General features: G+C 42.8%; 38 protein-coding genes and 1 pseudogene. 2 read left to right on the top strand and 37 right to left on the bottom strand.

The window, feature by feature from the left end:
• The 6 genes and pseudogenes from ADI76_RS11685 to ADI76_RS04605 form a co-directional block, all read right to left on the bottom strand.
• Positions 1–1,946: pseudogene (locus tag ADI76_RS11685) on the bottom strand (type VII secretion protein EssC); the annotation flags it as partial.
• Positions 1,947–1,949: 3 nt separating this feature from the next.
• Complete coding sequence (essB, locus tag ADI76_RS04585; protein ID WP_049514928.1) at positions 1,950–3,239, bottom strand: type VII secretion protein EssB; 1,290 nt, start codon at positions 3,237–3,239, stop codon at positions 1,950–1,952.
• Between the two features lies 1 nt (position 3,240).
• The gene (locus ADI76_RS04590) at positions 3,241–3,483 is read right to left on the bottom strand and encodes an EsaB/YukD family protein (RefSeq protein ID WP_003013697.1); all 243 of its coding nucleotides are present in this window, start codon (positions 3,481–3,483) and stop codon (positions 3,241–3,243) included.
• Complete coding sequence (gene essA / locus ADI76_RS04595) at positions 3,484–3,939, bottom strand: type VII secretion protein EssA (protein ID WP_024054630.1); 456 nt, start codon at positions 3,937–3,939, stop codon at positions 3,484–3,486.
• Positions 3,936–6,959 (bottom strand): type VII secretion protein EsaA, encoded by a 3,024-nt coding sequence (gene esaA / locus ADI76_RS04600; RefSeq protein WP_049514929.1) that lies wholly within the window; start codon positions 6,957–6,959, stop codon positions 3,936–3,938. Before esaA ends, essA begins: the two co-directional genes overlap by 4 nt.
• A 131-nt stretch (positions 6,960–7,090) precedes the next feature.
• Positions 7,091–7,378, bottom strand: a complete 288-nt coding sequence (locus ADI76_RS04605) for a WXG100 family type VII secretion target (RefSeq protein WP_031576577.1) — start codon at positions 7,376–7,378, stop codon at positions 7,091–7,093.
• A 476-nt stretch (positions 7,379–7,854) separates the two neighbouring features.
• On the opposite strand from ADI76_RS04605, the gene ADI76_RS04610 reads away from it, so the two are divergent.
• Positions 7,855–8,406 carry a hypothetical protein gene (locus ADI76_RS04610; protein WP_049514930.1) on the top strand — a complete coding sequence of 184 codons (552 nt, stop codon included), beginning with the start codon at positions 7,855–7,857 and terminating at the stop codon, positions 8,404–8,406.
• A 53-nt stretch (positions 8,407–8,459) separates the two neighbouring features.
• On the opposite strand, the gene ADI76_RS04615 is transcribed toward ADI76_RS04610, so the two are convergent.
• From ADI76_RS04615 to ADI76_RS04765, 31 genes are all read right to left on the bottom strand, one after another.
• Positions 8,460–10,310: a proline--tRNA ligase gene (locus ADI76_RS04615; protein ID WP_049514931.1), complete on the bottom strand. Its 1,851-nt coding sequence runs from the start codon at positions 10,308–10,310 to the stop codon at positions 8,460–8,462.
• A gap of 15 nt (positions 10,311–10,325) precedes the next feature.
• Positions 10,326–11,585 (bottom strand): M50 family metallopeptidase, encoded by a 1,260-nt coding sequence (locus ADI76_RS04620; protein ID WP_049514932.1) that lies wholly within the window; start codon positions 11,583–11,585, stop codon positions 10,326–10,328.
• 36 nt (positions 11,586–11,621) lie between these two features.
• On the bottom strand, positions 11,622–12,425 hold the full coding sequence (locus ADI76_RS04625; RefSeq protein ID WP_049514933.1) for a phosphatidate cytidylyltransferase: 804 nt from the start codon (positions 12,423–12,425) through the stop codon (positions 11,622–11,624).
• Positions 12,426–12,434: 9 nt separating this feature from the next.
• Entirely contained in the window at positions 12,435–13,184 is a 750-nt protein-coding gene (locus ADI76_RS04630; RefSeq protein ID WP_049514934.1) for an isoprenyl transferase, read from the bottom strand.
• Between the two features lie 155 nt (positions 13,185–13,339).
• Positions 13,340–13,666, bottom strand: coding sequence for a preprotein translocase subunit YajC (gene yajC, locus ADI76_RS04635; RefSeq protein ID WP_049514935.1), 327 nt, complete (start codon positions 13,664–13,666; stop codon positions 13,340–13,342).
• Between the two features lie 144 nt (positions 13,667–13,810).
• Positions 13,811–14,056, bottom strand: coding sequence for a hypothetical protein (locus ADI76_RS04640; RefSeq protein ID WP_003009969.1), 246 nt, complete (start codon positions 14,054–14,056; stop codon positions 13,811–13,813).
• Between the two features lie 224 nt (positions 14,057–14,280).
• Positions 14,281–16,410, bottom strand: a complete 2,130-nt coding sequence (locus tag ADI76_RS04645; RefSeq protein WP_049514936.1) for an AAA family ATPase — start codon at positions 16,408–16,410, stop codon at positions 14,281–14,283.
• Positions 16,411–16,766: 356 nt separating this feature from the next.
• Positions 16,767–17,066, bottom strand: a complete 300-nt coding sequence (locus tag ADI76_RS04650; RefSeq protein ID WP_049514937.1) for a hypothetical protein — start codon at positions 17,064–17,066, stop codon at positions 16,767–16,769.
• 18 nt (positions 17,067–17,084) lie between these two features.
• The gene (locus ADI76_RS04655) at positions 17,085–17,465 is read right to left on the bottom strand and encodes a hypothetical protein (RefSeq protein WP_049514938.1); all 381 of its coding nucleotides are present in this window, start codon (positions 17,463–17,465) and stop codon (positions 17,085–17,087) included.
• Entirely contained in the window at positions 17,444–19,054 is a 1,611-nt protein-coding gene (locus ADI76_RS04660; RefSeq protein WP_049514939.1) for a hypothetical protein, read from the bottom strand. Before ADI76_RS04660 ends, ADI76_RS04655 begins: the two co-directional genes overlap by 22 nt.
• Complete coding sequence (locus ADI76_RS04665) at positions 19,044–19,439, bottom strand: DUF1310 family protein (protein ID WP_049514940.1); 396 nt, start codon at positions 19,437–19,439, stop codon at positions 19,044–19,046. Before ADI76_RS04665 ends, ADI76_RS04660 begins: the two co-directional genes overlap by 11 nt.
• A 186-nt stretch (positions 19,440–19,625) precedes the next feature.
• Entirely contained in the window at positions 19,626–20,024 is a 399-nt protein-coding gene (locus ADI76_RS04670; RefSeq protein ID WP_049514941.1) for a DUF1310 family protein, read from the bottom strand.
• 105 nt (positions 20,025–20,129) lie between these two features.
• Positions 20,130–20,894 (bottom strand): amino acid ABC transporter ATP-binding protein, encoded by a 765-nt coding sequence (locus ADI76_RS04675; RefSeq protein WP_049514942.1) that lies wholly within the window; start codon positions 20,892–20,894, stop codon positions 20,130–20,132.
• A 19-nt stretch (positions 20,895–20,913) separates the two neighbouring features.
• A complete protein-coding gene (locus ADI76_RS04680) occupies positions 20,914–21,600 on the bottom strand; it encodes an amino acid ABC transporter permease (protein ID WP_003004305.1) in 687 nt (228 codons plus the stop codon).
• Positions 21,601–21,603: 3 nt separating this feature from the next.
• Positions 21,604–22,296, bottom strand: coding sequence for an amino acid ABC transporter permease (locus tag ADI76_RS04685; RefSeq protein ID WP_049514943.1), 693 nt, complete (start codon positions 22,294–22,296; stop codon positions 21,604–21,606).
• Positions 22,297–22,362: 66 nt separating this feature from the next.
• Positions 22,363–23,241: a transporter substrate-binding domain-containing protein gene (locus tag ADI76_RS04690; RefSeq protein ID WP_049514944.1), complete on the bottom strand. Its 879-nt coding sequence runs from the start codon at positions 23,239–23,241 to the stop codon at positions 22,363–22,365.
• Between the two features lie 28 nt (positions 23,242–23,269).
• On the bottom strand, positions 23,270–24,271 hold the full coding sequence (locus tag ADI76_RS04695; RefSeq protein WP_049514945.1) for a uroporphyrinogen decarboxylase family protein: 1,002 nt from the start codon (positions 24,269–24,271) through the stop codon (positions 23,270–23,272).
• A 99-nt stretch (positions 24,272–24,370) separates the two neighbouring features.
• Positions 24,371–24,571 carry a hypothetical protein gene (locus ADI76_RS04700; protein WP_049514946.1) on the bottom strand — a complete coding sequence of 67 codons (201 nt, stop codon included), beginning with the start codon at positions 24,569–24,571 and terminating at the stop codon, positions 24,371–24,373.
• 18 nt (positions 24,572–24,589) lie between these two features.
• Positions 24,590–25,591, bottom strand: coding sequence for a uroporphyrinogen decarboxylase family protein (locus tag ADI76_RS04705; protein ID WP_049514947.1), 1,002 nt, complete (start codon positions 25,589–25,591; stop codon positions 24,590–24,592).
• A gap of 424 nt (positions 25,592–26,015) precedes the next feature.
• The gene (glmS, locus tag ADI76_RS04710; RefSeq protein WP_049514948.1) at positions 26,016–27,824 is read right to left on the bottom strand and encodes a glutamine--fructose-6-phosphate transaminase (isomerizing); all 1,809 of its coding nucleotides are present in this window, start codon (positions 27,822–27,824) and stop codon (positions 26,016–26,018) included.
• Between the two features lie 372 nt (positions 27,825–28,196).
• The gene (locus tag ADI76_RS04715; RefSeq protein ID WP_049514949.1) at positions 28,197–29,582 is read right to left on the bottom strand and encodes a glycoside hydrolase family 1 protein; all 1,386 of its coding nucleotides are present in this window, start codon (positions 29,580–29,582) and stop codon (positions 28,197–28,199) included.
• Between the two features lie 135 nt (positions 29,583–29,717).
• Positions 29,718–30,413 (bottom strand): gamma-glutamyl-gamma-aminobutyrate hydrolase family protein, encoded by a 696-nt coding sequence (locus ADI76_RS04720; RefSeq protein ID WP_049514950.1) that lies wholly within the window; start codon positions 30,411–30,413, stop codon positions 29,718–29,720.
• Between the two features lie 177 nt (positions 30,414–30,590).
• The gene (locus tag ADI76_RS04725) at positions 30,591–32,111 is read right to left on the bottom strand and encodes an ABC transporter permease/substrate-binding protein (RefSeq protein ID WP_049514951.1); all 1,521 of its coding nucleotides are present in this window, start codon (positions 32,109–32,111) and stop codon (positions 30,591–30,593) included.
• A complete protein-coding gene (locus ADI76_RS04730) occupies positions 32,104–32,832 on the bottom strand; it encodes an ABC transporter ATP-binding protein (RefSeq protein WP_049514952.1) in 729 nt (242 codons plus the stop codon). Before ADI76_RS04730 ends, ADI76_RS04725 begins: the two co-directional genes overlap by 8 nt.
• Positions 32,825–33,679: an SDR family oxidoreductase gene (locus ADI76_RS04735; protein WP_049514953.1), complete on the bottom strand. Its 855-nt coding sequence runs from the start codon at positions 33,677–33,679 to the stop codon at positions 32,825–32,827. Before ADI76_RS04735 ends, ADI76_RS04730 begins: the two co-directional genes overlap by 8 nt.
• 18 nt (positions 33,680–33,697) lie before the next feature.
• Entirely contained in the window at positions 33,698–34,147 is a 450-nt protein-coding gene (locus tag ADI76_RS04740) for a MarR family winged helix-turn-helix transcriptional regulator (protein WP_049514954.1), read from the bottom strand.
• A gap of 307 nt (positions 34,148–34,454) precedes the next feature.
• Entirely contained in the window at positions 34,455–34,868 is a 414-nt protein-coding gene (locus tag ADI76_RS04745; protein ID WP_049514955.1) for a YjdF family protein, read from the bottom strand.
• Positions 34,869–35,012: 144 nt separating this feature from the next.
• Positions 35,013–36,242, bottom strand: a complete 1,230-nt coding sequence (locus tag ADI76_RS04750; RefSeq protein ID WP_049514956.1) for an acyl-CoA thioesterase/bile acid-CoA:amino acid N-acyltransferase family protein — start codon at positions 36,240–36,242, stop codon at positions 35,013–35,015.
• A 57-nt stretch (positions 36,243–36,299) separates the two neighbouring features.
• Positions 36,300–36,755 carry a MarR family winged helix-turn-helix transcriptional regulator gene (locus tag ADI76_RS04755; protein WP_014633841.1) on the bottom strand — a complete coding sequence of 152 codons (456 nt, stop codon included), beginning with the start codon at positions 36,753–36,755 and terminating at the stop codon, positions 36,300–36,302.
• A 98-nt stretch (positions 36,756–36,853) separates the two neighbouring features.
• Positions 36,854–39,355 (bottom strand): leucine--tRNA ligase, encoded by a 2,502-nt coding sequence (gene leuS / locus ADI76_RS04760; RefSeq protein ID WP_049514957.1) that lies wholly within the window; start codon positions 39,353–39,355, stop codon positions 36,854–36,856.
• Positions 39,356–39,625: 270 nt separating this feature from the next.
• Positions 39,626–41,605, bottom strand: a complete 1,980-nt coding sequence (locus ADI76_RS04765) for a peptide ABC transporter substrate-binding protein (protein ID WP_049514958.1) — start codon at positions 41,603–41,605, stop codon at positions 39,626–39,628.
• A gap of 144 nt (positions 41,606–41,749) precedes the next feature.
• On the opposite strand from ADI76_RS04765, the gene ADI76_RS04770 reads away from it, so the two are divergent.
• Entirely contained in the window at positions 41,750–43,072 is a 1,323-nt protein-coding gene (locus ADI76_RS04770) for a DUF1958 domain-containing protein (RefSeq protein WP_065428410.1), read from the top strand.
• Positions 43,073–43,189 lie beyond the last annotated feature (117 nt).

The following is a 43,189-nucleotide window of genomic DNA, read 5'->3' on the forward strand; positions in this document are numbered from 1 at the left end:
AGATTGAGGTAGACCAAATCGTCCTTCCCGCGCAGACCGATCGGCACGGCCAAACTTTGGTAAGGGGCATGGCTCTCCCAACGACTCAAGACCTTGAGGTCATTAAAAGTTTCTGCTTGGTACATTTCAAGGAAGGTCACTGAGTCTGGAATCGAGCTCTTGAGCTGTTGGATATGCTTGAGGGGGGCAAGACCACGCGATATGGCTTCCTTGTCATAACCTTCTGGGAAGTGATCCAATTGGAAGTCAAGCTCCCGAAGAACCCCTTCTTGCAAGAGCAATTGCCCTTGGTTGCGGTCCTTGATAGAGATAACGGTTTGGATATTTTCAGAAAGAGATGAGAGCACGTCTGCCACATAGATAATGGAGCAACCGAGCTCTGTCGGATCCTCACGGAAGAACTCCATGATAACATGGTCCAAAATCAAGGTTTCATCGGTGATGAGCACCACATAGTGAGGGTGGAAGATCTTGGTGTCATTAGCTTTTTCTTCCTCTTTTTGCGCCTTGCGGAGCTTGAGGATTTGGTTGAGACTGTTCAAGACCTGATCGCGTGTCCGCTGATTGTAGACGAAGCTACGGACATTCATATCTTGCAGGGTCGCATGAGGCAACCAGCGCATCCAATCCCAGCTTTCTTTTTCCTCTTCTGGAATGATCGGAATAATGGTCAGATCATGGTAAGAGTGAAAGACAGCCAATTGGGCAACCAGAAGCTGCAACTGCTCGAGCACGATGGGACGAGGGCCGACATACCCCACAGGTCCCCGATTGAGGCTGGCTATAATTGGAAGATTGTCAATCTTCTGATGCGCTTGGAAAAGAGCATAGCCTTCTTCTTCCAAGGCATCTTTCTTCCCACTGCGTTCTTCCTGACCATATTTGAGCTCATAGCTGGTTGGAACCTTTCCCAAGCCCAAGCGATAGGCCAAAAAGTCAAAATGAAGCGGTGTTTTTTCGTAGATCCGCGAGTCATAGCGTTTGACCATCTTGGTCAAGTCTTCGATGGCTGGGAAATGGTAAAACATGCCTTCTCGTTGCTTCCGAGAGAGCTGTTCCAAGTCCTTGGCCTTGTCCTTGAGATAGAGATGGTAGAGCTCCACGCGCTCTTTCTTATCTTCTTTGTATTTCTTACGATTCTTGAAAAATCCTTGTACCGAAAAGATCACACTGACCACAGACATGGATACCGTCGCGATGATATACAGCCCTCGCGGTTGGAAAATGGTGATCAAGAGGGTCACCCCAACCATGATGAGAGGAGGCATAATTAACTTCAAGAGTTCATCGGATGGTTTTTGAGGCTCCGCACCCGGAGGATTGATCAGGATTTTGTCTTCTGAACTCCGATAGATGATCCGCGGAGACCGGTGGTACTCTGGATAGTCCTTGTAGAAGTCATAGCGCGAATGCAAGCGCGGCACCAGATAAGGACTCACTTCGACCGATCCTTCCACGCCAAATTCTTCCGGGTAGAGCTTAAAGGTCACATCTCCAATCGCCAGCTCATCTCCAAAAGCCAGTGGAACAGTCGCTTCAGTTACGAGTTTGTGGTTATGGTAGAGTTTCCCTGATAGGAGCTGACAAGTCCAGGTCTGGTCTTTTTTCACAAGGAGAAAGCGCACTGGATAATGCACGCGCACATCCGCACCCTCTTCATCTGCTACGAGGATCTCTTCCTTGTCTAGCAGCTCATAGGTATGGACTTCTCCTGTCGCCAAGTAACAGACCACATCCCCAAGGATCTTGCTATTTTCTAGCACGCCCTTGTCTTCCCCATATTGGTAGAAGACTTCTCCTTGACTCCATTGGAAATGAAGGGGATGTTCTTGCGAAGAAATGGTCAACTGAGCCGTTTCTTGATTCGATACGGTCGCTGTTTTCCCCTCTTCTAGTGCTAGCTCATAGCGAAAGCCTTTTTTATAGAGTATGATACGTTTTTTCATAGACTACTCCTTGTGTTCGCTAGACTCAGTTGAGCTTGCTGTTGTAGAAGACGAGCTTTCTGTAGAGGAGCCTTCTGTAGACGAAGCCGTTGTTGAGCTGCTAGTGGAAGATTTGGTTTCATCTGTCTCTGCTTCCAAGAGTTTAGAGCGGGCATCCCAGTATTTCTTGTATTCGCCCTCTAGCTCAGAGAGTTTCTTCTCGCGCTGTTCACCAGAGAGTTTTTCGCTATCACGTGTCGCCTTGATTTCTTTGCGAAGGGCATAGATGATCAAGTCTGAATCGTCGATCCGCTTGGCTGTATCCAGCGCTTGGGTAAAGTCATGACGGCCGATATAGATCCAGTAGTGGAGATAGAGACTGTCTGATTTGAGCGTGACGTTGTTGAGGATGACCTTCTTTTGGTCCTCTGAGAAATTCAAGCCTTGCAAGTAAGACGTCGCCAACTCGTATTTCTGTGTCGTTGGAAGACTGCTTGGAGCCACTCCCTCCAACTCATCGATCACACCGGTGTAGTCTACTTTAAGAAAAGCAGTATCCGCTTGAAGCAACTTTTCTTTAAAGGGGGCTTGGAAAAAGACCAAATAAATCAAGGGCAAGAGTAAGAGGGCCACTACAGCTGAAAGCCATACTGTTGCCAACTTAAAGATTCGGTGTTGACGACTTGAAACCAAGGTCAAGGTCTTTTCTTCCTCTTCCTTGCGTTCTTGGTAGGCTTTCTCTAAGAGTGCTTTCATCTCTTCTAAGCTAGCAGCATCACGGATTTCTACCAAGAAATCAGGCAGATCTTCTAATTCAAGTGTGCCTTGATAGAGCTCCATGAAATCCCAGTCCCCAAAAAGAGTGACCGCATAGCACTTGGCCTGCCGCAAGAATTCAACCTGATCCCACTTGCGTGGCACCATCATTCCCGGCACCCCGCGATAAGCGATCTTGACTTGCGCATCCTTGGTCACAAACAAATTGATAGGATGCAACATAAAGGTCACCGGAAGCTCCAAGGCTGGCGCCAAATCCAAGACATTGATAGCTAGACGCAGACGGTCTGAAACCGGTAATGCCTGGATTTCTTCTGCAGTCAAGCCTAGCGCGTCTGTCTGATAGGTCAGATGAATCTGGTCTTGATCCGCTGTCATGCTTTGCTCTAAAAACAAGGGATGATGGAGATCCAAAATCCATAAATTGCGTAAATCCTGGCTATCCACTTCTGAACGCTTAAGGTCCAGCCGCCAGCTCGTTTCTTCTTTTTCAAAACGGAAGACTTGTTCTTCCAGTGTAAATTGTTCTTCTTTCACCTTACCACTCCTCAATCTCGATCAGATCACCACTCGTGATCGGATACTCCTGTACCACCTTGCCTTCATCCAGCAAGATGCCTTTATTTACCACGCGCAACTGATACTTGCTTCTAGGCTCCATGGCAGACCCAAAGATCTGATCCAATTCCCGAATCAAGCGTCGCACCTCCATCCGCGTTGGGATTCGGAGGTCATGGCTTGCACCATTCATACGGAAGGTGACATTGATATGTTGGTCCATTTAGGCCTCTTTTCTATAGATTCGATAGGAAATATAGCCAGCAATCCCAAAGAGAAGAGCACTCCAAGCCAGCATTTGCAAAGCTGGAATAAAATCCGACAAGCTGGCCGAATTGTCCTCCACATTGGACTCGAATTTAGATAATTTTTGATTTTCAGGCTGGAACAGGTCCGCTTCAGGCCCCGTTTTTTTCTTTCCCTTTATAGCAGAAAACAACTGGCCGTCTGAATCGGTCAATTGTTTCTCTTGCTTGCGTTTTTCATCTGCTAATTTTTTCTGATCCTTCTCATTGAAAAGAGACTCAGTCGCATCCAATTGGCCCCCAAGTGTCTTTTCCTGCTCTGTCTCAAGACGTGAGTTGTTGACCTGCAGACGATTATCAATAAAATCATCTGCAGAAACAACAACCGCTGGCAAGAGACTTAAGACAAAGAGAAGATACATCATTTTTTTCATAAGCTTGATTCAATTTCCTTTGTTTGAGTAAACTTCTTAGGAATGAAGATATTGGCAACCGCCAAAAGTCCGAAGAAGACCAACAATCCGAAGAAGACGCCGATACCGGCTGTTTGTCCATCAAAGTAACCCGCAAACTGTCCTTCTAAAATAGAAAGGAGGTTGACATTTTTCACCAGTGCTGGAAGGCCTGACAAGGTCGCGGTCGTTCCGATCGCGCTTGATAGGTAGACATAGCTGATCAACATGAAGAAGGCCAGTCCCATTCCAATCACACGGAAGTGTTTCAAAAGAAGGTATTGTAGTTGTACCAAGACAAAGCTTGCTAGAACCGCTAAGAACACCCATGAAGGTACATATTCACGACCAACAGAGAGTTGAATACTTGAAATCATTCCGATCACCAGTCCAAGGATGAGAGAAAGTCCCACAAGGACACCGACAGACAAGAGATCTGATTCTTGCAAGCGATTTAATTTGAAACGATCTTTCACCTTACGGATGATTGGTTGAGTCGCAAAGAGATAAGCTGTAAAGAGACTCAAGACTTCCAACATAAAGATCCAGATAAATGGACGGTAGACGTTGATAGTCGCTTTCACAGAAGAAGATTTCTCTGCAACTGGATTTGACAAGAAGTTGAGCAAGACTTCATTCGGCACTCCGTTTTCATAGGCATTGTTGAAGACCTTACGGAAGGCTTCGACGAAGTTCCCATTTTCAGACAATTCCTTGTCGAATTCACCCATCAAGCTCTCTGCATTGCTAGACAATTTCTCTGTATTGCCTTGGGCTTTTTCCAATTCTTTGTTCAATTGGCTAAAGATTTCATTGGTAGAGTTAGCAGCTTCTACATTGCTACGAGATGAGCTCTTAACGCCTTCTGTCGAGCTCAATAATGACGTGTATTCAGAACCAAGAGCTGACAAATCTGCATCGGTCTTGGTTTGAGCCTGTGTCACTGTTTCCTGCGCTTTTGAGATCTCTTCTAGGCGTCTTTGAAGGTCTGCATACTGCTTCAATTGATCGTTGATATTTTGGGTTAGATCCTTGTTGGTGTTTTCGATTGCTTGAAGATTTGCCTGCAATTGTGGTCCCAAGTCTTGCAACTGTTTAAGGGTACCATCTAACTGGGCTTTCACACTCTTCGTTGCATCCCCAGATTCATCCGTTTCAATACTCTTACGGTAGTCCTTCATGTTACTTGAAACGGCAGCCTTCACGACATCGACCAAAGCATTTGTCAAATCCATATCTTCGATCGGATCATAGAGCGAATGACGATCTCCCTTGTCATCTTTTGGATAGTAAGCATCGATCAATGCTCCCGCGCGTTGATAATCCAGGGCGATTTCACTAGCTTTCGATGCATAGTTAGCGACAGCTGTTTTCAAGTCTTCTGCAGATACAGTCACACTGGTTGAAGAAACTCCATTCACAAGGACTTCAACATCAATCGCGCTTGGCATAGCTCCTCCATCTTCAACAAGGTGAATTTGAATTTGTTTGCCATCTTTCAGTTCGACTTCCTGCTCACCACTGCCTGCATAAGTCTGTCCATCATAGGTCCAGGTATCAACCTTAACTCCTGCAGGTACTTGAATGCTAACTTTTTGTTTTCCAGATTTAGCATTGAGAACATTCGCAACTGCCGTTAATTTAGCATCCACTTCAGCAGCCAATCGTTTCAAGTCATCTGCGTTCCCTTTTGCTTGCCCCTTCGTTCCAGCAAAAGCACTATCAAAATCAATCGCTGCGTTGAGATTCCCATACTTATTCAGATTAAGACTAGCAGGATCTAAAGACGGAAGTTTTTCAATTGCTTGACGAATGTCATCATCCGCTTTATCTCGAGCCTTGCTGATAGTTTCGATTTTTGGCTTTCCAAGCAAGGTACGAAGAGTGACTTTGTCTCCTTCATTTAGACCATAGTAGTCAAGGATCTTCGCTTTTACAGAAGACTCGATGTTCTTTTCGTGCTCATCTAATTTGTCGCGTTCTGCCTTGATCCCTTTTTCGAGGTCTGCCACACGATCATTCACATCTTTTGTCAAGCCTGCATAAGTCTTGGTACCTGAAGCATCTCCTTCTGTTTCAGTTGGTTGACTCAATTGTTTGGTAATTGCTTCTTGGTTTTGTTGTAGATTCTTATACAACTCTTGGGTCTTTTCACTGACAACAGACTGGTTCATAGACATCAGCTGGTTCATGAACTCTTCATGGCTGATCTTGTCCTCAGAGCGTTGCTTAATCAATGTGTCAAAGTTTTGACCGTACTGATTCTGAGATTGGGTCAACTGATCAAAAGCCTGGGTATAAGACTCAAGAACTGTCTTCAAGGCATTGTTCGACTCGACAGATGATGTCGACAAGCTATAGAGACTCGGGAAGATATTTTTGGAATCTAAAGCCGAATCCAGCAAGTTGCTTCGGTAAGAACCAATGTTGGTCGATTGGATCTTGTTACTTGTCTCCACGTTTTTCTGAGCTGTATAAAGGTTGCTTAGAATACTGACCATATACATATCAACCAACTGGCTATTCAAGTCTGAAACGATATCTTTAGCGACTTTATTGGCCTCGTTCTCAACCTGAGAATTCCCAGCCGCATTGACCTTATACGTCACAGTTGTCTTCTCTGCATTGACTGCGTTCACTTCCAAGACCTTCTCTGAGAAGTCACTTGGAATGACGATCATCAACTGGTACTTGCCATCTGCAAGCCCTGACTCAGCGGCTCCACGAGGGAGTACAGACCAGTTTTGCGAATTATCCCGTTCGATATTCTTTACATAGCTAGCCCCAAGGTTGTATTCTTTATCATTCAGTTTAACCGCCTTGTCTTCATTGACCACCGCAATATTAAGCTTGGTGTTTTCTGTCGTTTGTACGGTCTTGGCTTCGTTTTGCTTTTGGTCCTTTTGAACCGTCGTATAAAGACCCACTACAGATCCCATCAAAAGGAGCACAACTGCGCTCTGACCAATGTATTTTAACCATTTTTTATTTTTAACTTCCATACCTTTTCCTTTTTCTAATTCATAGATACAAAATAGGGGTTAGGAATTAAGAATCTAACCCCTATTTTCTATATATCAAAAGACAAAAGGGTGATCTACCTACAAGAAGTAAGATCACCTCCAAGACTATCTTAGTGGATTTGTGCAGCGATATCTTGGTCAGTTTGTTCAACGATATCAGCAACTTTGATCAATTGAGCATTGATGTCTTCCAACAATTGAGCGAATTGTTTGATTTTTGGAGACAATTCGTTGAATTGTGCTTCAAAGCTATCAAATGCAGATCCATCCCAGTTTGCGTCGATGACTTGTTGTTCATGAGTCAAAGTGTTAAGGATTTGATCGATTTCTTGAGAACCTTGTGCATAGCGTTGTGCTGATTGACGTAGTTCTTCTGGAGTTAATTTAATTTGAGCCATATGTTTCTCCTTTTGGGCTGATACCCTTATATTTTTTTCATAAACAATACATTTTAGTACGAATTAGTAAAATGCCAGATAACTGTATATTTTACCTTTCCCTCCCCGTTTGTATTATTTACTTAAAAATATCTTAATGAAATATTGCCAGAATGTCAAGTTTAGAGGGCTAACTGATAAAACATTGTAACTTTGTTACAGCTGTGTAACACTTTGTCATATAACTGTAACATTTTTCTGAAATTCCTTGCCCCAGTAGTCTCCAACTAGTATTATTTTTAGGAAGAAAAGAAAACACTCTGTCCTTCTATATTAACTCAACACATAGATAAAAATTGTTGATTTTAGGTATTTTTAGATGCAATTTTGACAATTTTTGTATATTTTTTCATTTTTAAAGCTTTTATGGTATAATGAGAACTGTTTAGAGCTTGTTTCATACAAGATCGAACACCATTAACTTATAAGGAGTATTTATGAAAAAATTTCTACTTACCGCTGTCTGTCTACTTGCCCTTACTGCTTGTAGCCAAGGCCAACAAGGAAAAGGAACTACTAGCGCTTCTTCCAAGCAAGAGGCCACTCAAACCCAAAAGGAGCAAGTCCAAACCAAGACCTTTGTTAGCGACCTCGGTGATCACTACCAAAACAAAATTCAAATTGGCTACAAAAAAGATGAGATTGTTTCGATGACCATCATGGGCGTTGCACCAATACCGGAAGATATGCAAAAATCAGATGTCGCTGAATTGAAGGAAATCTACCAAGAAGAAGCTGATAAAGCAAATTCCAAACGCGGTGTTAACGGACAAGCTGGGATCAACACAAGCATCAAAATCGATGATGATAAACAGACTTATACAAACGTTATGCATGTTGATTTTACTCAAATGAAAAAAGAAGATTTTGTGAAATTACTGGCTGATCAAGGGGAAGAAACCAACACTACCATGTTGAAATATCTTAAAGGCAAACCACAAGATCTCTTTACCTATTTCAAAGATCAAGGCCTCAAAGAAGATAAATAAAAAGAGCTCTCTGAGTTCCTTAACACCTGGTTAAGGCTCAGAAAGCTTTTTTCTTATTTGTTCAAGATTGAAAGGGTTTCAAGAAGATTATCCGCATGCACTTCGATGGTATCTCCTGTCGCTTTGATTTTCACTTCAACGATGCCTTCAGCTGCTTTTTTACCAACTGTGACACGGATTGGAAGACCAATCAAATCACTATCGCTGAATTTGACACCAGCCCGCTCATTTCGGTCATCCACCAAGACTTCATAGCCTTTATTAACCAAGGCTTCTTCAATCCGATTAGTCAAATCAAGACTCGCTTCATCCTTGACATTGACTGGAATCAAATGCACATCAAATGGCGCCAATTCTTTAGGGAAGTTAATCCCCCAAGCGTAACGGTATTCCCCTTTTGGCGTCTTATTGACAAAGAGACGAGCATGTTGCTCCATAACGGCTGAAAGAAGACGGCTCACACCGATCCCGTAGCAACCCATGATGATTGGAACCGCGCGACCGTTTTCGTCCAAGACATCTGCTCCCATGCTAGCTGAGTAGCGTGTGCCGAGTTTGAAAATGTGACCGATTTCGATCCCGCGCGCAAAGTTCAAGACCCCTTTCCCATCTGGTGAGATCTCGCCTTCCCGAACTTCACGGATATCGACGTATTCTGCGGTAAAGTCACGGCCTGGGTTGACACCAGTCAAGTGGTAGCCTGTTTCATTGGCACCTACGACTGCATTGCGACTATCTTGGACCTTGCGGTCTGCAATAATCTTAACATTTTCAGGAAGATCAACTGGACCGAGAGATCCAAAATCAGCTCCCAATAATTCTTTCACTTCCACTTCGGTTGCAGGTTCAAAGAAATCTGCTCCGAGGTGATTTTTCAACTTCACTTCATTGAGCTGGTCATTACCAACAAGAAGGGCTACAACTGGCTCTTCATCTGCAATGTAAACCAAAGTCTTGATAGTCGCTTCTTCTGGAACATTCAAGAAGGCTGCCACTTCATCAATGGATTTGACACCTGGCGTTTCTACGCGTTTCACTTCTTCTTCCGCTACAACACGGTTACTTGGTTTGTATTCATTGGTAGCCATTTCCAAGTTGGCAGCATAGGTTGATTCACTTGAATAGGCAATGGTATCTTCACCAGAGACCATCCATTTAAGCAATTCTGCTTTGATTTCTTCTTGGACTTCTGCTGGAATCTCATCAAATGAAGCCACCGATTTGTCTAAAACAACCCAACGATCCAAGTCAGTACGAGCAGGTGTAACAGCCATAAACTCTTGGCTATCTTTTCCGCCCATGGCACCACCATCACCGATGATGGCCTTGAAGTCGATGCCGCTGCGGGTGAAGATCCGCTCATAAGCTGCCTTGTACTCATCATAAGTAACATCCAAGCTATCATAGTTGGCATGGAAACTGTAACCATCTTTCATGATAAACTCACGGGTCCGAAGAAGACCATTCCGTGGGCGTTTTTCATCGCGGTATTTTGGTTGGATTTGGTAGAGATTCAATGGCAATTGTTTGTAAGATTTCACTGAGTCGCGCACAATTGCGGTAAAGGTTTCTTCATGGGTTGGACCCAAGATAAAGTCAGAGCCTTCACGGTTTTTCAACTTATAGAGGTCTTCCCCATAAGTTTCGTAACGACCAGATTCACGCCAGAGATCTGCACTCAAAAGGGCAGGAGCTAGCATTTCTACTGCTCCAATTTTTTCGAATTCTTGGCGCATGATGCCTTTTGCTTTTTCAATCACACGATTAGCTAGTGGCAGATAAGAATATACCCCCGCTGATACTTGGCGAACATAACCTGCACGCAACATAAGGGCGTGGCTAATCACTTGGGCATCGCTTGGCATTTCGCGAAGCGTTGGAATCAACATTTTACTTTGTTTCATGGACAATATCCTTTTCTATTTCAAAAATAATTTCATAATATCATTCCAGGTGACAGCAATCATTAAAATAACCATTACAGCTACACCTGCAAGCGTCATATAGGTTTCTACTTCTTGTTTCAGTGGCTTTCTCCGGATCACCTCAATCAAATTGATCAAGATTTTTCCACCATCCAGGGCCGGAATCGGGATTAGATTGAAGATCCCAATATTGATGGAGAGCATGGCCATGAGTGATAAGACTGCCGGAATCCCTAATTGAGCAGCTTGTGAGCTGGCATTGTAGATGGCAACTGGACCACCCAGTTTATTGAGACTAAAGTGGAAAATGATATCTTTCAAAGCTCCCAAAATCCGTGTCGCTGTATTCCAGGTATCTGTAAAACCAGACAAGAGTTTATCCACAAATCCTGTCTTAAGACCGTTTGTTACACCCAGATAGTAACGATTCCCTGACTTTGTTGGCTTCACTTTAACTTCTTTTTCTTGGCCGTCTGTCTTGACCTTCAGGGTCAACTCCGGAGCTGTCTTGCTATCCTTGGTTGCTTTTTCGACAGCATCTGTCAACTCATCCCAGTTGCTAACGGTATCGTTGTTTACCTGAAGGATCTGAACATTGCTTTTGACACCAACCTTGGCCAGCGCCCCATCGGGTGCCACCTGAACATTGTTGCTGTAGTAGTCAATCGCACCGCCTCGCATAAAGGCTAAGAGGGAGTAGACAACAATACTGAGGATAAAGTTGTTCATAGGACCCGCAAAGTTGGTGATTAACCGTCCCCAAATGCTGGCATTCTGATACTGAACATCTCTCGGTGCAATCCGCACTTCTGTCCCATCTTCTTCAACGATGGTCGCATCATGATCGACATCATAGGTCTTTGTCTCATCGAGAACCAAGCCCGTGATTTCTAATTTATCTTCAAAGTCAAACTGGGTGACATTCATAGGAAGGGCTGTCTGATCCAGATTCTTTCCTGAAAGATTGATCCGGATGACCATACCAGCCTCATTTACCGTCAAACTGACTGGAGTCCCGGTCTTAATCTCCGTGGTATCCTCACCCCAGCCAGCCATACGCACATAGCCACCTAAAGGTAGGATCCGAATGGTATAAGCTGTCCCATCCTGACCTATATGGGCAAAGATTTTCGGCCCCATCCCGATCGAGAATTCTCTCACCAAGATGCCCGATTTTTTCGCAAAATAGAAATGACCAAACTCGTGGACGAGTACAATCACTCCAAAAATAACAATAAAAGCAACTAACTGCATCGTTTTATACGTAGTTTCCTTTCTATCTCTTCTGTCTTAGAACAAGCCCAAGAAATGCATCAAGGGGAAAACAAAAATCAAACTATCAAAGCGGTCTAAGACACCACCATGTCCTGGGATAAATTTCCCTGAATCCTTGACACCAAAGTGGCGTTTGATCGCACTCTCTACCAAATCTCCAAACTGACCTGCAATACTAAAGAGGATGGTAAAGAAGATCATGGTGATCAACCCATGTCCACCGGCCACAGAGCGATCCACGATCATATAGATCACAGTCACCGCAACTGCAGACAAAATTCCCCCAAGACTTCCTTCAATCGTTTTATTGGGAGAGACCGTAGGCATGAGCTTGCGTTTTCCAAAGCGACTTCCTACCAGATAAGCACCGGAATCCGTAGCCCAGACAATAAAGAGAGCTAATAAAACCTTGTCGATACCAGCGATTCGTGCATCTACTAGGGAGTGGAAACCGAGTCCCACATAGAAGCTAGAAGCAATGGGATAGACTACATCTTCATAATTATAATTTTGAGCAAGAACAGTTGTTCCCATGAGAATCAAGACAACCAACCCATAGGCAATCATATTGCCATCTGCTGGAAGGTAAGGCAGATAGTCCTCAATCGGCAAGGTTAAGACAAAGGCCGCCAACATGGCTAGCGCTCCTTCAAAGGTCGCTGTTTCAAGCCCCTTCATCTTGAGCAATTCATGAACGCCTAACATAGCGATCAAACCAATCACAATCTGGAAGAACATCCCTCCAACCATTACTGTTGGAATGAAAAAGAGCAGGGCAATTCCTCCAAAAATTACACGTTTTTGTAAATCTTTCGTCATCATCTTCTCCTAAACACCGCCAAATCTCCGATGGCGATGGCTATATTCTACTATGGCACTTCGTAGTGCTTCCTCTCCAAAATCTGGCCACATCACATCTGTGAAATACAACTCACTGTATGCGGCCTGCCAAGGAAGGAAATTACTCAAACGGATTTCTCCGCTGGTACGGATAATCAAATCCGGATCCCTTAGGACACGTGGCAAACTCTCGGTATAGAGATAATCTGCGATCACCTCTTCTGTGATATCTTCTGGACTGAACTTCGCGTCCAAGACTTCATGAGCGATCTGCTTCACAGCCTGAGTAATCTCTGCACGTCCACCATAATTGAGTGCGAAATTCAGGATCAAGCCAGTATTGAGGTGGGTCATCGCTTCTGCTCTTTCCAAAGCTTCTAATGTTTCTTTGGGTAATTTCTTAGTGTCACCGATCATTTGAATCTTGACATTATTGCGATGCAATTCAGGGACAAAGCGATCATAAAACTCAACTGGCAAGTGCATGATAAACTTGACTTCATCTTCAGGGCGTGTCCAGTTTTCCGTCGAAAAGGCATAGACCGTCAAGACCTGAACTCCCATATTTTTTGCTGCAATCGTCACTTCTTGGAGAGCTTCCATCCCCGCCTTATGACCAAAGACGCGCGGTTGCATCCGCTTTTTCGCCCAACGACCATTGCCATCCATAATGATGCCAATATGTTTCGGGACTTCTAAAGGGATCTCGATTTTTTCTTTCTTCTTAAAACGAAACATGTTTTTCTACCTATTTCAATATTTATCGCTTCATTATACCATAAATCCCCATAAAATAGGGACACTGGCCTCTATTTTGAACGAGCAGGGCTTTCCTTCATCGTGCAATTCCATTTGCCCACCAAAAAAAGAGGCTCTTGCCTCTTCTTTGACGATTATTCTTCGATAGCTGAATCGACATCTGAGCTAGCAGATTCTGTAACAGTGGCTGAGATCCCTTCTGATACAGGAAGAACTGTTTTGATCGCTCCCAATTCAAAGGTCAGGTAGACACCATCAACATCCAAGACAACGGTCTTGCGATCTGTATCGACTTCATCGATGGTTCCGTACAAGCCACCAATCGTGATGACTTCATTTCCTTTTTGAAGTTTATTCAAACTTTCCATCCGTTTTTGGTACTGTTTCTTTTGGCTACGGCTCATGAAGTACATCAAACCGACCATAAGAACAAGCATAATTAGCAAACTTCCGCCTTGCATATGTTTCTCCTTTAATTTTCATATATGCTATACTATATCAAATTTCGCCCGTCTTTTCAAGTTTTCCCATCCTCTTCAAGCAAAATCAGACTCCAGTATCAGATTTTGATGCAAAAGAAAAAACCACGAAAAGTGGGCTACTGACTAGTCAATCGTAATGCCATACTTTTCGTGATTCTCATCATACCAATCAATCAAGGCCAAAGCCGTTTGATAGGTAATATTTTTGATTTTACTCGTTCCCTTAGTCAAAGTCGCCAAGCTCATTTTGCTGATGTTTGTTTCAGTTGCGACACGATAGCTCGTCAAGCGACCATCAACCATCAGTTGAACAACGGCTTCTACTTTTCTGTATTCGGGAGTTGAGTAGATATCAATTGTATTGCTCATCTTACTTCCATTCCTCAAATTTTATTCTTGTATAGATTATATACTTATTTTCTTTATTTATTAATAAATTTGCTCAAATTGGGTTAATTTCACTAATTATTGATGTTTTTTTAGCCCAAATAGGGGAATTTTAGCCTTATACAGCGAATAATTTCCCCCAGGTGGGAAGAAAAAATAAAGGCTGCTATCATATAGCAGCCTCTATTTTCACAAACTAATTCGCCTTATTCTGCTTGTTTATCAGTGTTCTCTTCTTTCTTTGTGTCTTTTTCTCTGATCACAAGTACACCATCTTCCATATCAGCTTCTAGATGTTTAGCATCAAGGTTATCCAAGTGGAAGTCTGTGACTTTGTCACGGATTTGTTGTTCAACTACCCGACGGAGTGGACGAACACCCATCACTTCATCATAACCTTCTTCAGTCATGTATTCTTTAGCTGCATCGCTCACAGCCAAGTCGATTTCTTTCTTAGAAAGGGTCTTATTGACATCTACCAACATCAAATCCACGATCTTAGAAAGGTCTTCCTTGCTCAAGTGCGAGAATTCAATCACAGCGTTGAAACGGTTCAAGAATTCTGGACGGAAGTAAGGTTTCAAACGATCCATGAGTTCTGGTTTATCCGCATCTTCTGTCAAGTTGGCTTCGTAACCAAAGCCAGCGTTTGAAGTAGCGATAATTACCGTGTTCTTGAAGTTGACCGTATTCCCTTGACCATCTGTCAAACGACCATCGTCCAAAACTTGGAGGAGAAGGGTGATCACTTGAGGATCCGCCTTTTCAATTTCGTCAAGAAGGACGATTGAGTAAGGGTTACGACGAACACGTTCTGTCAAAGTATTGCTATTGTCATCATAACCAACATAACCAGCTGTTGTACCAATCAATTTAGAAACGGCTGTACGGTCGCTGTATTCTGACATGTCCAAACGGATGATGGCATCTTTGGTTCCGAACATATCAAGAGCCAATTGTTTAGCCAATTCCGTCTTACCGACACCAGTCGGACCTACAAAGAGGAAGCTTCCGATTGGACGGTTACCTTCGTCAAATCCTGCACGGTTCCGACGGATAGCACGTGCCACTGCTTCAACAGCCTTGTCTTGACCGATAACCTTGGTTTGCAAACGGTGACCCATATCTTTCAAACGTTCGATATCAGTTGCACCCATTTGTGACACTGGAATACCAGTCATCCGTTCTACTGATTCAGCCACATCGTTGATTGTTGCTGTTACTTTATGGTCTTCTGTATGGTTTTCAATTTTCTTTTCAAGTTCTTCGATACGAACTTTTGCTTTCAAAGCTGCTTCGTAATCTTCTTTCGCCGCAGCTTCTTCTTGTTTGGTTTTTTCTTCTTCAATTTCATGTTCCACAGCATGAACATCTGTTACCGGATGTTGAGCCGCCAAGTGAGCAGCTGTCACATCGACCAAGTCAATGGCCTTATCAGGCAAGCTACGTTGTGGAATGTATTGGATCGAATAATCAACCGCTACTTTCAAAACTTCATCTGGCAAGATGACATTGTGGTGTTTTTCATAAAGATCACGGATCCCTTGGAGAATCTTGAACGTATCTTCAGCTGATGGAGCATTGACTTTCACTTCGTTGAAACGACGAGCAAGAGCCGCATTCTTCAAGATGGTGTTACGATATTCATCTTGAGTAGTTGCCCCAATGACTGTCAATTCCCCACGTGAAAGAGCCGGTTTGATGATATCCGCAAGTCCTTTAGATCCTTGACCATCACCTGTGCTACCTGCACCAAGAATTTGATGGATTTCATCAAAGAAGAGAATAACATTTCCCATCGCCTTGACTTCTTGGATCAGATTTTGAATATTTTCTTCAAAGCTACCACGGTATTGAGTCCCTGCTTCAAGACCAGAAATATCAATGGAGATGACTTCTTTGTTCTTGATGGCAGCTGGAACGTCCCCGTTCACAATAGCTTGTGCCAAACCTTCTACAACTGCTGTTTTACCAACACCGGCATCCCCTACAAGGACAGGGTTGTTCTTAGTACGACGAGACAAGATTTCAGCCGTTTCTTGAATTTCTTTATTGCGTCCGATAACCGGATCCAATTTTCCTTCACGTGCTTCTTCGGTCAAGTTGCGGCCAAGTTTTGCAAGGATCCCATCTTGTTTCATTCCTTTACCTTGATGGTGTTGCGCTTGCTCACTTCCTTCATTTGGAAGTTGACCAGTTTGACGGTAGATAGCGAATTCTTCTGGTGTCACTTCACGACCATTAATCATGTAGCGACGGCTTTCAGAACGAAAACCACCCATGTTGCCCATTAGTTGATTGAAAAGATCATCCATATTGTTAAAGTTGTTGTTCATAGTTGTTACCTCTAATTTACATAATTTTTATTTATTCTTAGGAATAAGCAGACCAATTGGCTGCTGTTTGGTTGTTTACATAATTTTAATTCATTTATTTAATAATAGCCCTACAGGCTAACCGTTTCTATTCTTCCTTTTATCAATTAGTTGTCTTAATTCTGGAAATAGCATATTACCATCTCCTTTCCACTATTGATCTTGTAAACTCTTGAGATTTTCCAACCTCTTTTTGTTTACATAAATTATTATAACGCAGATTTATTTCTTTGTCAACACTTTTTTACATAATTTTTTAAAATTCATAAAAAAATCTGGATGTCATTCCAGATTCCACATTTTATAGAAGTTCTTGGCTAGATAGATTTAAATTTCCCAGCTTTTTCTTGAATAGCCGTCTGTACATTTTTAGCAAATTGCCCCACCATGGATCGGTCTAGTTGCTTTCCGACTACCTGGACGTCTTCTTCAGCTACTGTTGCAATCGCAGTCAATTCATCATTGAAGCGTTTCTCGATTCCTGCCTTGCAGGTCAATAAAATGGGGGCATAGACAACCCGTATTAATTCTTTTTCAAGTTTCTTTCTGCTTTCGATGATCCTCATCTTATCTTTCATATCTAAATCAAAGAAATCTTTGACAGGACTATCACCCATACTTCCTCCTCTTCTATACTATGAAACTTTATCTTGTGCAATTTCCTCTTCCAACTGGCATCTCTCTTTACGGTAGGATTGCCATAAATTCTCTTCTTCAGTGTCGATCTGTTTTATGGCTACTTGCGCTGCATCTCTAGCTTCGAGATCATACTCTTCTATACAGCGATGGAGGGACTCCCATGCACAACTGCTATCAACCTCCTGCTTTTGTAAAAAGGAAGCTGCCATCGCATACTCTTCTTCCAACATCCTGGTGAAGAGCTGCTGTTTTCTTTCCACCAAGCAACGCTTTTCATCGAGCTCCAAGCGCGCTTTTTGAAATTCTCTTTCCAAGTGATCTAGTTGCTTTTCCCTTTTCGAAGGAGTAGATGACATTAATAAGCTAGTTGTTCCCACTGGTTCATTTCTCCTGCAATTTCTTGATCTTTTGTTTTTAAGAGCTCAATTCCTGCATTCACTTGCTCGTTTAAAGCATGAAATTCATTCGATAAGGACTGATACGCAGCCAAACGATTGTCGAACTTTTCTCTTACTTCAGTGACAACTGTTTGCCTTGTTGCACCAGCCTGTGCATAGGCCTCTTCTACTTCCGTAAGATTGAGAATGAAACCTTTCGGAACGGTCTGTAATACTTTCTCTAAAGCTTCTAAATCCGTATCCAGTTGTACCTTAGATTTCTGAGCTTGCTCCAGCCCTTCATCCACTACTCGAATCAGCTCATCAGAAGCCAAGCGCGCCTGCAAGGCATCGAGATAGATTTGTTCACTTGAACTCAGTCCACCACCTGTTTTTTGTAATTTATCCTTTAGGCGATAGTAAACCTTCATCCGCTCTTCAATGATTTCCTTCCGAGTGATGGCTTCCGTTCCCTTTTCAAGAACCAAACTCCCATCCTTATCATAAATATAACCATGCATCATGTGCTGCAAGCCGGTATTTTTCAAATCCTTAGTTTTGAGGTGCTTGACAATCCCACTGGATTCCTTGCTTCCAGAATCCTGATAGCCCAAGCTAACCAAATCTTTATGGTCAATGTGGTTGTAGATCTTATACTTCAGCGCATCTATACGCGCTTTTTGCTCTGGTGTTAAGATGGAGTAGGCATTAGGACCATTGTATAGATGGACGGTCCCAATATGAGAAGCTTCCTCTTCCGTCAAACAGGCAAGAGCATACTGAATATTCATAGATCCCAGAGAGTGACCGTATAGATCTATCTTGGCATTGGGGTATTTTCGGATCACCTCTTTCAAATGAGCTGCAGCATCTTTAAACTGCGGAGGCGGGAAAGTCCCTCTATCTTTGTTGTATTCTTTTAAAATGGTAGCTCCAATAAATACTGGAAACTTTGCTTGACTATCAATTAGAATGTCCGTTCCCATACCATATAGATTTGCTTTCGCCTCACGATAAGCATTTGTTATTGGATTACTCCTAATACTCTTGACAAAACTTTTTACATTATTTCCAACATTTTTATCAAGTAAACTAAACGGATAACTAATCAGCTCCGAAATATTATAATCGGCAGTTTCATCCCTTTTTTTCAAATTCTCCTTAATCTTATCTCTGGTGAATCTTTTCGCATAATCTGTCGCATAGTTCGCCGCTCCATTGGGACCAAGAATGTTAGAAGCCGCTGGCAAATCTGTTTTTACCCAATCCGTAAATGTATCATGGAGCAACTTTTGTGTACTTGTTTCTGTTTCCGACCCCTTCATCAGGACTGTCACATCATGGATTTGGGCACGCGCTTCATCAGAAGCAGAATAGGGGACTGGATCTTGTTCAACACCCTTGCCACTATCCGTTAGTACGAAGACCTGTTCTTCATTGCCATTTACACTATCATAGATGTGAGCTAAGTTACCAATATAATCATCTCCATCGTTAATAGAATAATCTTGCCCCATTTCTAACGGTTGATATTCCAATAAGGATGTTTTCTGATGTTGAAGATCCGAAAAATTAGAATTAATGACCATCACTTTCTCCTCTTATTAGTCTCGTTAACTTTTTTGGCATCCCAGACGCTGCAACGGTATATTCCCCAGAATCTTCCTCTTGAACTGTCATATTGATTATTAATGTATCATCATTATTAATGACTACCTCTAGAATCATTCCTCCCATTGGGTTATATTTTAATTTGTCTTTTAAAATCCTATAAGTCTTTATTTTCCCATTTGGAGTTAATGCCTCCGGATCCTGTTTTTTTAAATATTTTTCAATCGCCACTTTCATTTGCTTACTCTCTGCGATTTGAATCATTTCTTGTTTCTTGGCAGATTGTCCATTAAAAAAGCTACAACCTCCCAAACTTAAACCAAATAGTATCATAACTAATACAATAAATTTACTTTTTTTCATCTTCTTCCCATTCTTTCTTCAGGTTTCTTAGAATTTATTATACAAAATTCTATTCATACCTGAAATGTTACTTTTGTTAAAAAATGTTGCCAAATCGTTACAAGTACTAGCTATTAATGTAACATATTGGTTTTGATACAGAAATGTTTCTATTTATCTATATTAGGGGTATTTACCTAAATGAGTCTATTTCCCAGTCTCTTCTGCTTTACTTAACAGATCATCTAATTTTGCTGAAATACCGTAACTACCTGCTTCGAACTGTCCTGAATCTTCCATTTGAATAGTCGTATCGATCGTTAACTTTTTATCGCCATTGATAACGAGATAGACATTCATGCCTCCCATTGGGTTGTATTCCAATTTACCTTTTATCAGGGTATAGGAGTGAATGACTCCTTCTGAAGTGAAAGCTTTTGGATCGATACTGATTAACAAGTGTTTTATCGCTCGCTCCATTTTCGTGCTTTCTGCAATCTGAATCATTTCTCTTCTCTCAGCAGCTTTATCCGTAAAAAGACTGCAACCTCCTAGAAACAAAGTCAGTAAGAATAGTAGTACAAATCGTTGTTTTTTATCAGTCATATTTCCCTCTCACTTATATTATTCGTAATGATTTTTAAAAAATGAGCTAATTTTTAAATTTTTTCCAGAATCCAAAAAACACACCCTACATAGGTGTGCCTCTTGTTAAATCATGTATTCGACACTATAAGTGGCGTCAGATAAAATCCGTGATAGGAATTGTTTGGTTCGTTCTTCTTTTGGACTGTTGAAGAATTCATGGGGCTCATTTTCTTCAATGATATGCCCGCCATCCATAAAGATGACATGGTTGGCCACATCACGCGCAAAGCCCATCTCATGGGTTACGACAACCATGGTCACTCCTTCTTTGGCTAGCTGTTTCATGACATCTAAGACATCTCCAACCAATTCTGGGTCTAGCGCTGAAGTCGGCTCGTCCAGCAAGATCACGTCTGGTTTCACTGCGATGGCACGCGCGATTCCGATCCGTTGCTGCTGACCACCTGACAATTGAGAAGGATAGTAATCCTTGTAAGCGAGGAGACCAACTTTTTCAAGGGCGGATTCCGCCCGTTGGATGGCTTCTTCTTTTGGAATCTTCCGAGCTACAATCAAGCCTTCCAAGATATTTTCAAGTGCTGTTTTGTTGGCAAATAGATTGTAATGCTGGAAGACAAAGGCTGTCTTTTGGCGGATTTCTAGAATCTCTTTTTTGCTGAGTTTTGAGAGGTCATATGCTTTTCCACCTAGGGTTAGGTGGCCTGTATCTGCCTTTTCTAAGTGATTGAGGCAGCGAAGGAAGGTTGTTTTTCCTGATCCAGATGGACCCAAAATAACGACGACATCCCCTTGGTTGACCTTGAGATTAACATCTACCAGGACTTGGTGGTCCTTAAATTTTTTCGATACGTGTTCTACTTCTAACATCTTCTTATTTCTCCTTCTTCTATGCGAGTGTCAGGCGTTTTTCCAAGAGGTTGAATCCCCACTGAATCACCCCACAAATGACAATATAAAGAATAAAAATCACGAGATAGGATTCAAAATATTGATAACCATAAGAGGCTTCGACCTTGGCGATGGCGGTGATATCCTTGATCGTCATGACAAAGACAAGGGAAGTTCCTTTGACCAAGTTGATGACCAGGTTACACAAATTTGGAAGGGCTGAACGCAGGGCTTGTGGAAAAACAATGCGGATATAGGCTTGACGATTGGTCAAACCAATGGCTTGCGCTGCTTCTAGCTGGCCCTTATCTACCGTCAGGATGGCTGAGCGTAGAATTTCAGCCAGACTCCCTGTTGTCATCAAGCTAAAGATGATAAAGGCATAGTAAATGGGATTGATCTCAAAGACATTAAAGTGACTGCCAATACTCTTAAAAAAGCTATTTAAGAGACTGGGAAAGAGACTATAAAAGAAGAGAATTAAGAGAATCGGAGGAGTCGCGCGAATAAAGGCTAAGTAAACCACTGAGAAACTGCGAACCCCTTTGACCTTGTATATCTGACCGAGCGCCAAAAAGAGGGCTGGAAAAAAACTCAAGAGGATCGATACGACCATGATCAGAAGGGTCACTGGAACACCACCCAAGGTGGCTAGAAATGTTTTACTAATAAAATTGAAATCCATAAGCTACCTTTCTGTTACGCTGAGTCGTTTCTCAAGGAGTTGAGCTGAGAGGGAGATGACAAGGGCAATTCCCCAGTAAATCACTGCTACGGCTGTATAGGTCTCGAGGGAATAATTCCCAAGATTGCGACTGATCAAGTTGTTTCCTGCTCCCATGATATCGATAAAGCCAATGGTATAAGCCAAAGCGGCGTCGCGCATGAGGTTCAAGATGGCCGTCGTCATATTTGGAAGAGCCACGCGAAAGGCTTGGGGAAGGACAATCCGCCAAATGGTTTGAGCTGGCGTCAAGCCAATACTCAAGCCTGCCTCCATCTGACCTTTGGGAATGGCCAAATAGGCTGCCTTAAAGACCTCAGAAATCATAGCCGCAAAGAGAAGAAACATGGCCACAAGAACAAAGACAAACTTGGACCAGTGATCAATGTCAATACCCAACCACCAGTTCAAAAATTGGGGGAGCCCATAAAAGACCAAGAAGAGCAAGACAATCGGAGGGGTACAACGCAAAGTAAAGACATAGCCTTTTGCCAGACCTGCTCCTACCTTCTCTTCTGATACTTGTGCCCAAGTCAAAACCAAGCCAAATGCAGAACCAAGAAGCGTCGTTAACACCATCAAAGCTAAGGTCGCTGGTAGAGCTTGGACCAAGGTTGGAAGAAATGACCAGACCTTGGAAATGTCGTATGAGACCATGTTTCTTTTCCTTTCTGTATCCGGATAGAAATAAGGAAGCTGGGGCTATGCGCACCCAGTTCCATCTTATTTCTCTTTATCTACATAACTGAAGACATCTTCACCGAAATATTTTTTCGACAATTTCGCAAGCGTTCCATCTTTTTCCAATTCTTTGATGGCCTTGCTGTATTCTTCCGCAAATTTTTCGTTTTTCTTATCCTTATGGATCAATGGATAAGTTGGAATTCCTTTGTAGGCAAACCAGCTGAGTTTGTCTGCGTATTGGTGGTAAGAACCATCTTTATCTGTGACAGCTTTTTCAAAGGAAAGTTTGATGTCAAAGAAGGCATCGTAACGACCTTCAAGTACCCAAGCATAAGCATCTGCGACTTTGAACGATTCGGCAGCTGTTAATTCGATTTGTTGGTCCTTATGCTTTTCATTGTATTCTTTAATAACATTCCATTGCGCATTTTGTGGTGAAATTGGAACCAATTTTCCTTTTTCTTTCGCAAAGTCATCAATGTTCTTGTATTTATCCGCATCTTCTTTTCGTACGGTAAATCCGATGATACTTGCTCCGATTGGTTCTTTTGGAATGATAAATTTCTTGGCGCGTTCTTCGGTATACCAAGCTCCTTTGGTTCCGATATCATACTTACCAGATTCTAGACCGATCAAAAGGTCGTCGTCACTTGTTCCAGTGTACTCAAACTTGTAGTCTGGTAACTTTTCGTCAATGGCTTTCAAAACAGCTACTTCATAGCCATCTGATTCTCCTTTTTCATCGACAAAATCGTAAGGTACATAGTTTTGCGTGTGGGCTACTTTCAAGGTTGTCACCTTGTTCGATCCTGTTGAGCCTTTGCTGTCGTTTGCATGGTTCAAGCTCCGTCCAAGAATGGTTGCACCTGCAAGGGCAAGAACGGCCACCCCACCGATAATCCATGTTTTTTTACTCATACTCTGTTCTCCCTGATTCTATTTTTTCTTATTCTGCTGCAGCTTCACGAACCCATTCGATTCGTTCTTCATCAATGTCACTTGGAATAGTACAATCCGCACCGATGACCAAGCCTGTGGTTCCAGTTTCTGCGATGATGCGTTTGGTTTCTGCTTGGATGGCAGCCTTGTCTCCTGTATAGAGAAGACCATTTTTGCCATTTTCAAAGCCACCAAGAACCGTACGTCCACCGAAGATTTCTCGTCCTTCTGCTAGGCTGATTCCTTCTGGTCCAACTGCCCAGTTAATGACTGGAGCTGGGTAGTCTGTGAAGAGATGGATATCATTGCGAGCTCCTTCGTAGCCACAGATATGAAGTATATTTACCCCACCTGCTTCATTGGCTGCTTCTAAGACATGGAGTTCACTCGGTGCAATAATATTTTTATAAACTTCTTGGCTCACGCGCGCATCTTGGATACTTTGAACACTGAGGTAGATCCCGTCTGCTCCTGCTTCTTTAATGATGCGTTGGCTCAAACTTGCAATATCTTGACCAATCGTATCCAATACTTTTTTAAGGGTTGCAGCATCTTGATCGATGAAGTTTGCGATCAAGTCATCTCCACCTGACACTTCTCCGACCAACCATTTAAAGTAAGTTACTGGAGCAAAGATATTGTAGATGGCTACAATGTCCTCTTCAAAACCGGCACGGATTTTTTTTACAAGCTCCACCTGCTCTGTGATCCATGGATGATCGGCTCCGAGAGGTTCAATTCCTGCTAAGTCAGAAATGTTTTCAAGGCCTTTGTGAATGGCTGGATTTGGATAAGCAAAGTAACCATCGCTCATAAGTTTAACAAAGTCTGGTTGGACCTTGTGAAGGAAGTTTTGATGACCATTCAGGTTTTTTTCAATAATTTCCGGATTAGAAAATCCTTTCAACCATTCTTCTTCTGTTGTAAAATGGTGCCAAAATCCAACTGGCACACGATCAACCGCTTCTCCCTTAAAAGCTTTTAAGACTAATTCTCTTTTTGTAGACATGTTCTTACCTCGTTCTATTCTTTTCTTGTTTGTTATCTTAACACTTCAATCATTCTTTGACTAATATATATTTTTTATCAAGTTCTTCATCTTTTTTTATCACTGTCCGTCTAGGAGTAGAAGTCCAGCTAGATCAGACGGGCGCATGAGGGAGAGGCTATGAGCTGGAATTTTCTCCAATTTTTCGATGTCTGGATCTTTCCTTGTAATCCCATGACTGCTTGCTAAAGCGACTTTACTTAGCCCTAGAAGCAAAAACAAAACGGTTACTACGATACACCATACATTGATCTTTTTCATCTCCCTCTCCTTTCTTTTTTACAAGACGGCTGCTTGACGCACCCAGTCTAAGCGTTCCAATTGGAAATCATCTGGTACGGTACAGTCTGCCCCAAGGATTAAACCGCGACTTCCAGCTTCTGCCACCAAGCGGCGGGTTTCTTGCTCGATAGCTGCTCGTTCCCCTTGGTAGAGCAAGCCTTTCTTGCCATTGACAAAGCCACCTAGGACAGCACGATCCCCAAAGAGTTTGCGCCCTGCTGCTAGGCTCAGACCTTCATGATGAGTCGCCCAGTTAATGACTTGAGCTGGATAATCCTTGAAGAGGTCCACTTCATTGCTAGCTCCTTCAAAACCACAGATATGAAGGATATTGATGCCACCCGCTTCATTGGCTGCTTCTAGGGCAGCAATGTTGCTTGGTTCGATAACCTTACGGTATTCTTCCTGGGTTACCCGCTCATCTTGAACCTGCTGGGTTGAGAAGTAAATCCCTTCCACTCCTGCTTCTTGAATCAAGCGGCGACTTAAAGTAGAAATGTCTCCTGCAATCACATCAAGGACATGAGCTAAAGTTTCTGGATCTTCCTTGAGAAAGGCCGCAATCACTTGGTCTCCACGGGATTGATCCGTCCGGAACCAGCGTTTCAAATAAGAAATGGGCGAGAAGATATTGTAGAAAGAAGCAATCTCTTCATGGAAATGAGAACGAATTTCCTTGACCACTTCAATCTGTTTTTCAATCCAAGGATGATGCTCTCCAATTGGTTGAATATTCTTCAATTCTTGGATCGATGTGATCTCTCTCGAATAAAGAGCACTCGGATAGCGGAAGAAGCCATCACTCATGATCTTGACAAAATCAGGGGAACTTTCTTCAACATAGTGTTGGTGTCCTTTGATACTCTTTTCAAGTACAGCTGGATTGTCTAGCCCCAATTCTTTTTCTTCTTGAGTCACATAATGGAGCCAAAATCCTACAGGGATTCGCTCTACTGCTTCGCCTCGAATGGCACGAAGAACCAATTCTTTTTTACTCATTCCATGAAACCTCCTCAATATCTTCTTCAAAAGGAAAACTGACTGCTGCCCTTCTGAAATTTGTAACCATGATATCACCTCGAAAACTAGCTGACTAATATATTTTCCCTATCAAAGCCTTAACATTTCTTTATGGAGGCAGGTATCAAAAAACACGCAAGTCCTTGAAAACAAAGACTTGCGCGTATTCTTATCTATTCTTTCATTTTAGAAGAAATGGATCCCTTTGATCTTTTCTTGACCCTGTTATAAAAATCAACTATATCCCTTCCTTTTAGGGGAAGATTGGCTTATTTTGAGGCCAAGGATCACATTTTCCCCATCCTCTAACCAATCATGGGCTGTGGATTCGGCTTTGCCCCTTAAAAACAAATATCCTCGTTAGGAAAAACCTAACGAGGATGTTTTTTCTATATAGACAAGTTTATTCAACCGTTACAGACTTAGCAAGGTTCCGTGGTTTGTCGATATCGAGTCCACGATGAAGGGTTGCAAAGTAAGCAATCAATTGGGTTGGCACCACCATTGAGATTGGAGAGAGATAAGGGTGAACCGCCGTCAAGACTAAATTATCTGTCTCTTTAGCGACATTTTCTTCTGCAATGGTTAAGACATGAGCCCCACGTGCTGCCACTTCTTGGATATTACCACGTGTGTGGCTGGCTAGGACTGGATCAGATAAGAGAGCGATGACCGGTGTACCGTCTTCGATCAAAGCAATGGTACCGTGTTTCAACTCACCCGCTGCGAAGCCTTCACATTGGATGTAAGAAATTTCTTTTAGTTTCAGACTGGCTTCCATGGCAACATAGTAATCTTGGCCACGTCCGATATAGAAAGCATTGCGGGTTGTTTCCAACAAGCCACGGACTTTTTCATCGATCACTTCTTTTTCTGAAAGGGTTGATTCGATCGATTGGGCAACGATAGACAATTCGTGCACCAAATCAAAGGCTTTGGCCTTTTCATTGCCATTAGCTTCCCCAACAGCTTTGGCAAGAAAAGCAAGGGCTGCGATTTGAGCCGTATAAGCCTTAGTAGAAGCGACCGCAATTTCAGGACCTGCATGGAGCAACATAGTCATGTCTGCTTCACGTGAAAGAGTTGAACCTGGCACATTAGTCACTGTCAAGCTTGGAATGCCCATTTCATTGGCTTTGACCAATACTTGGCGGCTATCGGCTGTTTCACCAGATTGACTGATAAAGATGAAGAGTGGTTTCTTACTAAGAAGTGGCATTCCATAACCCCACTCAGAGGAGATACCGAGTTCTACTGGAGTATCCGTCAACTCTTCTAACATTTTTTTAGACGCAAATCCAGCATGGTAAGAGGTACCAGCCGCAAGTATATAGATACGGTCTGCTTCTTGAACCGCTTTGATGATAGCTGGCTCTACCACTACTTGACCTGCCTCATCTGTATAAGCTTGGATGAGTTTACGCATGACGGTTGGTTGCTCGTCGATTTCCTTGAGCATGTAGTATGGATAAGTTCCCTTACCGATATCTGATAAGTCAAGTTCAGCCGTGTAGCTAGCGCGCTCACGACGATTTCCATCGTAGTCTTGGACTTCAACGCTGTCTGCTTTGACGATGACCAACTCTTTGTCATGGATTTCCATATATTGATTGGTCTCACGAATCATGGCCATGGCATCTGAGCAGACCATATTGTAACCATCCCCAAGACCGATCAAGAGTGGTGATTTATTTTTTGCCACATAGATGGTGCTTGGATCTTCCGCGTCCATTAAAGCAAAAGCATAGGCCCCACGGATGATGTGGAGGGCTTTTTTGAAGGCTTCGAGCGTAGACAAGCCATCTTCTTCAGCAAATTTTCCGATCAAGTGGGCTGCGATTTCTGTATCTGTTTGCCCCTTGAAATGGTGACCGGCTAGGTATTCTTCCTTGATTTCAAGGTAGTTTTCAATCACCCCATTGTGGACCAAAACAAAGCGACCTGTTTCAGAGCGGTGTGGGTGGGCATTGTCCTCAGTTGGTTTTCCATGAGTGGCCCAACGGGTATGTCCAATCCCAGCTGTCCCTTCGACACCTTCTGCCTTAGATGACAATTCTGCAATACGGCCAACTGCCTTTACCAATTGGCTCTTGCCTTCACTAGCCAGGAAAACACCCGCAGAGTCATAGCCTCGGTATTCGAGTTTTTCAAGTCCTTGAATCAAAATATCAGTAGCGTTTGTATTTCCTACAACACCAACGATTCCGCACATAGTTTTTACGATATAGCCTTGCTATACTTTCCCCTTTACTTAGTCAAACGACCCATGGTCGATTTCTCAGTTACTTTAAAATTGGTCTAGTCTAATTTGACCAAAAAGCAACCAGCGGAGTCAGTATACAATGCTTCTTCGAGTTTGTCAACTAGGAAATTCAAGAAAATTGGTCTAGTTAAGTTAGGGTTAAGATTAGAGACAAAGTCATCTAGAAAATTTCCACTGTAAGAAAAATACCTGAAACATAATCGTTTCAGACATTCGGAATGATTGAGAGTCAAACCGTTTGGGGAACTATTTGACTCCAAGTTTTAAAATGATGATGTGAGGAGGCTCAAATTGAGCGGAACACAGGCTGCGGATTTTGATTTAGTCTTTAAATCCATTGGCTTGGCTTAGTTCTTTAAACCAATGGCCGGATTTTTTGAGGCTTCGTTTTTGACTTTCGAGGTCCAACTCAACTAAACCATAGCGGTTCTTGTAGCCATTGAGCCATGACCAGCAGTCAATAAAGGTCCAGATCAAATAACCTTTACAGTTGGCACCATCTTGAATAGCCCGGTGGAGCTCACGAAGATGGTCTTTGACAAAGTCAATCCGGTAGTCATCTTGGATCACGCCATCCTTGCGGAATTTTTCCTCTCCTTCGACTCCCATCCCATTTTCTGTCAAGATCCACTCGATATTGCCATAGTTTTCCTTGATATTTTGGGCAATATCATACAGGCCTTGCTCATAGATTTCCCAACCACGGTGGGGATTAATCTTGCGGCCTGGCATGACGTAAGGTTCATAAAATTGCTCAAAGAGTAGGGGAGAAGCTGGATTCGGAGCATAACGAGGAGCTGCCACACGGAGTGGTTGGTAATAGTTAACACCTAGATAGTCGACGGTATTTTCCTCCATTAAGCGCAACTCAAAGGGATCATAATCCGGCAAGAGATCACGCTCCCGCAAGATCTCCACTAATTCTTGAGGATAATGGCCAAGAACAGAAGGATCTAAAAAAGATTTGGCTTGAAAGAGCTCGGCAATGCGAGCGGCTTTAACATCTTCTGGATGCTGGCTCCGAGGATAGGCTGGTGTCAGATTGAGCACAATCCCGATCCGGGAATTGGGATTCACCTCGTGACAGGCCTTAACCGCTAGACTGCTGGCTAACTGGGTGTGGTAGGCTACTTTGACAGCTGCTGCCGCGTCTACCTTATGAGGAAAATGAGCATCATAAAAATAACCAAACTCTACAGGGACAATGGGTTCATTAAAGGTAATCCACTGGTCGACCAGATCCCCATAGGTCTTGAAACAAAAACGCGCATATTCTTGATAAGCATAGGCAGTTTCCTTGTTTTCCCAACCATCGCCCTGCTCTTGAAGAGCCATCGGCAAATCAAAATGATAGAGGTTGACCAAGAGGTGAATCCCTTTTTCTTTAATCTTTTCAAAGACACGGCGGTAGAAATCAACGCCTACTTGATTGATCTCCCCTCGGCCTTCCGGGAAAATGCGGGACCACTGAATAGACGTCCGAAAAGCTGTGTGACCGGTTTCTAACAAGAGATCCAGGTCGTCTTCCCAGTGTTCATAAAAAGTGGATGTTTTCTCTGGTCCCTGCCCTTGATAAAAGCGATTGGGTTCGATCCTATACCAGTAATCCCAGAGATTGTCACCTTTTCCATCCTGATCTAGACGCCCTTCTGTCTGTGGACCCGAGGTCGAACTCCCCCATAAAAAATCCTTTGGAAATTGAAACATGTCCTAATCCTCCTCATTCTACTAGCTCTATTGTAGCGAATCCTCCCCCAAAACCTAGGCACAATTTACAGTCTTTCTTACGCAGATTAAAGAAAAAGCCCCCTTAGGAAAAATTCCTAAGAGAGCTGGTCCTCATTATAAGTCATTCACGACATATTCAAAGAGTTTGTGGTCTGCTGGACTCTTGTCAAAACGCAATTCCGGATGCCATTGAACGCCGAGAAAACGACTTTCATCTATGGATTGAACCGCCTCTATGACGTCGTCTTTGGGATCCCGCGCGATTACTTCTAAGCCATCTGCCAAGTCTTTGATACTTTGGTGGTGAAAGGAATTGATGCGACTGGTCTTACCATAGATCTCTTGTAAAACCGTCTGATCCTTGGTCACCAGCTCTTGGCTGGTATACTGACCTGGATTGTCCTGCCAATGATCCTCAATGTCTTGATGCAGAGTTCCCCCTAGAGCGACATTGTAGAGTTGGGTCCCACGGCAGACGGTAAAGATAGCTTTTTTAGCCGCACGCGCTTCCTCAATCAAGGCCAACTCAAAAAGATCACGTTTTAAGAGGTAGTCATCGCTATCAATGGTGATTTCTTCTCCATAAAACTTGGGCAAGACATTTTGACCACCAGTAATGATGAGCTTATCGATCATCGACATGTAGTGTTTGGCCATATCCGCATCTCCAATTGGCAAGATCAAGGGAATTCCTCCCGCCTCTTTGACCGCTTCGACAAAACCAGTCGCCGCATAACTCATGTTCGCGTCTGGATCATCTGGGAAGGGTCTTTCATTTCCTGTAATTCCAATCACTGGTCTTTTTTTCATACTTGTTTCCATATACTTTCATTCATTTTCAAGGCTTATTGTAACACAATTTTAAGCCAGACTCAATGGAGAGTTTTTGAAGAGAAGGCCTCTCCCTCTATAACAAAAGCTTGCTGAAAGGGTTAAAATTGCTTTCTATTAAAAAATCCTCAAGTGCGAAGACTTGAGAATTGTTTATTAATTTTTGATAACCCCTTCTTTTAGCAAAAAGTCACGCGCCACTTGAGCAGCAGACTTGCCTTCTACTCCGACTTGGTAGTTCATCTGGCTCATTTGCTCTGCTGTGATTTTACCAGCTAACTGATTGAGAATCCCTTCCAATTCAGGATGTTTCTTAAGAAGAGCTTCTTTCATGAGGGGTGCCCCTTGATATGGCGGGAAGAGTTGCTTGTCATCTTCAAGGACCACCAGGTCATAGCGAGCCAGCTCGGCATCCGTTGAGTAAGCATCTGTGATCTGGATATCACCGGACTGGATCGCCTGGTAGCGAAGGGCTGGCTCCATGGTGGAGACTTGTAAATGAAGTCCGTAAACCTTCTGCAAGCCCTTGTTCCCATCCTCTCGGTCATTAAACTCCAAGGTAAATCCTGCCTTGAGTTGTCCTTCCACCTTTTTCAAATCTGAAATGGTCTTGAGACCATACTCTTGGGCAATTTTCTTAGGGACTGCAACAGCATAGGTATTTTGATAAGCCATGGGTTTGAGCAAGGCCAGGTCGTCTTGTTTCTTGATCCCATCTCGAGCCGCTTGATAGACTGCTTCTGGATCATGACTGACTTGCGGCGCCGGCTTGAGGAGACTTTCAGTCACGGTCCCTGTAAACTCTGGATAGATAGCAATATCCCCTTTTTTCAGAGCTTCATAGAGGGAGGTGGTCTTGCCAAAATTCGGTTTGACGGTCACTGTCATGTCCGTGTTTCCTTCGATCAAAATTTTATACATATTGGCTAGAATTTCCGGTTCAGGACCTAACTTCCCAGCGATGACCAGGTTTTCTTTTTCCGGTTTGGGAAGAAGACTTGGTGTATAGCTAGCTCCCAATCCGATAACCATTACCGCAAAAGCCGCAAAGATGGTCCGCAGCTTGGCCTTTTCCATCCATTTGAGAAGAAGGTTAAAGGCGATGGCTAAGAAGGCGGAAGACAGGGCACCGATCAAAATCAGACTGGCATTATTGCGGTCAATCCCTAGAAGAATAAAGGAACCGAGTCCCCCTGCTCCAATCAAGGCAGCTAGGGTAGCCGTCCCGATAATCATCACAGCTGCTGTCCGAATCCCAGACATGATGACGGGCATGGCCAAGGGAATCTCGAACTTCTTGAGTCGTTCCCACTTGGTCATCCCAAAGGCGGTTCCCGCTTCTTCAAGGCTTGGATCAATCCCTTGTAAACCGGTGATGGTATTTTGAAGAATGGGAAAAATGGCATAGATGACGAGAGCTGTCAAGGCCGGAAGCGTCCCTATTCCCATGATGGGAATGAAGAGGCCCAAAAGGGCCATGGAAGGAATAGTCTGGAAGATCCCAGCTACCTGTAAAATCCAGTTGCTGGCTCTCTTGCGTGTACTTAAATAAATAGCCAGAGGCACCGCCAGAAAAATCGCAAGAAGCAAGGTCAGTAATGACAGTTGCAAATGTTGCCCCAGTGCAGTGAGCCAGTCTCCAAAGCGTTCTTGAAAAGTTGCAAATAGTTTAGACATGGTGAGCACCTCCAAATAAATCCGCAACAAAGTCATTGGCTGGCTGGGCTAAAATGGTCTCAGAATCCGCCACCTGCACAATCTCTCCTTCTTGCAACACTGCAATCCGATCGCCTAATTTTAAGGCCTCGTCCGTATCATGAGTCACGAAAATAGTCGTCATACCAAACTCTTTGTGCAATTTTTTAGTCAGAGCCTGCAACTGCTTGCGAGAAATGGCATCCAAGGCTGAAAAGGGCTCGTCCATCAATAGAATCTTTGGCTCTGCAATGATGGCACGCACAATCCCAATCCGTTGTTGCTCCCCACCAGACAGCTCATGGGGTTTGCGATCAGCGTAATCAGAAGCTGGAAGGCCTACTTTTTCTAAAAGTTCGACTGTTTTGGAAGCCACTCGCTCCTTGCCCCAGCCCTTCATCTCAGGAATGAGAGCGATATTTTCCGCAACTGTCAAATTAGGAAATAGGGCAATGGCTTGAAGCACATAGCCGGTAGACAGACGTAATTCGCGTTCATCATAGTCCTTGATGCGTTTTTCATCCATATAGATATTGCCATCAGTTGGCTCCAAAAGACGGTTAATCATCTTGATCATGGTGGTCTTTCCAGATCCTGAAGGGCCTACGAGGACCATAAATTCACCATCTTCAATGCGGAGATTGACATTTTTTAAAATGTCTGTATCCGTGTAGCGCAAGGCTACATGTTTATATTCAATCATATTCTTCCTCATTAAGTTTTCTGTCTCTAAGAGTATCCAATAGGCTACTTGCCGGATGTCCTAGAACTTTTTCGATATCTGTTGAAACCCCAGCTTGTTCCCCAACTTTAATCGCTATATAGGTGCTGACCCAGGCATCGTACTCCCAAGTTTGTGCTGGCCATTTTTTCCGTGACTCATAGGCTTCTTCTACTGATTCATCCACATACGCGATGGCGTCACCGGTCTCTTTTGAGAGAAGCGCTACGATTTCTTCCATGGAAAGATCCTCTGGCCCTGTCAGATTCAAGGTTTGATTTCCCCACTCCTTAGGATTTAAAAGAATCTCTGCTGCAACCCTAGATGTGTCCTTACGGGCAACAGCTGACACAAGACCACTGCCTGCCGGACCACGAATCTCTCCATTTTCAAGCGCCATATCAATCAGGAAGTCCAAGTAAAAATTATCTCTCAAAAAAGTGTAGGTGAACCCTAACTCCTTGATATAGGCTTCCGTCTGGGCATGATCTCGAGACAAGGTGAAAGTTGCCTTCTTATCTGCCCCATAAAAGGAGGTATAGACGATATGCTCTACTCCTGCTAGCTTTGCAGCATCTAAAAAGTCCTTGTGTTCCTTGACACGCTCTGGATTTTCCCGAGCAGAAACCATCAACAAGATATCAATCCCCTTTAAGGCCTCAACCACCTCTGGTGTATTGGCATACACTATTTTACGAATTTCCGCTGACGCATAGATCTTTGCACGCTCTGGGCTTCGTGCTAGATGGACTGAAGCGATTCCCTTCTTATCGACAAGATTCGCCACATAAGAACCTAATTTCCCTGTTACCCCTGTAATACCAATCATAACTGTTACTTCCTTTCCTTAGATGTCATTCTCTTTAGCTTTTAGATTTGAGATAATCCGCTCTTGATAGGCCTCAAATTCTCGGATTTCTTGATCCGAAAATCCTTGATAGAAAATCTCCCCCAATTCTTTACTGACACGGTCTCCAATTTCTTTTTGTGCCCAACCGAGGTCTGTCAAAGAGATATATTTTTTCCTTTTATCCTGCGTGCAAGGTTGAATCGTAACCAAACCTTGTTCTTCCAATTTCTTAACCATGCTAGTCAATGTATTATTGGCTAGACCCGTCGCAAGAGCGATATCCGTAGCAGTTGCCCAACCATCCTCTTTTTCCCAAAGCACTGTTAAGATCTTACCTTGTTCACTTCTGTATTGAGCATCTGGCTCCTTGCTCAAGAGTTTTTGAAAAAGTCGCCCATTTAACAAGCGTATTTGTAAAGCTTGGTATCCCCCTTGCATATTGTCCATTTTGTCTCCTTTTTATTTCTATATCGAAATTTATATTTTCATTGTAATCCTTTCACTTACATTTGTCAATTGTTTCGATATCGAAATAAAAATCTAAGAATATGTCCACAGGATCCTTGAGGAACTTCAAAATACCAGATTTTTTAATCCTTTTACACCATCTTCCTTGGAAGAAAATCAACCTTTATACTCCTTTTCGAACGACACTGAGTTTGACATCTCTTCATTATCATGCAGAATGAAATTTGTTAAAAAAGCCTCGGTAGGGTTCTTCCTACCGAAGCTTTTTTGATGAAAGAGATAAGGGTTAATGTCCTTTATGCTTCTCTCTTCGTTTTTGCTGTTTGCGTTCAAATTTCTCTTGTTCGAGCAATTGCTTTTGGACACTAGATTGATGTTTTGAAATCTTTTTTCTTTCCTCATACTGCAACTGTAATAGTTCTTTCGACTTGGAAGAAACTTTCTGATTTACTTGTTTCTTCACCATTCGCTGTAATCGTTTAGGATTCTTGATTTTTACATGTTGCTTAACTATAGCTTCTGGACTAAAAGATAATTGAGTAAACTGAGTCTGTAAGATCTCTAGAATTTCATCATCTTTTGGCTCCTGACCAAATGTCACACGACAAACTTGATAAGTTTCTCGATAGACTTGTTCGAACAAACCATGCCAAAATCCATCTTCAAAATAAACTGTCAATCCAATTGAAATTGTTTCCACGACAGCACCTCCTTAAATCTATCCCTAAGAATGGACAACCAAGGAGGAAGGTTACTGATAGGCTTGCCTACGTCTGGACTACCAACCAGAACTGTGTTTTTATCTTAGTTGGAACTATTATAGCATATTTATAATCTATTTTTATTACTTCTTCAAATACCTATCAAAAAAATGAATCGTAGCCAACCAAGAATCCTTACTCTCTTCCATCAGTAAACACCAATCTTTTCGATAACGATGATTTGGTTGATAAGACACCGTCAACATGTGACCTGTTTCATGATATTTTTTAAATGTAATGTAGTGGCCTTTATAATGTGAGACAATATCATCAATCGCTGACGAGGCATCCCATATTTCATCAACAGTACTTCCGAGCAATAAGATTGGTGAATGCATTTGACCAATATCTATCCTAGCAGAGCAATCTTTAGGGAAGTTTTTTCTAAAAAATTTACTGAATAGATAATCTCCAAGTCGAAACTTTTGATAGGGAAGTTCTTTTTGCAAATGCGTCCAAGAAGAAGTATGAGAGTTCCATTTCCCTTTTATCCCTTCATATACCACATCAGAGGGTGAATTTAGTACCAAACATTGAACGTCATTAAAAAGGCTCTCCTCAGCTAAAACGAATTCTGCTCCCTTAGACCGTCCATATATTCCAATTTTTTCACTATCTACTTGGGGATGCTGACGTAGATAATCCTTTGCTTCCACAAGGCACTCTAAAGGAATACGCTCCAAATGTTTTGGTAACCCCTCTAAACCAAAATAAGCTATCGCAAGACAAATATAGCCTCTAGAAGATAAAAGCTGAGCTATATTCTGTACCTTTTCAATCCGTCCTTCACTACCGCTCACAATAATCACGGCTGGCGCCTTTCTTAACTTTTTATCATAAAATAATCGACCTTGAAAATGTTTCCCGTAAATATCTTGATGACTAATTTGCGAACTCATGTAATGTCTTGTGAAAGTTCTCTCTGCAATGACAGTATTTCCTTGCATAATTTTGATATCCACAAAAAAATGATCTAATAAGGGAATTTCAGAAAGAGAGTTTGGAAGTTTCTTTCTCTCATTGGTTAAGGGCTTAGCATTAAAAAATAGTCCCATTGTTGAAATGCCTTCATAAGAGCCAGAACAAGATGGAGTTTGTGAAATATCAATAATACCATTCTTATCTGATACAAAAGTCCCTGTTGATCTCCATAAAACATCATGGGCTAAAAGCATGGGGGCATTGATACAATAATAATCAGTTAGGTACATCTCGACTCTATATGTTTCTCTTGGTTTTAAGCCATTGATGACAATATTAAAAGATTCGTCTGCTAACTCAGACTCTGAGATAAGTTCAATTTGTATATTCATATCTTCCTCTTTTTTGTTAATGTAATTAACAATGTAGTTTTAAAATTACCGTGATTTTTACCACGGTAATTCTCGCCATACCTGTTCAACATCATCCATCAGTTTCATAACCATTTGAAGGTCCTCATCACTATAGTTTCTTAAAACTGAAAAAATGGTTTTTTCAATATGTTCTTGCTGCTCTTTATGGATGTTAAAAACTTCAACCCCTTTTTTGGATAATATCAGATATTTATTTTTTTCATTATCCTGTGCAAATTCAAAAGTAACGAGGTCTTTCTTGGTTAAACGTCTAACACTCTGAGTAATAGCGCTCCTTGATACTTCAAGTAACTCAGATAATTTCACTAGATTCACAGGCTGATTCCGACCTATTAGATCAATCAAATGGACTTCATTAATAGTGATTGATTTATCAATACTATTCCTATGCTGATCCTTTTTCAACTGTTCAAAAGCTAAAGCAAAGCTGTTAAAACGATTATTAAACTTATGCAGTTCTTTCTTATTCATAGTTTCCTTCTTTTTGTTAATGATATTAACAAAATATCGTTTTCTTGTCAAGAAGAGTCAAAAATCCTCCAGAACTTAGCTCTGAAGGAATTTTAATTTTATTTCACAACGATGTTAACAAGTTTGTTCGGTACACTAATCACTTTCACGATTTCTTTGCCATCAATCTCTGCCTTGACTTTGTCGTCAGCTAGAGCGACTTCTTGCAATTCTTCACGAGAAAGGTCTTTTGCGACCATGAGTTTAGCACGGACTTTTCCTTTGATTTGAACGACGATTTCGATTTCGTCTTCAATCAATTTTCTTTCGTCCCATGTTGGCCAAGCTACGTAAGAGATTGACTCACCTGTTGCTGCCACTGTTTGCCAGAGTTCTTCTGCCAAGTGAGGGGCAAATGGAGCAATCAATTGGATGAAGCCTTTGGCGTAATCCACATAGAGTTTATCTTCCTTGTTAGCAGCATTGACAAAGACCATGAGCTGGGCAATGGCTGTGTTGAATTTCATAGACTCAATTTGCTCTGTGACAGCTTTAACGGTTTCGTTATAAACCTTGTCTAGAGCACCATTGTTTTCCGCAACGATTTCTTTACTTGTGATCAAACGGTACACACGGTCGAGGAACTTACGACTTCCTTCCAGACCTTCTTCAGACCAAGCGATCGAAGCATCGAGTGGTCCCATGAACATTTCATAAACACGAAGGGTATCGGCACCGTATTGTTCCACCACATCGTCTGGGTTGACCACGTTCTTGAGGGATTTAGACATCTTAGCTGGTGCTTGCTCCAATTCTTCCCCTGTTTCCACATGGAAGAAGGAACCGTCACGTTTTTCAACCTTGTCAGTCGCTACAAGAGCACCGCGATGGTCACGGTAGCTAGTTCCCAAGATCATTCCTTGGTTAAAGAGTTTTTGGAACGGTTCTTTAGTTGGAACAACACCGATATCATAGAGGAATTTATGCCAGAAACGAGCGTAAAGCAAGTGGAGCACGGCGTGTTCTGCACCACCCACATAGATATCGACTGGCAACCATTGTTTGAGGAGGTCCTCATCAGCCAATTTCTCAGTATTGTGTGGGTCGATATAACGGAGGTAATACCAGCTTGAACCTGCCCATTGTGGCATGGTGTTGGTCTCGCGACGACCTCTGACCCCATCTTCACGAGTCACTTCCAGCCAGTCTGTCAGGTTAGCTAATGGGCTTTCACCAGTACCTGAAGGGCGGATATCCTTGGTGACTGGCAAGACAAGTGGGAGTTCATTTTCTGGAACAGCTGTTGAAGTTCCATCTTCCCAATGAATGATTGGGATTGGTTCACCCCAGTAACGTTGACGGCTAAAGAGCCAGTCGCGGAGACGGTAGGTAACCTTTTCTTGACCGCAGCCTTTTTCTTCCAACCAAGCCACAATCTTGGCAATCGCATCTTCTTTGTTGAGTCCGTTCAAGAAGTCAGAGTTGACGTGAAGGCCGTCTTCTGTATAGGCAGCTTCTGCTACGTTTCCACCTTCCAACACTTCTACGATTGGAAGGCCAAACTGTTTAGCAAATTCCCAGTCACGTTCATCGTGGGCAGGTACGGCCATAACGGCACCTGTTCCGTAGCTAGCAAGAACGTAGTCGGCAATCCAGATTGGGATTTCTTTACCATTGACAGGGTTTACGGCATAAGCACCCGTCCAAACCCCTGTTTTTTCCTTAGCAAGGTCTGTACGAGCCAAGTCTGATTTAAGGCTAGCTTGGTGTTTGTAGTCCGCTACAGCCTTAGCTTGTTCAGGTGTTGTAATGGCATCTACCAAGTCATGCTCAGGCGCCAAAACAGTGAAGGTCGCCCCAAAAAGGGTATCAGGACGAGTGGTAAAGACGGTGAATTCCTTATCAGTCCCTTTCACCTTAAAAGTGACATTGGCACCAGTTGATTTCCCAATCCAGTTGCGTTGCATGTCCTTGATAGACTCTGGCCAGTCAAGGTCATCCAAGTCAGTCAGCAAACGCTCTGCATAGGCAGTGATTTTAAGCATCCATTGGCGCATTGGTTTACGGACAACTGGATAGCCTCCACGCTCAGAAGTTCCGTCAGGAAGGACTTCTTCGTTGGCGATGGCTGTTCCCAACTCTTCCACCCAGTTTACTGGCACTTCCGCTTCATAAGCCAAACCTTTTTCGTAAAGCTTAGTAAAAATCCATTGCGTCCATTTGTAGTAGTTCGGATCTGTAGTATTAACTTCACGGTCCCAGTCGTAAGAGAATCCAAGCGCATTGATTTGACGTTTGAAGTTAGCAATGTTTTCTGCTGTGAATTCAGCTGGATCATTCCCTGTATCCATCGCATATTGCTCTGCAGGCAAACCAAAAGCATCCCATCCCATTGGGTGAAGGACATTGTAGCCTTGCGCACGTTTGAAACGGCTAAGGATATCTGTTGCTGTGTAGCCTTCTGGGTGTCCTACGTGTAGACCCGCTCCAGATGGGTAAGGGAACATGTCCAATGCATAAAACTTAGGTTTTGAAGCATCTGTTCCTGTCTTAAAAGTATGATGGTCAACCCAGTATTTTTGCCACTTAGGCTCAATTTCTTTATGATTGTAAAAACTCATAGCGTCTCTCCAATTTTCGTGATGTTCCTATTATACCATTTTTAGGCGATTTTTAAAGGTTCAGACAAAGAAAAAGAGACTGGGCAAAAACTGTCCAGCCTTCGATGCTTGATAGAAATAACAGTATGACGCAGTGGTTGATTGGCATCTTTGTTCGCTTTTTAAGCTCCAAAGATGACCTAATCAACTGTGCGGGGGTGGGAAAACGAACTCTTTTCATCCAGTCCGAGTTCTTTCCCACTCCCCCATCCTGTTTTCTCTAAGAAAAGTCTATTTCACATGCTTTTCAAGTTCTTTTTGCGCTTTTTTATTGGATTCTTCTTTTTCTTTCTTCCATTGTTCACGCGCTTTGTCGTAGTCTTTCGCCGCTACGACCTTGTCTTGAACTTCTAAATACTTATAGTTAAAGGTTTGACCCTTGTGGCCGGTCCAAGCAAAGGCTGCAGAGTATGGTACAGTCTTACGAACGACTGGAGAAGCTCCATCCGAATGAATCGGAATCAAGAGGGCGCTATCGGTCAACCAAGCTTGAGCCGCAGCATATTTTTCATAACGCTTGTTGACATCTGTGTTTTCTTTTTGAGCGTCTTCAATTAATTGATCGTACTCATCAAAGCCAGCTGCTTTTGCCGCAGCATTATCCGTACCAGCATCGAATCCAAAGTAAGAATTGGCATTTTCACCAGATTTACCACTGGTGATGTCGATGTAAGAAGATGGGTCCGTATAGTCTGGTCCCCAGCCCAAGTTATTGTTCAAATCCCAATCTTGTTGCGAAGCATTTTCAGCAAAGTAGGTCACCCGTTGAAGATCATCCTCAGAAACCATATTCAGGTCGATGACAATATTTTCTGCTCCCAATGTAGACTCAACTGATTGTTTAAAGGATTGGGCTTGTTTGATTCCTTCCGTAAAAGTCGAAGAAGTTGGAAGATCCAAATGAATTGGGAATTCAACTCCTTGAGCCTGCAAGTCTGCCTTAGCTTTGGCAAACTCTTCTTTGGCCTTGGTTGGATTGTAGAGGGTGTCTTTTCCATCTGCAACAGAGACCCCTTTCCATTCATCCCCATAAGCTTCCAAGTCTTTTTCTACTGCATCACCAAATTGTTTGCCATCGATTTGGACAAAGTTTGGTGGCGTAAAGGTATTACGGATCACCTTATTGGCACCCGCTTCCCCGTTAGCTTGCGCTACATAAGCCTTGCGGTTAAAGGCAAACATAATGGCTTGACGGAAGTCCTTGTTCAAGATTGCTTTCTTGGTAGAGGCCTTTTGAGCGTCCGTGGTCTTCTTTGTGATTTCATAGGCCTGACGGTCAATGTTGAAGGAAAGGTTATAGGTTGAGGAACCTTGATCAGTATAGACGATGTCGTCCTTATGCTTCTTCTCTACACTCTTATAGTTGGAACCATTTGGGAAAACACGGGCAACTGTATAGTCACCGTTATCAAATCCACGGATCAGAGACTCGGAGTCTTGACCATCATAATAAGTCAGTTTAACTTTACTGATCTTGACATTTTCCGCATCCCAGTAGGTTGGATTTTTTTCTAATATCGCAGAAGATTTCGAAGTGATGGATTTGATCAAATAAGGACCGCAGTAGAGGATACTAGACGGAGAGGTTCCTTGACCGTAATCATCTCCCTTGGATTTCAAGAATTCTTCGTTGACCGGCATCAGGATCCCCATCGTGGTCTTAGAATTCCAGAAGCTTTCAGGCTGGCTCAAGGTATATTGAACGGTATAATCATCAATCGCTTTCACACCAACGGTTGAGAAATCAGATGTTTTCCCTGTAACATAGTCATCCAAGCCTTTGACAGATTTTTGGACCAAGTAAATCGCTTGTGATTTCTTATCTGCTGCGTGCTTGAGACCTGTCACAAAGTCTTGGGCCTTAACCTCTCCTCCATATTCTTCCCCTTCAGAAGTCATCCATTTGACCCCTTTGCGGAGTTTATAAGTATAGGTCAAGCCATCTTTGGAAACAGTCCAGTCTTTAGCAAGTGATGGGATTAAGTTCCCATACTTGTCTACTTCCAATAATCCATCTACCGCATTTCCTGTAAACTCGGAAGTCGATTTTTTATTGGAAATCGAATAGTCGAGAGTATCCGGATCCTGGGTATAAACATAGCTAAACGTCTGTCCACCGGAACTTCCAGATTTTCCACCTGAGCAAGCTACTAGGACACCAGCTGATAAAAGCAGAGCGCTGGTAGCTAAGAGTACCTTTCCTTTGTTCATACAATTCACCTCATTGTAAAAATGTTATATTCAATTTAAATTATAGCACTTTCCAGGAAAATGTAAACGCTTTTACTGCGAAATTATTCTCTTTTTTCTTTTTCTAGAATTTTTTCCGTTTTAATCCCTAACCTGTATGATATAATGGAATTTATGAATAACGGGAGACATTTACACAAACGACTAAAACACAGCCTCTTGTCCCTCCTTGTAGGAGTCTTGACATTAGGCCCTATCTCTACTGCTTTTGCGGACGATATCTATCAGCAAGAAGATGTCATGAAAATTGCAGCCGATGCTGGACTGGTATTGGATGATTTTTACAAGCCTAAGGCCGACATCGTCATCGATGCCAATACTGGAGCCATCCTATACGGAGACAATATCGATACGGTCCGGGACTCAGGCAGCATGGCCAAACTCATGAGTGCCTATGTGGTCTTTCGGGCTCTCAAAGAAGGCAAGATCAAGTACGATACCGTGATCACAGCAACTGCGTCAGACCAAGCCATTTCGGAAAACAATCTGTTAAGCAACTCACCGATTGTGGCTGGCGTAGACTACAAAGTATCGGAATTGATCAAGATGCTCTTTGTTCCCTCTTCCAGCGCAGCTGTAATTATGCTCGCAAACGCTGTTACGGACAATGATCCCGATAAGTTTTTGGACTTAATGAATCAGTACGCACAAGAAATGGGGATGAGCCATACCAAATGGCACAATCCAAATGGGGCAATGATTTCGGTGCTTCAAGGCTACTACAACCCTCAGCGCTACGATGTCAATGCCAATAACGAAATTACAGCGCGAGACATGTCTATTCTGGCTTATCACATCGTAAACGACCTGCCAGAAATGTTGGAATACACCAAGCAAGCTCACACCACCATCATGGAAGGAACCCCTTACGAGCAAAGCTACGATAATTACAACACTTCCCTCGAAGGTGGAAAGTTCGCCCTCAAAGGAACAGATGGACTCAAGACCGGATCTAGCCCGACTGCTGACTACAACTATACCGCGACAACCAAGCGGGGTAAACAACGGATTATCGAAGTCATCCTAGGCGTTGGAAACTACGATGTCGAGATCGCCGAAAGCTACCGCAATCAGATCGGAAATACCTTGGCTGAGAAAATGTTCGCAGACTACCAGTATAAAAAAGTCCTTTCTGCAGGGGAACACACCATCGACGGGAAGACCATTCAACTGAAGCAAGACTTCTATGCAACCGTTAAAAAAGGTACGAATCCAGCAATTAAACTGGAAAACAACCGCCTGGTCGTCCAAAACGGCTTGCAACAGGTATCTCCAAGTATTAAGGCAGGAATAGCCGTGAGCGATTCTAAAGCAACAAACTCTAGCAGTAAACAGAAGGGACTAGATGCCATGTGGCTCTTCTGCTTCTTGCCAGCCGGAATTTTATACCTGATCTTTAAACAAACCGATCCAAAAAGAAGAAAATAGAAAAAGAACTCCCATTACCATAAGGTATGGGAGTTCTTGGTTTGTCGACAAAGCCATCTTAGAAACTTTCCTTAGGTGAGTACGGACGTCAGCGAACTTCGAAGAAGTTCCATGACT

Origin of the sequence: Streptococcus parasanguinis (assembly GCF_001074805.1) — a bacterium.
In the GTDB taxonomy this organism is placed as follows: Bacteria; Bacillota; Bacilli; order Lactobacillales; family Streptococcaceae; genus Streptococcus; species Streptococcus parasanguinis_A.

What these genes read in the sequence shown, in the direction of transcription:
- ADI76_RS04590 (WP_003013697.1), bottom strand. Translation starts at nt 3,483, where the DNA reads ATGGACCAACATATCAATGTCACCTTCCGTATGAATGGTGCAAGCCAT.
- essA (WP_024054630.1), bottom strand. Translation starts at nt 3,939, where the DNA reads ATGAAAAAAATGATGTATCTTCTCTTTGTCTTAAGTCTCTTGCCAGCG.
- esaA (WP_049514929.1), bottom strand. Translation starts at nt 6,959, where the DNA reads ATGGAAGTTAAAAATAAAAAATGGTTAAAATACATTGGTCAGAGCGCA.
- ADI76_RS04605 (WP_031576577.1), bottom strand. Translation starts at nt 7,378, where the DNA reads ATGGCTCAAATTAAATTAACTCCAGAAGAACTACGTCAATCAGCACAA.
- ADI76_RS04610 (WP_049514930.1), top strand. Translation starts at nt 7,855, where the DNA reads ATGAAAAAATTTCTACTTACCGCTGTCTGTCTACTTGCCCTTACTGCT.
- ADI76_RS04615 (WP_049514931.1), bottom strand. Translation starts at nt 10,310, where the DNA reads ATGAAACAAAGTAAAATGTTGATTCCAACGCTTCGCGAAATGCCAAGC.
- ADI76_RS04620 (WP_049514932.1), bottom strand. Translation starts at nt 11,585, where the DNA reads ATGCAGTTAGTTGCTTTTATTGTTATTTTTGGAGTGATTGTACTCGTC.
- ADI76_RS04625 (WP_049514933.1), bottom strand. Translation starts at nt 12,425, where the DNA reads ATGACGAAAGATTTACAAAAACGTGTAATTTTTGGAGGAATTGCCCTG.
- ADI76_RS04630 (WP_049514934.1), bottom strand. Translation starts at nt 13,184, where the DNA reads ATGTTTCGTTTTAAGAAGAAAGAAAAAATCGAGATCCCTTTAGAAGTC.
- yajC (WP_049514935.1), bottom strand. Translation starts at nt 13,666, where the DNA reads ATGCAAGGCGGAAGTTTGCTAATTATGCTTGTTCTTATGGTCGGTTTG.
- ADI76_RS04640 (WP_003009969.1), bottom strand. Translation starts at nt 14,056, where the DNA reads ATGAGCAATACAATTGATATCTACTCAACTCCCGAATACAGAAAAGTA.
- ADI76_RS04645 (WP_049514936.1), bottom strand. Translation starts at nt 16,410, where the DNA reads ATGAACAACAACTTTAACAATATGGATGATCTTTTCAATCAACTAATG.
- ADI76_RS04650 (WP_049514937.1), bottom strand. Translation starts at nt 17,066, where the DNA reads ATGGGTGATAGTCCTGTCAAAGATTTCTTTGATTTAGATATGAAAGAT.
- ADI76_RS04660 (WP_049514939.1), bottom strand. Translation starts at nt 19,054, where the DNA reads ATGGTCATTAATTCTAATTTTTCGGATCTTCAACATCAGAAAACATCC.
- ADI76_RS04665 (WP_049514940.1), bottom strand. Translation starts at nt 19,439, where the DNA reads ATGAAAAAAAGTAAATTTATTGTATTAGTTATGATACTATTTGGTTTA.
- ADI76_RS04670 (WP_049514941.1), bottom strand. Translation starts at nt 20,024, where the DNA reads ATGACTGATAAAAAACAACGATTTGTACTACTATTCTTACTGACTTTG.
- ADI76_RS04675 (WP_049514942.1), bottom strand. Translation starts at nt 20,894, where the DNA reads ATGTTAGAAGTAGAACACGTATCGAAAAAATTTAAGGACCACCAAGTC.
- ADI76_RS04680 (WP_003004305.1), bottom strand. Translation starts at nt 21,600, where the DNA reads ATGGATTTCAATTTTATTAGTAAAACATTTCTAGCCACCTTGGGTGGT.
- ADI76_RS04685 (WP_049514943.1), bottom strand. Translation starts at nt 22,296, where the DNA reads ATGGTCTCATACGACATTTCCAAGGTCTGGTCATTTCTTCCAACCTTG.
- ADI76_RS04690 (WP_049514944.1), bottom strand. Translation starts at nt 23,241, where the DNA reads ATGAGTAAAAAAACATGGATTATCGGTGGGGTGGCCGTTCTTGCCCTT.
- ADI76_RS04695 (WP_049514945.1), bottom strand. Translation starts at nt 24,271, where the DNA reads ATGTCTACAAAAAGAGAATTAGTCTTAAAAGCTTTTAAGGGAGAAGCG.
- ADI76_RS04700 (WP_049514946.1), bottom strand. Translation starts at nt 24,571, where the DNA reads ATGAAAAAGATCAATGTATGGTGTATCGTAGTAACCGTTTTGTTTTTG.
- ADI76_RS04705 (WP_049514947.1), bottom strand. Translation starts at nt 25,591, where the DNA reads ATGAGTAAAAAAGAATTGGTTCTTCGTGCCATTCGAGGCGAAGCAGTA.
- glmS (WP_049514948.1), bottom strand. Translation starts at nt 27,824, where the DNA reads ATGTGCGGAATCGTTGGTGTTGTAGGAAATACAAACGCTACTGATATT.
- ADI76_RS04715 (WP_049514949.1), bottom strand. Translation starts at nt 29,582, where the DNA reads ATGTTTCAATTTCCAAAGGATTTTTTATGGGGGAGTTCGACCTCGGGT.
- ADI76_RS04720 (WP_049514950.1), bottom strand. Translation starts at nt 30,413, where the DNA reads ATGAAAAAAAGACCAGTGATTGGAATTACAGGAAATGAAAGACCCTTC.
- ADI76_RS04725 (WP_049514951.1), bottom strand. Translation starts at nt 32,111, where the DNA reads ATGTCTAAACTATTTGCAACTTTTCAAGAACGCTTTGGAGACTGGCTC.
- ADI76_RS04730 (WP_049514952.1), bottom strand. Translation starts at nt 32,832, where the DNA reads ATGATTGAATATAAACATGTAGCCTTGCGCTACACGGATACAGACATT.
- ADI76_RS04735 (WP_049514953.1), bottom strand. Translation starts at nt 33,679, where the DNA reads ATGATTGGTATTACAGGGGTAACAGGGAAATTAGGTTCTTATGTGGCG.
- ADI76_RS04740 (WP_049514954.1), bottom strand. Translation starts at nt 34,147, where the DNA reads ATGGACAATATGCAAGGGGGATACCAAGCTTTACAAATACGCTTGTTA.
- ADI76_RS04750 (WP_049514956.1), bottom strand. Translation starts at nt 36,242, where the DNA reads ATGAATATACAAATTGAACTTATCTCAGAGTCTGAGTTAGCAGACGAA.
- ADI76_RS04755 (WP_014633841.1), bottom strand. Translation starts at nt 36,755, where the DNA reads ATGAATAAGAAAGAACTGCATAAGTTTAATAATCGTTTTAACAGCTTT.
- leuS (WP_049514957.1), bottom strand. Translation starts at nt 39,355, where the DNA reads ATGAGTTTTTACAATCATAAAGAAATTGAGCCTAAGTGGCAAAAATAC.
- ADI76_RS04765 (WP_049514958.1), bottom strand. Translation starts at nt 41,605, where the DNA reads ATGAACAAAGGAAAGGTACTCTTAGCTACCAGCGCTCTGCTTTTATCA.
- ADI76_RS04770 (WP_065428410.1), top strand. Translation starts at nt 41,750, where the DNA reads ATGGAATTTATGAATAACGGGAGACATTTACACAAACGACTAAAACAC.